Here is a 52,192-nt window from a genome sequence, read left to right as displayed (position 1 = left end):
CATGCCTTCCATTCGCCATTCGAGGTCTTCGCCGCGACCCTTGCCTCAGCAAGTCAACCTCAAGGCTCTAAACATTAAACCCGCTGTTGCGCTTCACTCTTGAAACCGCCCCGCTTTAATTTAAAGTGCGATCGAGCTCGTTGGAAAAGACGAAATCGTGACAAAATTAGGTCTGTTTCCTCCATATCACCGGGAATCAAAGCGTATCCGATTTCATCCGGGGTCGATTCATTGGTATCTTATATTATGTGACGCTCGCATATGGCCGGCTATTAGCGACCCTTTTATTTTCAGAATTCGCGAAAGTGGCTTCGCGCTCTACCGGGCTGACGTGCAACGCGCGATGCTGGGTCCGGCCTTCGATCGGAGCCTTCACGGTACGCAACGACTGTTGTCCCATCCAAGGGAACTTATGCGACGAATATGAGAACAATGGCCTTCATTTCCGGCACATGACGCTCCTGAGCGGCGTCAACCAACATGGCACGTCGGCAAGCCTATTGGCCCGGTACAGTGCTCCGGTACGCTGAAAATCGTCGCGACCGTGGATTCGACCGTCATTCAGATGAAAAGGCCGCTAAAGCGCCTTCAATGAAGGCGCCAAAGTGTAGCCTTTAGGGCATACGGCAAGGCGAGCGCATTCCTACTTTCCGCAGCGACAACGATAGAGACTTAGAACCCTTAACAAAATGACCAAAGGGGCTGTTTACTCTCGATGAATCCTGTTAACCTTTTCATTGTTTCGACGACGAAAAGGACATGGCCAAACCCATACTCCACGACGAACTTTGGGCACTTATCGAACCGTTGCTGCCCCCTCCCAAACCGAGGCGAAGCCGTTATCCAGGGCGCAAGCCGCTTGATGATCGTGCGCTGCTCACGGGCATCCTGTTCATCCTGCAGACGGGCCTGCGCTGGGACCTGCTGCCGCGCGAGATGGGCTGCGGCAGCGGCATGAGTTGCTGGCGTCGTCTGCGAGACTGGCAGGCTGCCGGCGTCTGGGACCGACTGCATGAAGTCCTGCTCGCAAAGCTGCGCGCGGCTGACCAGATTGACTGGTCCCGTGTCGTCGTCGATTCCTCCTCGATCCGTGCGGTGGGCGCAGGTCAAAAACGAGACCGAATCCCACGGACCGCGCGCGACCCGGTTCAAAGCACCATCTCATCACCGAAGCGCAGGGCATTCCGCTTGCGGTAATCCTCACGGGTGCCAACCGCAACGATGTTACCCAGTTTCACCCACTGGTTGAGGCCATCCCGCCCATTGCTGGCAAGCGCGGCAGACCGCTTTCGAAGCCCCGCATTGTTCAGGGCGACCGGGGCTACGATCACGACAAATACCGCCGTCCGCTACACGCAGTCGGCATCGTGACTGAAATCGCCCGACGAGGCGATCCACACGGAAGCGGACTGGGCAAAACACGCTGGGTTGTCGAGCGCACCATTTCATGGCTCCATAACTTTCGGCGACTACGCATCCGCCTCGAACGTCTCGCATTCATCCACGAAGCCTTCATGAAAATCGCCTGCTGCCTTATCTGCTGGCGAAAACTGAAAAACTCATTTTGTTAACGCTTCTAAGAGCGGCTAATGTGGTATGCACGAGATGTATCTCGCGCGAAGGCCAAGGGACACCGCAGGACGCAATGAATCGTTTGTCATAGACCGGCGACGACGATTGAGGTGGCTAGGTAATATCCGATATTGCCTAGCCACTGAGTGCCGTGTTGGCCGCCCTTCCACAGCACCTATATGCCCACGGTATCGCCCCCCTTCAACTGAGAACTCTCAGTCGAAACAGAGAGCCATCAACAGACGTCAGAAGTTATATGCCAACTTGAGCCCGGGACGTGGCCACCTTGCCATCAGAATTTTACCGTTGGAGTCCGAACCCGCAGCGATATACATCGTCTGCATGTCTGGACCGCCAAATGCAATATTGGAGATTGGCGCGCCGAAGACTACGTTTTTGGTTTCGCCCTTCGGCGTAACGACAACCAATCCGCCCGGATCGGCTCCCTTCCATGCAACGACCACATTGCCGCTTTGCTCCACTTTCAGAGAGTCGAAGATTCCATCACCTTCGATACTGCACAACACTCTGGTGAGCGGCTTTCCGTTCTTCTGCTTCAATCTAGCCGGACCCTCGACTTCGTAGACGAGAATCTGCCGTGTGACCGGAACCGCGACGTATAGGAGCGAACCATCCGGCGACAGTCCAATTCCGTTGGCCTGGGGAATTCCGTAGACCATCTCAGTCGTCTTCTTGCCGGTCAGGTCGGTGTAATAGACCGCACCATAGTCCATGAATCGCTCATGCTTCCGGCCAAGGTCGGTAAACCAGAAGCCGCCTTTTCCGTCAAAGACGAGGTCGTTCGGAGCGTTCAACTTGACGCCGCTAACAGTATCGACGAGTCGTTCGAATTTTCCGGTCTCCGGATCAACCCTGTCGATCCAGCCTCCATTCCAGCCATCCGGAACCAACGCATTCGGATATGCGCGTATGCCACCGTTGTTGGCGACATACACTGCACCATCCGGCCCCATTGCAGCTCCGTTCGGACCGCCACCAAGGTTGGCAACGGTAACAACCTTTTTGTTCGGAAGCAACCGCGACAGACGCCCCCCGAAAATCTCGACAAAAAGCAATGACCCATCTTTCATCACGATGGGGCCTTCGGGAAATGCCACGCCCTCGGCGAGGACCGTGTACGGATAGCCGCCCTTTATGGCGTCGAACTGCGGAATGGTAGTAGCTTGAGCTACCGCGCTGCCGCTCCTCGTCAAGATTAGCCCGGCCGACGCAGCAGCCGCCGTCGTGATGAACTTCCGCCTCGCGGAAGGATGCTCAAGCTCGGAAATCTGTAAGCTCACGTTGTCTCCTTTCCTATTATTTACCAGTCACACCAGTAATGACAAGCTCGTGGATTCAAATCTGAAATACTGGCTTCGGACGCTTCCGTGGACGGGAAGAAGCGCTCCGTGAATAAATCTACACAGCATCTTCCTCCCGCTCTCTCAGACCGCCTTGCCTCTAGAACCGAGTTCTGAGACCAGCACTAATTTCCGTCCGCGAGTGCGCGCCTTGGAAGTTTCCTCCGATTGCATATGGATTCCCTACCTCAGCTCCAGTCAGGCGCGTGTAGTCTGCCCCGGCATATACGTCCGTACGCTTCGACAAAAGATAGTCCGCAAGAGCATAGACTGTCGTATCCCCACCCGTCTTCCCAGCAATCCCGCTCACACTGTCGTACATTACTGCCACCGTCGTACGCAACGCCGGTGTGATTTGATATCCAACGCCCACGTCAAAAACCGAATCGCGCCTTGTAGTGGGGTTCCCAGCGTTCGAAAGCAAGCTTGTATTAGCTAGTGGCGTAGTGGTTCCCGCTGCGCCGGGCGTAAAATTTGGATCCCGGAGGCCAAGCTGGTAAAGGGCGTAAATGTTCGCGCTCCCAATACCCACATTCGCACCCACGGCGCCAAACCGCATCATGCGATTTTCTGCGTCTCTTGACTGCTGCACAGAGAAGCCCGCCATAACCTGTCCAAACTTGTAAGTTGATCCCGCAGCAAATGTCGAACCCTTCGACATACTTCCCGGCTGTCCACCGAGAGAGTATTGAAGCATTGCGTCAAGCTGTCCGGACTGGAAGTGATACTGCATGGTGTTGTCGAATCGGCAACCTTGCATCAGATTCGGCCAAGCCATCTGGATGTTGCCAGCCCAGCCGAGGGGATCGAAGTTATACAACATCACGAACGGGATCGTGTACTGTCGTCCGAAGCTGACCGTATTCGTTGTATTCGCGAAATACTTGGAAAGACCTACCCATGCCTGTCGACCAAACAATTGTCCCTGTTGATCGAACTGTCCGTTATAAACCTGAAATCCATTCTCTAATTGAAAGAGTGCCTTCCAGCCGTCTCCAAGGTCCTCAGTTCCACGAAGTCCCCACCGACTACCTTGGAGAACACCTTCAGTCATCAAGACTTGGCTGCCTCCGGGCACGCCAGTACGATTCGTCACCGCGACGTCTACCACCCCGTAGAGCGTCACGCTAGATTGGGCGTAAGAGGCTCCAGAAACCGATATCAGCGCACCGGCACCGGCAACAAGCAAACTTTTCGAAGAATTTCTCCAACAAGAATTGCGCATACCTTCTCCTAACTACTGTTGAAATTCTTATATCTTTTTTGTTTCTGCTTATCGGCAGCCAACATAACGTGAGCAATTAACCACTATCAATTGAAATACCGACGTTTTTTATCTCATTAAGAGATCGATCGTTTTCGTCCAACCGACCAATTCACAGCTGCATCAGATCCATCACTTGTGGTGTAGGCCATAGGTGACTCCTTCCCTATTCGCACCCTTCAATCGCCTTTCTTGATTCGCACTACTTATTTCACTTTGCGTCAGAAGTTCCTGTGCGACACACATTATTTCCAGCCCCCCGAACGACACTGGCTGCGAGTCAGCCTTCTTGCCGACCCGTTCGGTCAATACTGCTGACACAAGGCTGAGTGTTAAACCAACTCCTTTCTTTCTCGGACCACCGAAGACGGCACTAAAAAAATCCTGATCAGTCAAGGTCACGACGAGAGGCGCCGAGAGGTTCGCACCGAACTTCATTCCACCATATTCGCTATAGCGAATATTGTATCGCCATACCGAAGCAATCATATTCTGAGAACGCCGAGAAGCCATTCGGAGTTTTCCCTGGGTGGCGTGGCCGATATCCCTCCGATGGATGGCCGGCGTGCTGATGCGTTTGAGGAGCGGGAAGAAGGCCACGCTGATGTCCCGCAGCGAAGCGGGGACGCTAGCGCCCAGCGAATGGATTCACGCCCCGCCAGGCACGCCTGTTGCGCCGCAGGTAGTATGGGTCCACGGTTTTTCAGACAGAGCCCCGGCAGGAGACCCGCATGTCCTAGTTTTTGCAGGACGAAAGGTGTGAACTGTCCTGCCGCAGTCGACATAGCGATCGTCGCTGCGATACATAAGACCGGCCCACGCTTGCGCATGGGCCAGCTACTCACGACGTTCCGTGTGCCTCTCGAGTCTAAATAGGTTCTAAGGGAACGATGACAGGGCTTATCGCTGAGCGCGCCCCGTATGACAAAGATCAAACCTCCAGCACGCCACTCGAAATCTGGTTACGCTCCAAAGATTCGAACAACGCCCTGAAATTCCCCGCACCAAGTCTGTCGTCACCTTCGCGCTGAATCCAAGCACGGCCTTCGAGAAAATCTGCAGCGGTAACTTGGAAACGACCGACATCCCCGCCATCCCGGATGGATGCACGTGCTCGACGAACGCGCTGCCTCCGATTCGAAGCCTTCGCTTGATCGTGACCGTCTCGGGTACCGGGTTGCCAATGGCGCCGGCCCACCCGTCCAAGGTACCCCTTACTTCGGGGTCGCCAGTCGGTTCGGCCGTCATCAGAGTCGGCGACCATTCGGGGGACAACCGGCCGCAAGCGTGCTAGCCGACAAGCTTACTCGTCGCTGCAGCTCTTGCTTTTCGGATGTCTTCTCGATAGACCGCTCCGAATACCAAGACCACAATTGCCGCGAGGATTAGACAAAGTGCCAAGGCAAACAGCGAATATTGGAAACTTCCAAGAATGGATTTCAGCCCCCCGACGAGATTGGGACCGAAGAAGCCGCCAAGACTCCCCAGAGCCGAGATTACGGCCAGACCGCTTGCGGCCGCACGGCCTGACAAGAACGTTTGAGGGACGGTCCAGAACACCGCTGCCCATCCGAACATGCCGAAGGTTGCAACCAAGATGGCGAGCAGGGAGACTACCGGTTGAGTCACAAAATAAGCACTAACTGCGAGTCCGCCTCCCCCCAGGAGAGCGCCGACCGCTAGATGCCACAGACGTTCTCCTGTCCTGTCCGAATTCCACGACCATATAATCATGGCGACGACCGAAGCGACAGCTGGCAAAACGTTAAGAAATCCGACCTGGATGTTGGAGAATCCGAACGACTTGATGATCAAGGGCAACCAGATTGATGACCCATAGAAGCCGGATGTCCACAGTAGATTGGCCAGGATAAATACGATTACCCTCGGATCGGAAATACCCTCCCAAAACGAATGCTTAACCGACTCGCCCAAGGCGAGCTTTTCCTCAGCAAGTGCGTCTTTCAACGCTCGCTTCTGTTCTTCGGTCAACCACACCGCTGAAGATGGGTCACGAGGCAAAACAAAAAACACCGCCAAGCCAAGCAATACGGCGGGCATCGCCTCGAGAATGAACATCCACTGCCAACCGGCCAGTCCCAACCAGTTCGCACCGAGTAACCAACCAGACAATGGCGACATGATGATCGAGCCAACCGGAGAGCCAATGACCATGCATGCGACTACACGGGCTCGCATGTTGGCCGGGAACCAGTAGGTGAAGTAGAGCATCATTCCGGGCACGAACCCCGCCTCGGCAATCCCGAGCAGAACTCGGATGATGTAAAACTGAGTTGCCCCCGATACAAATGCGGTCGCAGCGGAAATAAGACCCCAAGTGATCATAATTCTAGCGATCCAGATCTTGACACCCACCCGGTGCAAGATCATGTTGCTAGGAACCTCGAACAATGCGTAGCCAATAAAGAACAAGCCGGCACCCAGCCCAAACACCTGAGGCGAAAATCCAAGCGCTTTGTTCATCTCAAGAGCTGCAAAGCCGACGTTCACCCGATCGACGTTCATTATGACGTAGCACAGGAAGATAATGGGCAAAAGGCGCCAGAACGACTTTCGAGCGGCCCCTTCCAGTACCTCTGAGCGAGCGAACTTATTCAGAGCCGTTGGCTCGCCAACGGCGTTGTATGCAGTCATGTCTTCCTCCAAATATTTATTTATCGCTATTTTTAGAAAATCCGACGTACTCGCGTCGGACGGTACACGGGGGTGGATATCACATCGGAAACTGAGTTCTCGTTTGGTTAGCGATACATGCTTGTATGCGATTGGCGAGTTTAGTCTGCGCTTGCCTGCTCGCCCAAGCTACGTGCGGCGTCAAAAGCAAACGTGGAACTTGCAGATCCAGCAGTGGGTGGTCAAGGGGAGGGGGGCTCGATGTCGAGGACGTCGAGCGCTGCACCTCCAATTCGCCGCCCGCGCAAACTGGTTACCAATGTTGCGCCGTCTACAAGTGCACCTCTACCCGTGTTGATCAAAACTGCATCGGGCTTCATCAGCCCCAAGGCGCGGGCACCTATCAAGTGGTGCGTCTCTTCTGTAAGCGGCAAATGGAGCGAAATGGCATCTGAAGCCGCCAGAAGCTCGTCAAGAGGGACCTCATAGTTTCTGCAGAATGACCCTTGCGTCTGCGCGAAGACAACATCCATCCCAATGCCTCGAGCCATACTCGCGACGGCATCGCCTATTCGCCCTCTCCCGACAATGCCGAAGCGCGATCCGGAAACATCCCTTATTTCCGGCCCCATCCAACAGAACCTCTTCGATCCCGACCATCGACCGTCACGGGACGCGGTTGAATATTCGATTATTTGCCGTCGGAGCGCGAAAAGCATAGCGATAACGTACTCTGCGACGGACACACTCCCGTAGTCAGGTGCATTCTCGACCGCTACCCCGCTGTCTCTCGCGTATTGGACGTCCACGTTGTCGGTGCCAGTCGCGGCTACTACGATTAATTTCAGGTTGCGGCACGCATCTAGCGTTGCACTGCGGATTGCCACCTTATTTGTTATGACAATGTCCGCCGCAGAGATACGCTCGAGCACTTCGACCGGTTCAGTGTGATTCATACGCACAATATGACACTGGAAGACGACGTAAATCCAGTTCGACCTGCAATGTGCCCGCGTCAAGAAAGACTACCGAGATATCCTTGCGCCCCATACTCAGTTCCTTCAAAAGCCATACAAAACCTCTAGATTGTCGACCAGAATCTACTTCCGGTCGCCCGCCTCGGGCAATCAGACGTGCAGCGAGTCGAGCAGCTCTGGGACGACGCTGGCGCGGCTAGCGCCCGGCCAGTAGTTTCCTCATAAAAGCCGATCGACGCGCCTCAAGTATCGCTCGAACCGAAGGCGCCAAACCTTCGAACGCTAAGCGCAAAGAAGATCAACGATAAGGAGCAGATACGTTGACCCAACAGCGCCCCGTGTCAGACAACCTCAACAACACCGAGGCAATTGTCGAACACATAGACGCTCGGCTGGACAAGCACGGCGCGCTCTATCTCTATGCGTCGCAGAACGTTCGAAGTCGTCGCAATACGCGTCGCGTAAGCCGTCTCTCAGGTGAGTACGGAATTTTGCCGCCGGGCTGAAGATGTGGAAATGACAGTCGGTGAGCCTGCGAGGCTGTGGAAGTCGGACAGGAGCGACCCCTCCGCCTTTACATTGCGCGAGCTCATGCAACGACTTCTCCACATCGGAGACCTCCAGCGGCTGAGGTATATTTACGCCTTCGAAAGAAGATTCTCGCGTAGGGTATTGCCCTCGTACTCCCGACGAAATACCTTCCGCTCCTGGAGAATCGGCACCACGTGATCTACAAAGTCTTCAATGCCGCTCGGCGTGATGGACGGCGTGATATTGAATCCGCTACATCCCGTATCGCGCCAGTACGCCTCCAACTTGTCAGCGACCTGCTCTGGTGTTCCCACAATCTGCGGATTCCCGGCCGAGGCGCCCCACAGCAAAGCTGCTTCCCGACCAGTAATCTGAGCAGAGCTGCCGGTTGCCAGCGCGGCCGCCATCAGCCCACGAGCAGCTTGCGTGTCCATCTGCTCTAGCGGCTTGTCGAGATCCAGCGTATCGAAGTCTATGCCCATAACGCCGGACACGCGGCTCAATGCAGCTTCAAGCGGAATGCGTTCGACGAGCTCTTTCTGGTTTCGGCGAGCCTCCTCCTCCGTGCCACCAAGAATGACCTGCACGCCGAACAACACGTTACAGCCGTCCCGTCCTGCCGCACGCGCCGCTGCATTGAGATCACCCATCAGCTTCTTTGCACCTTGAGCGTGAGGCTGGACCGCGAAAACCACGTCAGCGTGCTTCATTGCGAACGATTGGCCCCGCCCGGAGCTGCCGGCCTGAAAGATTACAGGGCGTCCCTGTGGTGACGGAAACGTCGGCGGCACTGCACTGGTACGAAAGTACTTCCCGTTATGCTCAACTCGGCTCACTTTCTCCGGATCCGCGAGGATCAGGTTCTTGCGATCTGCCAAAATCGCCGTCGGATCGACACCTGACCAATACGCTTCGCAGATCTCGAGAAATTCATCGGCGCGGTCGTACCGTTCGTCGTGATCCATCTGCTCGTGCCCGAGCGCACGATGCTCACCGCGCGACGCGCCGGTTACGATATTCCACGCAACACGGCCGCCGGTCAGATAATCGAGAGTCGAGATGGTACGAACCGCTTGATAGGGATGAACTGCCGTCGTTGAAAGCGTGAACCCGAGGCCGAGGTGACTCGTTGCGGCACCCATTGCAGCAAGGACTGGCGCAGGATCATGAATGGGCCACCACACCCCATACTTCACCGCCTCGTCGGTTCGCTGCTTGTACTGATCAAACCCACCCATTGTGTCGGCGAAGAAAACACCGTCGAACTTGCCGCGCTCAAGCGTGCGAGCGAGATCTTGCCAGTACTTGAAACTCTTCATGCCCTCCAACCGCTCATCGCGTGGATCCGCCCAGCTGAGATTTGCATGGTTGATGGGACTATGCGTAAGGAAACTAAATAAATGCATCATGACGTAGCTCTTTCAAAATTTGGATTGAGACGTAAAGTTCGTAGAGGTCAGCTCTGCCGGTCGACCCGGACGAGCTTTCGGAAGGTTCGAACGTCAGCAGGCATCTCTTCGCCGGGATACATCTGTTGCCATGCGGTGTACGAAACCTCCCCAACGTAGAGATCCCCTTTCGAATCAACCGCAATCCCATGGGGCGCGATGAATTGGTCATCGTTGAGGCCGGGTCTGTCAGCGCCGTATCTCGCCATCAGCTGACCTTCCCTGTTCAGAATGCTGACGCGGGGACCTATGTTCGGGAAAAGTCGGTTGACTTTCAGCGAGGTCGCAGCTTCGCCGACATAGAAAGCACGCCTACTGCTCTTGTCTGTGCAGAGAGCGCATGGCCGATGGAGATTGTTCCACTGCGTCTCGTATTTTCCGGCCCCGTCGAAAACCTGGACCCGGTGGTTCTCGCGATCGGCCACGTAGACCCATCCGTCGCGGTCGCAGCATATGTTGTGCGGGACGTTGAACTTTCCGGGATCGGTACCCGGACCGCCCCAAGTATGCAAAAGCTTGCCATCCGGGGAATACATATGCACTTGTGCATTACCGTAACCATCTGAAACGTAAATCCGTCCATCAGGTGCAAGGGCCGTGTGCGTGCAGCGATGAAATGGCTGTCCGCTCAGGAACGGGGCGGGCTGATTTGGTGTACCGATCTCGAGAAGCAACCGTCCCTCGGGAGAAAACTTCCGAACGGTATGATCACCCTCGTCAGTACAGTAGACAGAGTCGTCCGGACCGATGTCGATGCCGTGAGGACGGGTAAAAACACCGTGTCCCCAGCTCGTAACGAACTCACCGCTCTGCTCGAAAACGATGATCGGGTGCTCGCCTCGGTTGAAAACAAATACTCGGTCACGGCTATCCACAGCGACGCCGCCAACCTCTCCAAATTTGATCCCCTCGGGAAGCTTTGCCCAAGCTTCGGCAAGTCGATACTCATACATATGAATTCACCTCCGTAGCATCTTCGGCCTGGTTGCTCAAACTGCGATTCACCACGTGCTGCAGGACGTCTTTGACCACCCGAAGGTCGTCGTCGTGCACGCCTTCCATTTCAGCCGCCTCGAACTCGACGAGGGTTGACTGAAGTGTTGTGTTGAGCTCAATTCCAGTATCCGAGAGCGAGTAAGAAGCGCCATTCCCTTGAAGGAGATAGCCTCTTTCTTGCAACTCGGACAAAGCATCAAGCGCGTCCGGTCGCGGAAGGTACATTTCTCGGATAATGTTTTCGGCGGTGGTCGCACAGCCAGCACTCAGCGCGGTGAGGACTCGCGCTTGGCACACTGTCAGCCCAGCTTTCCGACGATGCTCCTCAAATCGCGTGGAAAACGCGTAGTGCGCTTTGAAGATCAGCGCAGCCAGAGATTGAGGTGTGACCTCTTCAGCAGTTTGAGAACCGGCCTCCCGAACACGCTTCATTTGCGGATGTGCCGTAGCAGCCCCATACGCCCCTTGCACGTAAAGAAGCGGCTTTCCCTCAAAACGCGCGAAATAACTGACGCGGCCGACAAGGATGATGTGATCGCCACAATCGTGGATCACTTCGGTATCGCACTCGAAGACTGCAATCGAGTTGTCCAAGACAGGCGCCCCATTCTTCCCAGCTTTCCACGAGACGGAAGCGAACTTGTCTGTATCTGGGCTTGAAAACACCTGTGATACTTTCACCTGGTCCATTCCGAGAACATTGACGGAGAACCGCTTCGCGCCGTTGAATGCGTTGAAGCTTCGGGAGGTGCGATTCAAGGACCAAACGATCAATGGAGGGTCAAGCGAAACGGAAGCGAACGAATTCACCGTGTTTCCGACGCGCCCCATTTCGGTATCTGCCGTAACGACAACGATCCCAGTGGCGAACTGGCCGAGCGCGCGTCGAAATGCACGCGGATCATCCGCAGGATTTCCCGAATCAGCTTCGAGAAGTGTGTTCATGGCTATCTCCTAAGATATCTTTTTAATTGTTTGACATAAGAACGCGACGCGATTAGGCCGTCGCAATCAACGTGTGTTCAAAGACAAGATCCGATTGGTTTCCGACGCGATCTCGGCTCTGGATGAGCTACTCGCACCCAGAGTCTCGCCGGCGCGGGAGACCATCGCTTTCTCCCTAACCTCGTAAATCTTGTTACACCCCAGTATCCCCATGTTCGTGGCAATCTCGCCCCTCAAGATGTCCAGTGCTCGCAGTGCGCCAGCCGATCCGCCCGCGATTACGCCGTACAAGGTGGCCCGCCCCACGAATGCGAAATCCGCGCCCAAGGCGATCGCTTTCAAGATATCGGTGCCGCGCTGTATGCCGCTGTCGATCATGACAAGCCTATTTGGTCCGACTGCTCTTCGAACCAAAGGCAAGATAGAGATGGGCGGAGGAGCGACATCGAATTGACGCCCCCCATGGTTCGAAAGAATCAAACCATCAACTCCGGTCGCAAATGCTCGCTCTGCATCATTCGGGGAAAGGACACCCTTCAATATCAATTTCCCCTTCCAGCGGTCACGGATTCGCTCGAGTTTCTCCCAAGACTGGCTGTCGGACGGAGTTTGCTTTCCGTAGAATGCCAGTACCTCGTCTGCAGATGCACCCGCAGGAAGAAAATCGGCCCAGTTCTCCATCATTGGCATCTTTGCGCCATTTGCCAGATACTTCGCCAACCAACGCGGATGAAGCAATCCATCGAGAACAATCGACGGAGTCAATTTAAGCGGCCGGGTGAATCCATTTCGCAGATTGCGCTCGCGCTTCCCCGTAACCGGAACATCAATGGTAACAACCAAAGTTTCTACGCCGGAGGCTTGCGCCGTCACGAGCAGTGATTCTCCGATGGCTGGATCCTTTGTCGCATAGCTTTGAAACCAGACGTTTTTTCCTGCTATGCCAACAACCGACTCAACCGAAGAAATGCTCGCGCAAGAAAGTATGAACGGGACGTTTGCAGTGGCGGCAGCCTGTGCGAGCATCAAGTCCGCGCCTCGCCTCCACATACCTGCTCCGCCTGTTGGTGCTATTCCGACCGGGCTGTCATAGGCCCGCCCGAGCAGTTCGGTCTTTTGACTCCGGCCCGAGACGTCGACCAGGTAGTTCGGAAGGAACAGGTATTCGCCGAACGCGTGGGGGTTCCGCGTAAGGCACGCTTCGTCCTCAACTCCTCCCTCAATGAAATTGAACGCGATGTTAGGTAGGTATTGCCTCGCCATTCGTTTGAGGTCGCCGATGCTGTTGGCTCGTGAAATGCGCACCTTTATTCCTTTATCACATTGCTCGTTGGATACAAGTTACCCTCCCCCCGACCAATTGAGAACGGGCCAAATTCAGATGCAACCTAACGGCTTGGTCGATAGATTCACGGGTATTGCTTTGCTGGCCATCGCGCCCTATTTACCCACTTTCCACGCTGCTGTTCGTGAAAACCCCCAGCCACAAGCGGCAGAGCGCGGAACTCGGATACGTAGAAATATGTCGTTCCGCATAGTGGACCCGGCGGTGCTCCGCCGCCGCTTGCCGACTGCGATCTACAACATTAGGAGATAGATACACGCTTGATCAAACAACCTTGGAGGAATCGCGTGCACGCGTTGCCGCAACAGAGGAAGTAGGCTTTTGTTCGCAGATCGCGGAATGCAGGGGGCGCAAGCGGAGATGGTCCAGTCGGTCCAGTCTGTCGAAGACGAACTGGAGGTTCAATTGTATGCGGTCCACGAACGACGCCACTCAGGGGTGCTCTGAGGCGTAAGTTGTGTGCTAGGGAGAAGGGTCAGCGTAGGTGGACACCTATGCTCCTCGCTCATGCCGCCAGCCGATAGACGTCGAAGATGGACCGCTTACGATTGACCAAGCTAATCCTGGGCAACCACGAAGTTGGCTCGCCACAGCCTCGAAGCGAGCCGATTGGATCCCGCGTCGCCTCCGCTGTCAGCGGCAATTCTCAAGTGGAGAGTCATTGGGCAACCAACGCCAGAGTGCCCCATGGGCGCAACCCCACGCAGCGCGTTAAACATCTCGAGCAGCTCGCATCTGCGCTGTGGGGCCTTTGTGCTCATCAAGATCAGGTATGGTGCGGCGAAGCGCTATTCCTCCGTCCGATACCCGCGTTGAATCTCGCGTTGCATTCGGATTGCGGTTTGTCGTCGGACCGCACATCGGATCGGGCACAAGGTGCCTCACACCATCTATGACAATGCTGAGGCAAAGCTACCGCTATTTCGCTCTGAGGACGAGAATACGCCATCTCCGCGCGGATGACACCTCGCGGAAGCTAAGTTCGAATTCAAATGAGAAAAGCAGGCGGATCAATCCCGCCCGCCATACCGTGGCTCAGACCGGAGCTGAAAGGAACGCTTTTAGGCTGTTTGTTCAGCGACGAGGAAGCTACTCATCCTGCTCCGCAGGTCTGCTGATATGGGCTGAGGTTGACGACTCTCCAAAGACAGTAGCACGACCGTTTGGTTGACATGTACACGTACCTGATCTTTGTCGCATGCACTCAACGACAACGCGATTGATGTTGACCCCAGCTTCCGCACTGCGAGCCTGAACGTGAGCACATCACCAATCTTGCTTGGCGCAGCGAAGTTGCACTCCAAGTGGACGGTAGGAATACCTAGTCGTTGACTTGAAATGAAAGAGCCATAGTCGACACCAAGGCCCTTCCCGAACCAGTCCTCAATTAACTCGTGGAACAATACGAAGTATTGAGGATAAAACACAATACCCGCCGGATCGCAATGTTGAAAACGAATTAGTTTTTCAACCTCGAAGAATGACGACTCTTCCATAGTGCCCCTGTAAATGTCTCAATGACTGCGCTACAGGGATCCAGTCAAGTGGAAATCGCTTCTGCCATCGCCGGCACCGCCTCGAACAAGTCTCCGACGAGACCATAGTCAGCGACGCTGAAGATCGGCGCTTCTTCGTCCTTGTTGATCGCGACGATGACCTTCGAGTCCTTCATGCCGGCCAGATGCTGGATCGCGCCCGAGATGCCGACCGCGACGTACAGTTGCGGCGCGACGATCTTGCCGGTCTGGCCGACCTGATAGTCGTTCGGCACAAAGCCCGCGTCGACCGCGGCGCGCGATGCGCCCAGTGCCGCACCGAGCTTGTCGGCCAGCGGTTCCAGAACCTTCGTGTAGTTTTCGCCGCTACCGAGACCCCGGCCGCCCGAGACGATGATCTTCGCGCTCGTCAGTTCCGGACGATCGAGCTTCGTCACTTCGCGGCTCACGAACTGCGAAATGCCTGCATCGGCCGCCGCTTCGATCTTCTCGACCGCTGCGCTGCCGCCTTCGGCCGCGACGGCGTCGAAACCGGTCGAGCGCACGGTGATGACCTTGATCGGGTCAGCCGATTGCACGATCGCGATGGCGTTGCCGGCGTAGATCGGACGCTCGAACGTGTCGGCGCTATCCACCGCGGTGATGTCGCTGATCTGCGCGACGTCGAGCTTCGCGGCGATACGCGGCGCGATGTTCTTGCCGTAAGCAGTGGCCGGCGCGAGGATGTGCGAATAGTGCTTCGCGATGTTCAGCACCGTGGCTTCGACGTTTTCCGCGAGACCCGCTTCGAGTTGCGGCGCGTCGGCCAGCAGCACCTTCGCGACGCCAGCGATTTTCGCTGCCGCATCGGCTGCGGCCTGTGCGTTGCGACCCGCGACCAGTACGTGAATATCACCGCCAATCTGCTGTGCCGCTGCGATCGTGTTCAGCGTCGCGGCCTTGATCGACGCATTGTCGTGTTCCGCAATTACCAGATTCGTCATTTTGTCTCGCTCCTCACAGCACCTTGGCTTCGGTCTTCAGCTTCTCGACCAGCGTCTTCACGTCCGGCACCTTCACACCGGCGGAGCGCCTGGGCGGCTCGGCGACTTTCAGCGTCTTCAGACGCGGCGTCACATCGACGCCGAGGTCTTCGGGCTTGACCGTTTCGAGCGGCTTTTTCTTGGCCTTCATGATGTTCGGCAGCGTCACGTAGCGCGGCTCGTTCAGACGCAGATCGGTCGTGACCACGGCGGGCAGCGTCAGCGACAGCGTTTCCGCTCCGCCGTCCACTTCCCGCGACACCGTCGCCTTGCCGTCCGCCACGACAAGCTTCGACGCGAACGTCGCCTGCGGCAGATTCGCGAGCGCGGCGAGCATCTGGCCGGTCTGGCTGGAGTCGTCGTCGATGGCCTGCTTGCCGAGGATCACCAGCTGCGGCTGTTCCTTGTCGACGAGCGCCTTCAGCAGCTTGGCGACGGCCAGCGGCTGCAGCTCTTCATTCGATTCGATCAGGATCGCACGGTCTGCGCCGATCGCGAGAGCGGTGCGCAGCGTTTCCTGCGACTGCGCAACACCGGCCGATACGGCGATCACTTCGGTCGCGACCCCCGCTTCTTTCAGACGCACGGCTTCTTCCACCGCGATTTCGTCGAACGGGTTCATCGACATTTTCACGTTCGCGATATCGACGCCCGTACCGTCCGATTTCACGCGGACTTTGACGTTGTAATCGACAACTCTTTTTACAGGCACAATTACTTTCATAAAATTCAATTTCCCGTATTTACTTTAATCGCTTCACGATCCAGCAGCTCTCCGAACACCTCATCCGTGTGTTCGCCAAGTTTCGGGGCGAGCCTTCGCACGTCCGGCTGAGTCCGAGACCATTTGCCGACCGGTTGGCTTACGCGAATACGCCCTTCGCTGGGGTGCTCCACCTCCTGCCAGAATCCAACGGCCCTCAGGTGTGGATCCTCAAACAGGTCTTCGATGCTATTAACAGGAGTCGCAGGTATGTCGGCTGCATCGAAAAGGGCCAGCCATTCAGATGTCGTTTTGGCAGGTAACGCTTCGGCAAGGTAAGCACCAAGTTCTTCTGCGTACTGAGTCCTCTCCTGAAGCGAAGCGAAGCGCGGATCATTATCTACAAGATCCGGAACGCCGATCATGCGCGAAAATTTGCGCCAATGTTCGTCGGTATAAACGACGACGCAAATATGCCCATCCTGTGTGGGATATGGACCTCGCTGTCTGGACAGGAGACGCTTGTAACCTGTATCGCCTTGCGATGGGCGAAAAACCTCGCCTCCAATGTGATCACCGGCGACAAACTGAACCATGGTTTCAAACATTGGCAATTCGATGTACTGGCCCTCTCCTGTCCGCATCCGATGCACCAGAGCGCTGCTGACCGACAACGCGAGATAGAGGCCCACAGTCCGATCACAAATGTTGACGGGCGCATACGCCGGCTTACCGTTCACACGTTGAAATAGCGAGGAAATCCCAGATGCGGCCTGAAGAATGTCATCATATGCTGGGCGTCCGGCATATGGACCATCCTCACCAAAGCCGAACGCACCACAAACGATGAGGCCCGGATTAACGCTTGCGAGCGTCGCGTAGTCGAGGCCGAGTCGTCGCATTGCAGGCGGACGAATATTGAATACCAGCACATCCACTTTCGTCGCAAGTTCCAGAAGTGAAGCTCTATCGTTGGCGTCCTTGAGATTCAGAACAATGCTGCGCTTGTTGCGATTTGCCTGCAGGTAGAGGGGGCCCATCGATTCGTGCACGAATGGCCCTACGTTGCGCATAGAGTCGCCATTTGGCGCTTCAACCTTGATCACATCAGCGCCAAAGTCCCCCAGGATCTGGGTGGCCATTGGCCCCATCACTACGGTGGTCAAATCCAGAATCTTGATACCCGCCAACGGTCCCGCCATCGCTCGCTCCTATTTTCTTGTATGCGAAATAACTTTCGCTATGCCGATAAATCTACGTCATGCCTCACGGCTATGTCAAGGTGGAGGTTTCCCTATCAAAAATCCACATAACGCTTGCCAAGCGAGTGAATTGGGAATCGGCCCAGCACCAGGACGGAGCACCCTAAACCTTCAGAAAGATTGTCGCTGGACGAGCCCGTCGCAGGATAAAATTTCGCTGTGGCGAAATTAGTTTTCGGGTATGCTTTCTTCCTGTCTCAGGTCAAAGTCCATTTGATATGTCCAAGATCGTCTATCGCACTCTCGACGTCTTCGAAGCTTTCGCTGCAGAGAAACGTCCTCTTTCTCTTTCGGAGCTGATGAAGGTTCTGGACATCCCGGCATCAAGCTGCCACGACGTCGTCCGCGCGTTGGAGGAGCGAGGCTATCTTTACGAAGTTCGTCCGCGCGGGGGGCATTACCCGACTCCACGGCTACTCGACCTTGCGAACGTCATCGTGCAGAACGACCCTTTCATGCTGCGCGTACAGCCCGTTCTCGAATCGCTGCGGGACGAAGTTCAAGAGTCCGTTTTTCTGATGAAAGCGCGAGACACGACCCTGACTTATGTCGCCGTACTCGATTCGGACAGCCCACTGCGCCTCTCGGTGCGCGTTGGCGAATCTCTACGAGCCGTGCACGCAACATCAGCGGGTAAAGCGTGGCTCGCGAGCCTCGACCGCGTTATGCTAGATAGCGTTCTCGCGGAGACCCGTCTTAAGGCACTCACCCCGCTTACGATCACGACAAAAGATGCGTTAAAAAAAGACGTCATCGCGTCCGAGAAGCGTGGCTGGTTTCTGAATCGCGAGGAAAGCGTCGAGGACGCGCTCACCGTTTCGGCTCGCTTCATATGGCACGATGCAGTCTATATTGTGACCGTCGCAGGTTCTGTGAAGCGCATGGATAGAAAATTGGACATGGTCGTTAAGCTTCTCACCACAGCCGTATCAGAACTTAACCAAACAACACCGCGCGCTAACGCATAATTGACTCAATGAGCACCGATTGGCCGTCGACGACGACGCCATTCAGGGTCCTATGGCGTATCGTGGCCGGACAGGGTTGTTTTTCGCAGATGCGACCTCTCCAACCATTAGCATTGCGGTCGCTCCACCCTTCATCCATTCGGGCGTGCGCCGCTCAATGAGGTTCGTACATCCTAAGCACGCCGGCAACCAATCGGCGGCCAATCACGCTACTGTTATGCAGGCGCACAGCGCAAAAGCTGATAACGACGTTCACACCAGTTCAGCCATTGAACGTCGTCAGCCCAGGGGCACAAATCACTCGACACGCAGCAACAGCGCAGCCCCCATGTCGCCAGCGGCACAGCCCGTAAACAGCCCCACGCCGCCTCCCTGCTCACGCAACGCGTGAACAAGTTCAACAATACCGCGCATTCCGGTCGGACCTTGCGGGTGACCATAAATCAGGCTGCAACCGTAGGGATTCATTTTTTCGAGTGGAAAGCCGAGTGCCTTAGCGAACCAGAGGTCATTGACAGCGAAAGGATTGTGGGTAACAACGACCTTGACCTCGTCGATGGAAACTCCGGCGCTGGCAAGCGCGCGTTGCGCGGCGAGCGCGGGAGCTTTAGGCATACGCCCCTTCTCCGCTCGACAAAATCCCGCCGAGAGCAGGCGCGAGACACCTTCCCCAGCCGCAAGCGCCCTTGCCTCATCGAGTCCCGAAACCACGAGGCCTGCGGTGCCGTCAGCGGGGTGAGTTTGCGTTCCCGGCGTGGTCACGCCACCCGGCAACGACGGACGAAGTCCTCGCAACCCATCAACGCTGTACGGGCTGACTCCATCGTCTTCTTCGAGCCGGACTTCGGTCTTGCGTCCGGGCACGAGGATGGGCTGCATGTACCGTCGTTGTATGCGCCGATCATCGGCCAGCGCGTGCTGATACTGATTAAAGCGCAGGAGCGTCAACTCATCACACTGTTCGCGCGTAAATCCACCATCTCGCGCGGTCGCTTCGGCGGTATGAACCATCGACTCACCCGTCCACGGATCGCACACGAAGTTGTCGAGCACCCAGTTTTCCGTGTTGGGGCCGCCGCCCATGGCAGACGAACTCGGATAGATCATCAACGGACCATTGCTAACGCGGTCTGACGTAACGACAAGCTGCACCTCTCCGGCATTGAGTTGTGCTTGCGCGGCCGCTTGTGCCACGCATGCGACCGATGTCGCGCACGCTTGAGAAATCGTTGGGCCTCCCACATTCGGCAGACCAGACCGCGCCGCCACGAGCGGTCCGGCATAAAAGCTTCCTCTTTGCGGAACAGTTGTCCCATAAATCAGTTGCCCGACGCGTTCGCGATCAAATTCCCGCGCGTCTAGCGCATCGCGCGTCACCTGCGCGGCCATGTCGAGACTGTTCAGATCCGCCGCAGCACGTTGCCAGCGAATAAAGGGGGAGGACCACATCAGCGGTCCAGGAATATACGCGTTGTCGAATTTCATTGTCTTAGACCTATCAGATCGGTGAGTTCCGCAGACCCATCGGGCTACGGGGCGAGGGCACGTTGCCTCACGCGAGATTCCACGCGACCGGCACCGGAATTGGCATCTCCAACAAACGCTGACCAAATGCTTTGCCTTGCGGGTCAATTCGCATTGACGCCATGCCGCCGCCGCCCAAGGCTTCCGTTAACACGAAGTTGAACGCGTTGAGCCCTGGCACGTCATAACGAGTAACGGTGCCCTGCACCGTGCCTTTGAAATGTTCCGCGACGCGCGCCGGCGTAAGCCAATGGTCCAGCCACGCATGCCCCGCGGGGCTACGCGCAAATACCCCGATGTTAGAACCATTGCCTTTGTCGCCCGAGCGCGCATGCGCTAGCCGTAGCAACGGTACCTCAACTGTCGGGCCGTCCTCGGGCACGGACGAAGTCTTCTGCACCACTGCTGGCGCGACGTAGCCGCCCCCGACAGGAGCGTCTACGTCGAATGCAGGATCGCTACCGACCTGCACACGCAACGGGTTGAGGCGGTGCTTGTCGACAAAGAACGTGAACAGTCGGACAACCGGAACGGGCTTGGGCCGCCCGCCGATCAGTCCAGCCGTTCCCTGCGCGAAGCTCAGCCCGACAGAGCCAAGTTCGCGCGCAAAAGTGTCCAGTGCCTTCGGATCATCATGCTCGACAACCAAGCGCATGATTACTTCGCGTGCATACTGTGCGCGGCTTTCGTGCAGGTAACTCGCTTCGCCACCCAGAACCTCGATATGCACGTTCCGGAAGTCCGCGACACCACGTTCTTCAAAATGTATCCGTGCCCGCGCCACAAGAGCCTCTGCGCTGCGCTGCGCCTTGCGCACGGCGTCGAAGCCTATGATGACGGCCATCGCGACAGCGCGAAATCCGTCCTGATATGTTGCCGACACCTTGTACTGCGTCGTGGGCGGTCGTCCTTTCGCGTCAGACACCCGCACGCGATCCTGTCCCACGGTCTCCAGGCGAACCCCCGAAAAATCGGCCACCACGTCAGGCAAAATATAGGCACGTGGATCGCCGATTTCATATAGAACCTGTTCAGCCACAGTTGCCGGTTCGACAAGGCCGCCCGTGCCCGACGGCTTCGTCAAGATGAAGGTACCGTCTTCGTCGCACTCCGCAATTGGGTAGCCGATGTTCTGCCAGCCTGGGACACGCTCCCAGTCAGTGAAGACACCGCCGGTCGCTTGGGGACCACACTCCAGAAGATGGCCGACAAGCGAACCCGCAGCAAGTCGGTCATAGTCGTCCTCGCGCCAGCCAAACTCGTGCATCAGGATCCCGAGCGCCAGCGCGCTATCGGCGCACCGTCCGGTAACTACAATGTCCGCGCCCTTGGCAAGCGCTCGCGCAATGGGAATCGCGCCCAGGTAAGCATTGGCTGTAAGCAACTTGGGAGGAAGAGGCTCCCCGCTAACCAATTCACGCACCCCTTCGCCGCGCAATTCGTCCAGCAAGGGCATCATATCGTCGCCCTCGACGGCTGCAATACTTAGTGCAATGCCTTCCGCAGCGCATGCCGCTTCCAAGGCACGCTTACATGCCGCAGGATTCACCCCGCCAGCATTGGTCACCACTTTGACACCGCTTTCGGCCAAGGTCGCAAGGTGCGGAGCCAGATAGCCGACACTGTCAGGCGGGAATCCTGCTTCCGGATCTTTCATCCGCGCGCGGGCCAGCAGGGACATTGTGACTTCGGCAAGGTAGTCCATCATGAGGTAGTCCACCTTGGCGCGCAGCAACTGGCCAACCCCCATGGGACTATCGCCCCACGCGCCCGACGCGCCGCCGATGCGTACGATATTCTTACTCATGCGATTCTCCCGGCGCTGCCCATTTAGGGGGACGTTTCTCGTTGAACGCTTGCAGGCCTTCTTTCGCATCGGGAGCGGTAGAGGTTAGAGCAATCTGCGATTCGGCAAAAGTCAACGCTTCCGTAAAGCCCATCCATTCCATCGACGCAATAGCGTATCGGCCGCGTCTCAAAGCTTGAGGCGAGCATTGCTCGACACGCCCAACCATCGCATCGACCGCCGCGTCGAGTTCAGCGTATGGCACCACAGCATTGGCGATTCCGATTTCGCGCGCACGTTGCGCATCTATCAACTCGCCAGTGAAGCACAGCTCATTGACGTAACGGGGTGCAATCATTCTGCGCAGATAGACAAGTACCTGCATCGGAAAGACACCGACCTTGGCCTCGGGCAGACCGAAGCGTGCGTGGTCTGCAACAATCGCCATATCACACAAGGCCATGAGCCCCATGCCTCCAGCGACGCATGCACCGTTGATGCGTGCGATCAGCGGCAATGGAAATTCACGGGCCACGCGTGCAAGTCTTCCGAAATCGGTCGTCGGCTCTACAGCACCTTCGGAAAAGACCCCGGTGCCACGCGTAAGATCGGCGCCCGCGCAGAAAGCCTTCTCGCCGCGCCCGGTCAGAACAACCGCGCGCAACGATGAATCGGCAGCCGCCCCTCGAAGGGCATTTTCAATCCCGGCGATCGCGTCCGGATTAATTGCGTTGCGCCTTTCCTCACGATTGATCGTGATCCAGAGGGCACTGCCACGCCGTTCAGTTTGGACGACGGGAGTTGGGGAAACAGTTTCAGATGCCTGCATGTCGTTCGCCCTTCTCAATAGGATTTCGGCAAGCCGAGTTCACGCTCCGCAATGAAGCTCAGAATCATTTCGCGTGATACCGGTGCGATCTGCGTTGCTACCATTTCGCGGAAGTAACGCTCGACGTGATATTCCGCCGCGTAACCCATCCCGCCGTGCGTGCGGATGGAGCGATCGCAAGCGTGAAAGCCCGCATCGGCGGCCAGATATTTCCCTGCGTTTGCCTGCGCGCCACACGGTTTGCCCGCGTCATAAAGTTGTGCGGCGTGCATCGTCATCAGCTCGGCTGCGTACAATTCCGACCAGCATTCGGCAAGTGGATGCTGGATCGATTGATTCATGCCGATGGGCCGGTTGAAGACGACTCGCTCTTTCGCATACTGCGCGGCCTTAGCGAGTGCGCGACGCCCAATGCCAATCGCTTCTGCAGCATTGAGAATCCGCTCGGGATTAAGGCTGTCGAGAATATAGCGAAAACCCTTTCCTTCCGCGCCGATTCTGTCTGCGACCGGAATCACAAGCCCATCGATGAACGTCTGATTGGAATTCACCGCGTGGCGACCCATTTTTGGAATCTCGGTAACGCGCACGTAGCGAGGGTCCATGTCGGCGAAAAACAGGCTAATACCGTCCGTCGGCTTTTCGCATTGCTCAATTGGCGTGGTGCGCGCAAGCAGTACGATCTTTTGAGCCTGTTGGGCCGTGCTAGTCCAGATTTTCTGGCCGTGCACGACATAGTGATCGCCGTGGCGCACCGCGCGCGTCTTGATGCGCGAAGTATCGAGACCGGCGTCTGGCTCCGTAACACCGAAACAGGCACGGGTTTCGCCGGAGATGACGCCCGGCAGCCAGCGCTGTTTCTGCTCATCTGTGCCGTGTTTGACGATGGAGTGCAGCCCGAAGATATTGATGTGAATTGCCGAGCAAGCGGCGAAGACGCCTGCAGAGGCCCCGACCGTTTGCATCATGATGGCCGCCTCCGTCACGCCCAACCCAGCGCCGCCGTACTCCGTCGGCATCGCGATGCCCAGCCACCCCCCATCCGCAATGGCTCGACAAAATTCGTGCGGGAACGTATGCGTGCGATCAAGTTCGGCCCAATAATGGTCGTCGAACTGGTCGCAAACTGCTTGGACCGCTTCCTTAAGCGCCGCATGGTCGGGCGTCATGGTCATTGCTTCGATCACAGATATCTCCTAGTTGGTTGGCACCTCGACGCATCAAGCGCTTGTCGCTTTTGTTTTCGCCATTTCGAAATATACATCGCGATAGCGAATTTAGTTCCACTTTTCACCAACTGTCAAGCACGCGGCAACGAAACTTGCTTCTCTGGGTAAAACCCGAGTACGTCTTTGAATCGGCTGGAATACGCTTCCCACACGTCGGGATTAAGCAGACGCGGGGGCCGGCGTCCGGCGAACATGTCGAGCATTTGCTGCGCGGCCCCGATGGACGCATCTCGACGTGACTCTAACGTCGCCCCACCGATGTGTGGGCTTGCAACCACGGTGTCGAATGCGAGGAGCGGATGATCTGGCGGAGGTGGCTCGACATCCCATACGTCGATGCCAGCCCCCGCTATACGCTTGTGCCGCAACGCCTCGAGCAACGCATTCTCGTCATGAATGCCCCCGCGTGCCGCAGTGATGAAATAGGCATGCGACTGCATCAAGGCGAACTCACGGGAACCCATCAGTCCGCGCGTTCGGTCATTTAGTGCGCAGCAGATCGCCACGAAATCGGCCTGCCGCAGCAAGTCGTCGAGTGTTGCCTTCACTGCGCCGAAGCTCGCGTACCGCTCATCGGTACCCGACTCGCTGTACGCAAGGACTCGCATACCGAACGCGGCACGGCACATCTGCGCGAGACGACCACCAACGTTTCCCAGCCCAACAATTCCGACGGTTTTGCCTTGGAGATTGCGTCCGACGTAGTGATCCCGGACTATCCCCGCAGTACGGCGCATATGCCGGTCGGACTCCAGGACGCGCTTGCTCAGGCAAAGCATCATTGCAAGCACATGCTCCGCGACAGCTTCGGCGTTACCACCACCACTCTGGTTCACTACAGCGACGCCTGCACGAGTGCATGCGTCTAAATCTACCGTGTCGTAGCCTGCGCCAATCGTCGACACAATCAGAAGTGACGGCATACGGGCGAGCAACGTATCGCTGACCAGATAGTCCGGTCCCATATGACTCTTAGCGGACGAGATTTGGTAAGCGTGTGCGCGCCTGAGCATTTCGTCGGCCTCGCCACGTGGCGTCCTATCCGTTAAACCCTGCAGGACCACTTGACCGTTATGTGTGAGCGTTTCTGCAAATGCTGGCTCGCCGTAGCGATTGACGTAAACGATGCGTCTGCATGCATCGGTCATTCGATGGCTGCTAACTTCTTCATTAACGGCTGTCATACGAATAGGTCCTCGAGACAATTGAGGGTTGCAAGGCTTTCAAGACGTGACCAGAGAGCCTCGGGCTCCGCATATCCACCGTGGCGCGCACAATCAACAAACTTCCGATGCCGCTCTACGTCGGTCATCGCCAATTTCGCATTGCCCCTTGCATAACGCACGGGACCGCTGTCGTACCTCGCGCCATCGGTTAATTGGACCGCGACGTGGTCGAACGGGCTAAACACCGCGTCCTCCTCGCTAACGTCATCGCTCAGGGCAAGATCGGTAGCGCCAATGAGGCGCTGGACCGCCTCGGACTGGATAAACGTATCGTTCAGCTGTGCAAATCCCGCTGCCCGAGCAATGAGCCCGGATGCTACTGCGAACTCCACGCTGTATTTGGCTTCGGGAACTGAAAGTGGCCGATGGTGTCGAGCCATCCAGGCCTGTGTGGCGCCAATCGAGACCTCAATCCTTTGGATATTTTCAACGGCGAACCCTGGCAGACCAGCGACGGTAATCGCCGCGTCCACGACGCGGTGCGTCGAATAGCAAACGGGGTACTGTTTGATACTGATGCCGCTACGCGTGATGTGCCAAAGGTCGTTGAGGCACGCAGGCTCTCGCGTCAAATCGACTCGACCGGAGGGGGAGATAGCGCTCAACAGGCCTGTTTTGGACTCCAGGGCGTCTTGTGCTGCCGTTACGCCTGCGGCAGCCATGCGAGCAGCCAGGAGACCGGCCTGAGCCGCTCTGCCAATATGCAACGGCTTGGCTCCAGTACCAAAATTGGCAACCAATTCACCCGTCATGCTCGCCGCCATGCCAAGCGCATGCGCGCAGGCTTCCCCATCAAGTCCCATTAGATGCGCAACAGCGCCAGCTACCGCTACCGGTCCGAGAACGGCGCTTGGATGCCAGCCGCTGCGATGCAATGCGTCCGGCTCACGCCCCGCCAGTTCGGCGAGGATTTCGTAACCAACAACATAGGCCCGCAATATGTCGAGCCCGCCATGGCCGCTGAGTTGTGCCTGACAGACAAGTGCTGCCATCAGCATCGAACTGGGATGACAGCCAGCCGCGACGTCGTCCATTGCCAACGCGTGGGCAGCTGTGCCGTTCAATAGGGCGGCGTCCAGCGCACGAGCGCGCTCTTTGGTACCCAGCACCTGCACCAGCCCCGTAGCTTCGGCGCTCCGTTCCACGTCCAACGTCGTGTACAAAGCTCGTAATACGGGTTCCGACCTACCAGCCAACATAACGCCGATCGCGTCAGTAAGCCCGATGCGTGCAGTCTGCAAGGCGAGGTCAGGTATATCACCGGGCCTCGCGGCAAATTCCCCAAGTGCGCACGTAAGCGGAAAAACCTGTGGGAGTCTATCTGTCATAGTGAGCTCGCCTGACATCCAGTTGATTGGGAATATCGCCCGTTGCCACATGTACTTCATGGGCGCTGCAATGGACGAAGGAGCCAGCGCAATTTCTACGCTGGCTCCTCCAAATCGGCGCCGGCAAGGCGCCGACCGAAACTGCAATTACGTGCCGTCTGCTACGCGCTGATCCGTTGCGATAGACCGTTCGGTGCGCGCTATCAGAAGCGCGATTCCACACAACACCGCGAACGCGCCCACAATCGATTGCCCGGTATTGAACGAGCCTGTGAGGTCTTTGAAAATACCGACCAGCCATGGCGCCACAGCGCCGCCCAAAATACCAATCGAGCTAATGGCCGCCAATCCGGCCGCCGCGGCAGCCCCGGTGAAATACGACGAAGGAATCGTCCAGAAGATAGGTACGAACGCGAGCGTCCCGATAGTCGCAAGCGTCAAGGCGATCATGCGCAGAACTGGCTCATGGAACAACGTAGAAGCGATAAGCGCCAAGCCACCCAGTACCAAGGGCAACGCGCTATGCCATTTCCGCTCTTCATGCCGGTCGGAGTGACGGCACCACAAGATCATGCAGACAATTGCGATGAGTCCAGGAATTGCAGAGACGAATCCGGTCTGCGCATACGTTAGGCCGAATGACTTAACGATCTGTGGAAGATAAAACCCGATGGCGTTGTTCAGCGCAACGTCCGAAAAAAAGACAATCCCCAGCCACAGCACCCGCCAGTCTGTCAACGCGTCCTTTAGTGACCCCTTGACGGGTGATGCCTTGCTGCGCGTTTCAAGCGAGATGCGTTCCTCGAGCCATGCGGCGCGATCGGGACTAAGCCATTTCGCTTGCGAAGGCCGATCCGCCATAACGGCAAACACGTAAAACGACAACAACACCGCAGGCAATCCCTCAAGCAAGAACATCCATTGCCAGCCGGCGAGCCCCCAAAGCCCGTTCATAGTGAGCAAAAGGCCAGAAAGCGGTGCGCCGACGACAATCGACAACGGAACAGCTACATACAGGTAGCCCGTCATTCGGGCGCGATATCGTGCCGGAAACCATAACGTGAAGTACAGCAGCATGCCTGGGTTTAAGCCCGCTTCCGCAGCGCCAAGCAAGCCCCGCCCAAGGAAAAATGTCTTGGGTCCTTGGACAAATGCCATGCCCATTGCGCAAATGCCCCACGTGAGCATGATCCGCGATATCCAGCGGCGGGCGCCAAAGCGATGCATCGCGAGATTTGACGGGATCTCGCAAATCAAATAGGTGATGAAAAACAGCCCTGCTCCGAACCCATACGCCGATGCAGACAGCGAAAGCTGTCGGTTCATCTGCAACGCGGCGAAGCTGACGTTGACTCGATCAAGATATGCGACGAAGTAACACGCGATGACTAGCGGCATTAGCCGACGCATCACCTGTCGCATTGTGACGAACTCCATATCCATGCAATTCTCCCTTCTGGTCATGCTTGTACGTTGCGAAAGACGGCCTACCCGTCAAAAGCGAGCCTGCTGTCGGCTTACACTTTGTTGCGATGAATTAAGTGCCGCATCGCTGTTCCGACGGACTGCTGGACTTGCTGAACTCCGCGACGATTTCTCAGCTACGAGCTCTCTCAAAAGGATGTCTCCCTTACGTTCATTTTTTCGCTTACACGAATTATTATTCGCAGACCCGAACTCTAAAGAGCATGCCGGGGACAGCGCAACCTCAGGTTTTCCCTGATCGCGCATCATCTGGAGAATGTGATCGCTCTGGCCGATCGCCTTCGGATCTCTGCAAAAGCAGGCAGATCGTGCGAATTGGCCCCGCGGGAGCCCTACCGGAATAATCGGATGCTTCGTGGCGGAAGATGGGCAGCCGTCGGAAGAAAGCGCCCAGTTGTGGGCGTAAATAAGACGACGCGGGGTCGTAGAAACACTACGCCGCGCAAGTCACGCAGCTAAGGACAAGGCAAATACTAAAACCAGGGCACCTTGCCGGACAGGGCTATGGTCCGGCCAATTGGTGTAACGGCTCGATAACATAAATCGCAGGGCTCGATATCAGCGCCGTTTCGAGACCACATTGGCTGAGAACTTGCGACACGAAGTCGCCTGTTGAAGTTGTCCCCACGGAAACGGAGGGGACCGCCCGTGTCACCGGGCGAATCGAGGGGCCTGAATAAAGAGCGGCCCCGGCAATGAAACGAAGCACCGCAAGGTGCGGGGCATCAATCGCGAGAAGCGTGCCCTTCTGGGAGCCACAACCTGGATGAGTGCTAGATAGCTGGTATGGTGAAGACATCTGAATGTGCGATAAAGACCGTGAATAATGACAAGCGGAAGTGGCTACCACGCTTGACCAAAACGGTGCTGGAGGTGGGAAGAACGATCGTTCTCTACGTTCTCGTGACCCGCACGCCTCCCGGTCAACAGCAGGCACCTAACCCGGCGTACTTCACAGGCGGAACGTGGAAACCCCGTATCGCTCCCTCGGGACAGCAGGCTGCGAAGCCTGCCTATGGCGGTGCGGGCATGGGATGTCGGAAGAGGCGAACGCCGGGCTGTAATGGTCCGGATACTGGTTTAAACGTTACCCGACACGAAAGTGAGCCTACGTCCGACTGGTCTTACCTCGCAAGAGAATTTGCGGAATCGTGATGATGAGGAAAGGCAAATGACGACAGCGGTTAAACCGTTGTTTGGTGCGTCCTCTAAGGTTGCAAGCTGGGACGCCATCGATTGGCACGCCATCAAGCAACAGGTACAGCGACTGCAGATGCGTATTGCGAAGGCAGCTCGGGAAAGGCGTTGGGGCAAGGTGCAAGCCTTGCAATGGCTCCTGACCCACGCGTTCTCGGCCAGGTTATTAGCCGTGCGACGCGTGACCCAGAACTCCGGCCGCAACACAGCAGGAGTAGATGGTGTTGTCTGGAAAACCGCAGCCCGGAAACTCATGGCTGCCCGGTCACTACAGCGGCGGGGCTACCGCCCGCAGCCGCTGCGGCGTATCTATATCCCCAAAAAGAACGGCAAACTTCGGCCCCTCGGATCCCCGCTATGTCCGACCGCGCCCAGCAAGCGCTCCATCTGCTGGGTCTGGAACCGGTAGCTGAGATGCTGGCGGACCCGAATGCATATGGGTTCCGACCCAAACGCTCCACCGCCGATGCTATTGGCCAATGCTTCACAGTTTTAGCACCGAAGCAAGGCGCCCAATGGATTCTCGAAGGAGATATTAAAGCCTGCTTTGACCGAATCAGTCACCCCTGGCTGATTGACCATATCCCGATGGATAAACCTATCCTAAGGAAATGGCTGGCGGCAGGTTACATGGAAGAAGGCGTCGTCTACCCCACGGAAGCTGGTACACCTCAAGGCGGAATCGCATCACCGGTTTTGGCAAATATGGCACTGGATGGTTTAGAGGACGTCGCTCGACGGGCGGCCCCCCGCAACCAGAAAATCCATGTCGTCAAATATGCCGATGATTTTATCATCACGTGCGCGTCGAAAGAAGTGCTCGAGACGATGGCGAAGCCTGCGGTTGTCGCCTTCCTCAAGGAACGTGGTCTGGAACTCTCTGACGAGAAGACCCGCATCACGCACATCGACGACGGCTTTGACTTTCTCGGATTCAACGTGCGCAAGTACGCGGGCAAGCTACTTATCAAGCCCTCCAAGAAAGCAGTCCTCAGCTTTCTGAAAAAGATTCGAGGAACAATCAGGGCCAACATTGCAGCCAAGACGGAAGATCTGATCCGGCAACTCAACAGCAAGTTGAGGGGCTGGGCCAACTACTATCGTCACGTGGTCGCAAAGAAAGCCTTCGCCTATGTTGACCACCATGTGTTTCAGGCGCTGATCGCATGGATCAATCGACGGCACCCCAACAAATCGGCACGATGGAAGCGTCAGCGATACTTTCGCTCCGAAGGTCGACGCAATTGGGTGTTTTTCGCATTGACCCGTGATGGACTGGGGAAAGCCACTTGCCTTGATCTGTTTCAAGCCGCCAGTGTTCCAATTACCCGGCACATCAAGATTCAAGCGAACGCCACCCCCTACGACCCAGCTATCACGGATTACTTCGCTCGGCGTGCGCATTTCCGACGAGTAAGTCGCTTGGCATGGCGTGGGATGGCAGTGTCAAGTTGAAGGCCGCGCTGGCTAGAATGGCGAGATGAAGAAAGCTCCCTCGCCGTATCACGGCTTCCGTTTCCCAGCTGCGGTCATCAGCTGCGCGGTACGCTGGTACTACCGCTTCAACCTGAGCCTGCGCGACATCGAGGAACTGCTGCTCGAACGCGGCGTGACCGTGACATATGAATCGGTGCGCAACTGGTGCGACCGGTTCGGTCCGATGTTCGCGTGTCGGGCGAAGGCAGTCCGGCCGCGGCCGGGCACGACGTGGCATCTCGATGACCTGTTCGTGAAACTGCGCGGTAAGCCATACGTGCTGTGGCGCGCGGTGGATGAGCACGGCGTCGAACTCGACGTGCTGCTGCAAAAGCGCCGTGACAAGATTGCGGCAAAGCGCTTCTTCAGGAAGATGCTGCGCTCGTACCCGGTGCCCCGGAAGATTGTCACCGACCAGCTGCGCAGCTATTCGGCGGCAAGATCCGAGGTGCCGCAGCTGGCCGGCGTGAAGCACGTCTTCGTGAAGGCCTCGGCACGGGTCAATAATCGCGCGGAGAACAGCCACCAGCCGACGCGCCGGCGCGAGCGCCAGATGCAGGGATTTCGCGACCCGCGTCGTACGCAAAACTTTTTGTCGAGCTTCGGCCCGATCCGCCAGCACTTTGCGCTGCCGCGGCACCGGATGAGTGCAGGTTATCATCGCTCACAACTGCGGGGACGCCTGGCCACCTGGTTCCAACGGACCGTCACTGAGTCGACCGGTATCGATCAATAATCAACAGGATTCCTACTCATACTGTATTGGTGCGTACTCACGCGGTTAATTTGACAAAGCCCTCGTGAGGTTGCGCTGAGCCGAGTCAACAAGGGCATGCAATTGAAGGTCCACTCGGGAGAGTGGGACTCTCTCAAAGCCGAGGTCATTTGGGCCATGAAGCGCACCGACCAGTTGCTGGAGAACGAGAGCGGGACACCCGAGTCGAATAGGGCATGAAGAGCCGCTTCAAATCCAGCAAGACCCGGCTTCAGCTTGAGTAGCTTCAGGGCCTGGCTGCCGCACACGCAGGTTTGTCGCGTTCCAGGTCCGCCTACCGTGACGGCCGAAATGGGACTGAAACACCGTCATACGGCAACCGGACGCGTCTGTAGGCGGGCCGCCTTAAAATCGCGTGCGCAAAGCGACGTGGACACCGACTTGATTGACCGACGTCGAAGCACCTACGCCCGTCGATAGATTCAGTGACGGCAAGAGGGCCGGCCGGAAGCGGTTATTGAACGAGTGCGCATAGAAGACGCCCGTGCGAATGTCGGTTCGCTTAGACAGAATGTAGTCCGTCGCAAGATTGAACTGCCCGGAACCCTTGCCTTCTACACGCGTGAGCGACATGCCGGGAATAACAAAGAACGATGGGGTAACCTTGGTCTGTACGCCGAGCTCCGCGCCCTGGATGGACTGATGAAGTCCGCCTTTTATCCCGTTGTAGTAGCTGGAGCTGATATTGCCGTACACGGTAACTCTGTCGAACGCATATCGCGCGCCCAATCCCATTGCACGAGAATCGGTAGCACCGTACAGGCTTTGTGCAATGCTGGCTCCGCTTCCGTTCGACTTGGTGAATGCGAAGTCAATACCAAGCCGACCACGAGTGTAGCGGGCACCAGCGCTGACAGTTCGAGGCGATCCACTTGTCCCGTTGATAGCACCAGCTGCATTGCTGAAACCATACATCAACCCGACCTTGAGACCGGCAATCACGGGGCTTTGCCATGCAGCGGCGTTGTTCACCCATTCGCCTGCGATACGGTTCGAATCGTTGAACTGGCCCGCCCACAGGGACTGGTACTCCATGTTGGAGTCCGCGAACAGGTAGGGAGACATAAAATCGTACTGCCGACCAAAGGTGAGCGTACCGTAGGGCGACTTCACGCCGACGTAGGCCCAGCGCCCAAACATCAAACCACCGGATGCCGTTCCAGTCGACGAGTTGAATCCACCTTCAAGCTGGTAGATTGCGGAGTATCCCCCACCGAGGTCCTCGTTTCCTTTGAACCCGAAGCGATTTGCTGAATCCCATCCGCTTTCCATAAACAGGTTGGAATGGCCAGCCTGATTGTTGATGTATGCAACTCCGGTGTCGATGATGCCATAGATAGTGTTGCTACTCTGCGCGTATGACGAAACAGCAGTCGACGCAAGCACGCATGCAAGGATGGTCTTTTTCATTTGGTAAATGATAAGGATAGCGAAGTTACCGGAGAGAACATTTTTAACGAATTAGCACGCTTTCGACGTCAGCGTGCCCGTTCTATCAGATTTCTACGCTCGAGCCGTATGGGTAAAACTTACTAAGGTCCAGATTCGTGTATCGGAGGCCATCGAGTTTTGTTGTTCCAAGGAAAGCTTCCTCCGGCTCAGTAAGGATGATGGTTTTCGCAAATCCACTGTCATCAAAGCCCCGCCGGAAATGGACTCGTGATTTAATGACGAACACTTGATAGGCATCGACATCCACTGCCAATTCGGTTAGCGAGGACGGGTCCATCACCTGCGTCAAATAGCGTGTGATTACGAGCAGATTGTTGTTGCCGAATGCGACAGTGACAAAGGCAAGTTTGCCTCGATCTGCCGCTCCCACGTCTGGCACATGAGCCACTTGGCCCGCCATAAGCACAGGGTCCCCCGCGGAGGCGTCTACAAGCCCACCTACAGCAAAGCTGAAAGCGTCGCCGGCACGCAGTCCGCTTTGTTGCACTTTGTCCAGTACCTGTGCGTCAGTTACTGTCGCAACCACGGTGTCACTCAATTTCTGGCGAATGATTTCGTCGAGAATCCAAGTTGCGTGGCCAGAGCGGTCGCTGTGGTCAGCGATGACGACAGGCCATGCACCGTTCTCACAAGCTTTCGCCGCATCGGTAACGGCGGAGGGAATGGAGACGATGCTTGTCGACGATAGAAGCAGGTCCTTCTGCCGCCAGATGGTTGAGACGAGGTCACTCATGACCTCTTCCGCGAGCAACCGATTTTGGTTCGTGGTGACCTGTACGAACATGCCGGCGTCCGGAACATCAGACCACGGGAAGCCAAAGAAGATGTTCACGTACACATCGGGCTCCCGAGCTTCCCAGACGAGAGCACGGTTAATCAACGACATCCAGGCCGGACCGCCTGTCCATTGGAGCACCGTCGGTGAGATAACAGGGACCTTACGAGACTTGTGCGTCGGCTTGAAGTCTCCGCGAATGCATCGAATTAGATTTCGAGCAGCGCGCTCTCCTTGCAGATAAGCATCGTAGTGCGGATAGTATTTGACGGTGAACGCCAAGTCGGCCGATTGTAAAAATGCTTCATCCTCGTTCCCGTGGGGGTCAAAAGTGGCTGCGATAAATGCTTTGCCCCCAACAACCTCTCGGACCCGCCGTGCGATTTCGGCCTCTGGCCTTGCGACACCTGACACCCCCATTGCGCCATGCAGTGCAAGGTAGACCCCGTCAAAGGGTCCCTCAGTGCGAAGCTCGTCGAGCATTCGGCCGAGGAAGAACTCAAACGCTTCATTCGTAATCCAGCCCGAACCGATGCCGGTTTTCGGTTGAAGAGGAGATTCGACGCCAACAAGCTCCACGTCAGCATGTTCTCGAGCCGCTTTAACGAATCCACCCATGTAGGATTTAGCGTCAATAGCTAAGAGCGCCTCACCTTTGGCCGGTGACCCTTCATAGACAAAGTCGTCGAGCGTCGTCTCGTTGGACAGGAAAGTCACCGTCTCGTGAACGAAATGCAGTACAGCAATCTTCAAATTTTTCTCCAAAAATTCAGCGTTCGCGGGCCAGCCTTGGCCGCCGTCATACTGTGTCGGTTCTCAATGCGTCGGAGCGTCCCTCCGCCCTTTCCAGGTAACCGAAACTAGGAACGCGCATGCTCCCGCTCCGACCAGGAAAAGAAGCGCCGGAACGAAGGAGCCACCGTAATGTGAGACGAGGAGCCCAATTACGGCTGGCGATATGGAGGCGGCCAATTGACCACCAAAGTTAACGACTCCTGCGGCCGAGCCAATCATTTCGTCGGGCAGGCGCTTCAGCGGAATAGCAAAGACTGTCCCGTAAACGAAGGTGTAGCTCATCATGCACAGCGCCCAACAGAGCAGGAGCGTCCAAAGTTGCGTGCATGCGAGCATGATTGTCATGAAAGCAACCATCGCGAAGGCACCTCCGACGAGAAACCGCTTTTCGTGCTTGCGGCCATAGCGGTCCAGCAACCAACCGACCACATTCAGGCAAACAAAGCTAAATATGTAAGGGAGCGATGACACGAAGCCGGCGGTCATCAGGTTGACGTGCTTCTCCTTAACCAGAAACGTCGGCATCCATGTCATGAGGCCAACCATCAACATGTTGCTGAAGAAGAAGATGAGTGCTGTCTTGCGCATCACGGGGTTACGCAGAAGCTGCTTGACGCCCACACGCTTGGCCTTGTCCTTTATGTTCTTTTCCGGGGCTTCCTTGACGACGAGCCACAGAACGACAGCCATCAGAACGCCGACCGCGCCCAGTACGTGATATGCGAATCGCCAGCCATGATGGTGAATCATCGCGGCAATCCACCCTGAGCCAATCGCGCTCCCAAGGAACGCGGCGCCAATGACAAGGCTCTTCGGCCGGGCGCGCTCGCTCTTCTTGAAAGCCTCAGCGATGGTTACAGAACTGGCGGGTGCAAAGCCTCCTTCTCCGATGCCGAACAGCGCTCGTATGGCAACGAGTGAGCCAAGTGACCCCGCAACGCCGGTCAGCGAGGTAAAAACCGACCAAGATGCGACACAGAAAACCAGAACGCGTTTCGACCCCATCTTGTCGGCCATCCAGCCCGCCAAAAGGTTCGTCACCGCATACGTGACGTAGAACGAGCTAAGCACGAATCCGACTTGGCCGGGGTTTAGAGAAAATTCCTTTGACATCGGAATGATGGAAATACTCATTGCGATGCGGTCTGCATTTGCAAGCACCCACGCGGCTAAAAGGACCACCAGCAGGATGATTTTGCGAGGCGCAGAGTAGCGGATGGCCGGCTCGTCCTCTTTCTCTGAAACGGAACGGCATGCGCTGGTTTCTGAGGTTTGCGAAGACAAGCTACCGGTAGTCTTAGTTGGCTTATTCATGGTCGGGACTAGGTCGAGCGCATTGTTTGTGGAACGCGTGGTATGCGAGTCTCGAGGCGAGTACATCGGCGGCATCGAGAACTGCACCTGTGGCGTAGCTTTCTGGTTTGATTACGAGACCAAGCTCCGTGCATCCCAGCACCACACAATCGGCCTCCGCGAGAGCAGAGGCGACCGCTGCCTCGATAATGGGAGTCGCTGCCGCGACATTGCCCGCCTTGATTTGAAAGATGGCTCGATGCACATCGTTCATCTCATCCGTTGAGCGGTCAACTACCCGAAGTCCCCGCTCTTCAAGGGCATTACGATACAAACCGCTTTCCTGTGTTGCGGAGGTCGCGAGTACGGCCGCGGACGCTGCGCCTACGCGCTTGGCCGCCTTAGCTGTTTCCTCTGCAATGTTTACCAACTCGAGGCCAGGGAACAGTTCGACCACGTCTTTGTGCCACAGGTGTACGGTATTGCAGGCCATGCCGCAGACCTTAGCGCCAGCCGCCCGTGCTGTTCCCAATGCCGCTACGAGCGCCGGGACGGGTGAGGCACCTTCTCCTCGGAAAGCAGCCGTACGGTCTGGCACGCAAAACTGAATCAGCACGTGCGGAGGGTAACTCTGGTCGCGGATTGCTTGCCCAAGAAGTCTCATTTCGCTCCGGCAAGCCTCCAAAAACCGTGAGGTCATGTCTACGCCGGCTTCTGGTCCCATGCCGCCGATTATGGCGACGGGCTGAAGTGCACCGACGAGACCACGAGGTTCCATCGAAATCAGGGCATCGTTTGGCATCGCGTTTCATTACAAGTATTTTTTTGCATGGTAAGAGCGACAAAAATACGTTCATAATGACGTTTTTTGATGCCTGAATGAATTTACGGAATGAAGAAGACGATTGGCAGAACAATACCGTCCAGCGACGCGCTGACGATTTTTGATGCATGCGTGCGTCGCATGAACTTCACGCAGGCTGGCGATGCGTTAGGACTTACACAGAGCGCAGTTAGCAGGCAGATAAAAGACCTTGAAGAATTCCTGAACGTCTCGCTGTTCGAGCGCTCCGGTCGCCACTTGACGTTGACCGATTCCGGTAGGGATTATTGGGAGAAGGTGGTACCGCTACTTGATGAACTGGAGGCCGTGACTGTTCGAATCCAGATGAGACATACGTTACGAAACTCCCTAGACCTGTCTGTCGCGGGGAGCTTCTGCAATCGTTGGCTCATTCCAAATCTCCCGGATTTTCTTAAGGAGAATCCCGGTATCCTCGTGAACGTCACGTCACGCGTAGGGCCTATCGACCTGACTCGTTCCCAATTCGATGCCGCAATTATCAATTCGCCAACTCAGCCAGCGGGAACCACCACAGCAAAGCTGTTTCCTTTGACACTGGCGGCCTATGGGGCGCCTGGCCTGTTACCCGGAGCGGGAAAGCTAGATGCGGAAACGATAGCAAGTCTTCCGCTACTGCATCTTAAAGAGATGCCTGATGCTTGGTCCGATTATCTTGCAGGGATGGGATTGCCCAACCTAAAAGTGACGGCGGCGAGTTTCTACTCGCTGCTACTTCTCAGTTGTGAGGCAGCGTTGGCAGGCTTGGGCATAGCGTTGTTGCCGCCCGAATTCGTTGGTGAGGATGTAAAGGCAGGCCGCCTCGTTCGCTTGTCCCAACACTCGATTCAAACGAAATATAGCTATTGGCTGGCATGGCAATCTACGCAAGCCGAATCAGAAGCCTTGCTTGCGTTTCGTCGCTGGCTGGAAGCACGCTGTGGGTGATGAAAGTAGAGAGAGGGCCATGAGGTCGTCATGTTGTCGAGTAGGACGGATGTGCTGTCGCGTCCGTTCCATTTCTGTGCGCGCCAGCCTACAACTATGCCATTCGTCGACCCACCACCAATCAGTCACGAAGCACACGGAAAACGCCGTTCGCTGTGACTGAACACTGGCCTGCTTTAGAGGTCTCCGATTTGTCAGTTTGCCGTTTCATTAGCACCGCTCAAAAGATAGCTGGGGCGCGGTGTCACGGATCGGCGTAATGACGCCGGGGATGATCGCCGTAATGGCGCCAGTTTGAAGTGAAGTAAAACGCGGATTCGAACGGACTCAAGGATGCGTTTTTTTGGTTGATTTCGCAAGTCGTGTCTGGTCGGGTTCAGGCATTGGCCTGGGCGTGCGGAAGCTGTCACCATCGAGCACGATACGATAGGCGCCGTGTCGCAGGCGATCGAGTGTGGCGGCGCCGAGGATGCGGTTGCCGGCAAACGCATCGCCCCATTCGCTGAAGTCGAGGTTACTGGTCAGGATCGTCGCAGCGGTCTCGTACCTTTCCGCGATCAGGTCGTGGAAGTCTTCATCTTGCGGCGAGCGCAGCGGCTTGAGCGCGAAGTCGTCGACGATGAGAACCGGTACGCTGGCAAGCTGTTTCAGTTTGCGCTCATAGGTACCGGTCGCGCGCGCTGCCTGCAGACTGTTCAATAGCCTGGTCTGCGCGGCGAACACGACATCACGTCCTTGCCGGGCGGCGCAATTGCCGAGGGCCTGTGCCAGGTGTGACTTGCCAGTACCTGTTGGCCCGGCAATGAGAATCGCGACCTTCTCATCGATATAGCGGCCGGTAGCAAGGTCGTGGATATGGGTACGATTCAGGTTCGGCAGCCGGTCGAAGTCGAACGTTTCGAGGGTCTTGCCCATTGCGAAGCCAGCGCGGGCCAGGCGGGTGCGCAGCTTCTTCTGGTCACGCCGGGCGACTTCGTCGTGCAGCAGCATGGCGAGGAACTCCGTGTACGCGAGCTGGCCGTCAATGGCCTGCCGGTTGCGTTGCTCAAGGGAATCGAGCACGCCGGACAGGCGCAACTGCTTGAGGGTTGTGTTCAGTTCAGGACTGGGATTCATGGGCGTTTAGTGGATCAGCAGGGATTGGAGATTGCGACCGAAGCGGCCGCCGTTGACGTAGGTATCGGTGAGCGTTTGCGGGGACTCTCCGATGGGTTCGCTCTCCAGACCTTTGTCCAGAATCGTCTTGACCGTTCGCCACCTGGGACTGGCATGGGCCAGCGCCCGTTCGCATGCGGCATCCAGCCGCGCGTCACCCACCTTGCCGCGAAGCCGGACGATGCCCTGCGCACCGCGCAGGTTGACGAGCACCTCATCGTTGAAGAGCGCCAGAATCAGCGCGTGGCAGGCAGGACCGATTTCTTTGGCCTGCGCCAGACACCATTGCGGATCGTGTTCGAGCCACGCCTGTGCTGCCGGCGGCTGATGATCGCGGACGGTTGAGCGTGCGCCTGGCTTGCGCAGCCGGGGATGGGTGGCAACGAGTTCGTGCTGATGGAACAGCTGCACGACCGTGTCTGTCGCCTTCACCCACAGCGTCTTGGCGACCAGGGCGAACGGCACCGAGTAGAGCGCCTTGTGATGCTGGATGTGAGCGTCACGATGAACGGTGACCGTGGACCATGCGGCGAGCACGGGCGGTACATCGGGCAGCGCCGTCAATAGCGGCTTCTCGATGGCGAAGCGCGCCAGAGGCTGTTCGCGTGTCGTGCCGTGTTCACGAACACTGGCCTCCTGCATGATCCATTCGCGCAACTGCCGGTTGGCGTCCGGCAGATCACGAAACGTGCGCAGCGGCATGAAGGACTTCTTGACGTATTTGACACCCGATTCGACGACGCCTTTCTTCTGCGGGTCGTGCGGCGGACAGGCATCGATCCTGAAACCGTATCCCTCAGCGAGGCCTGCGTAGGAACGCTGGACCTCGGGGTCGTACGTGCAGGCCCTGATGATCGCGCACTTCGCGTTGTCGATGATGATTCGCCCCGGGCAGCCGCCAAACCACTCGAAGGCGCGACGGTGGCAGGCAAGCCACGTCTCGACGGTCTGATCGAAGACGAGTTCGACGTACTGGTGACGCGACCAGCACAGCGTCATGACGAAGAACCACGTCTTGAGCGTATGACCTGATTCGTGGACGAGCGCGGGACCGGCGCCAAAGTCGACCTGCGCGGCATCGGCCGGCGGGAAGTCCAGAATCGTTGTCGCGGTGACGTTACGTTCGGCGCCCAGATGCTTCAGGAAGCGGCGCACCGCCGAATAGCTGCCGGTGTAGCCATGGTTGCGCTTGAGCGCGCTGTGAATCGTCGTGCCCTGTACGTCAGCGTCAAACCAGCTACTGATCTGCTCGCGAAAGGGTTCGAGTGTCGACACGCAGGTACTGGGCAGGTGCGGCGTGCGGCCGAACTGACCTGCAATCACGGTGTCTTGCGGCAGCGGTTGCGCCGGATCGAGCCAGCCGAGCTCTTGCGCGGTGCGCCTTACGGCGGTGAGCTTCTTGCGGCCCATGAGCCCGGCGCGCGCTATGTCGCGGTCGGAATCACCTTGCCGCATACGGACAAGGACTTGGCGGTACTCAAACAATTCGAACCTCCGGTTGGCCATGGGCGCTCCGCTCAGAAAAGAGCGAAGCGTACCCAGTTGGGAAAGTTCGAACCGCGTTCTGCTACACGGCGCAGGTGGCGCCTATACGCCGATCATCGGGTGGCGCCATTACGGCGATCATGGACTGGCTCCATTACGCCGATCCTGCGCTGGCGCCTATGCGCCGATCATCAACTGGCTCCTATACGGCGATCCGTGACATACACCACATGCCTGACGGTGAGCGCGGTTGCGGTGCCGTAGGCGCTTTCAATCTGCGCCAGGTTCTGGATCGAGGCCACGATGCACGCGAGACTTCTGTGCGTGGTGCTCCCGGGCACCGAACTTTCGTTCGCTGCTTCGCATGCGCTCTGCACGTGTTCCTCCGTTACCGAAGGCGATCTGAGCTCCGTGGGCCGTGGAACGAGCCGAAGGCGATTGTTCATCGCGGCACCGTGGGTCGCGATGGATGCCGGAAGGTAGGCTTCTGCACGTGTGCACCTCTCCCGTTCAGCGCTGGTTCAGACGCTCTGAGACGTGCATGGACAGAAGCTGCTTCAGTACTGCGTGGCAGTGCAGCGGCCCGCACCCGAGTTATCGGACCCGCTGCCGTCGCGGCGGCGGTAAAGAAAGTTGCATCAGTGACCACAAGACGTCTCGAATTATCGGTTGGGTCATCGCATCCCGCCACGGGACAACGATGAGCGGAGCGGGGCACAGTCCCGGATCAGGAACTCCGTCGGTTAATTGATTCGTGCTTCCGGCGTTCAGGCAAGTTGCGCAACCTGCATAGCTGGTCTTTCCGGCTCGGGTGGGAAGATGTACCATGACCCATCGCTGTGGCGAAAAAAGAACATCGCCCTTGAGCCCGTCCCATTGTCTGCGACGACGCAAACATAGCGCCCGTGCCTGGATCGTCCAACGTGACTGACTCTAAACCCTCTCCGGGGATCGGGTGCCAGCCAATCCTGAACCATAGTTCTCAGTGACCTTCCTGCATTTGCCATAACTTTCTCCATCCTGTTGCAACTTCACGGTGCGGCGATGGTACGGATCTCGAAGGTGTGACGGGTATGCCTTGAAATCTTCTTCGAACCGGAACCCAGCGGCCTCTCGAACTCGTGGATCACCGTCGGCAGGTCGTCGATGCTCGCCTCACCGAGATCAAATTCGACGCCGTTCGACAGACGCAGTGCAACGAGAGTGCCATCGAAGGAACCTGAGCCGACGGCGTTGGTGGCAGTGTCACCGATGAAGCAGCAGTCCACACGACTGGCACAAACGCCGACGGTGTGCTCACGATCTCGATCGACACGCTCTCGGTGACCGTCGGCGTTCTGGCGACCCGCTCGTGCACTACTTGCGCTTCGGTCTTCCGCGCGATCCAGCCGCGAAGCACGTTCAAATTGAGGTCGTGCTCCATTGCCGTCCTGGCGATCAAGACGCCAGGCTGCAGACAAAGCTGCACAAGCTCATCGCGAGCAGCATCGTCGTATTCACGACGACCCTCTCGCTTCCGGGCGGTCACCGATCGGCTAAGCCAGTCTCATTTCTCTCTCACACACTCTGATGCCAGCTGTCCACGTGGACACGCAGCATCAGTTACGAATTTCGCCCCGGGGCGTCGTTGATGGACCGCATACGATTTTCCGAGGCACGACGTCGACACCTCTACCCTACTGATCGCCGCCGTGCTAGTCCCATTCCGGCGCAAGGTGATCGGGGTTAATTAAACGAAGGTTACGTTCGAGTGCAGCGATCTCTTTCATGTCTCGTGCTGTCAACTTGAGCGCCTGCGCTTCCAGATTGCTAGCAAGGTTTTCGCGCTTTGTCGACGAAGGGATGACGGAATAGCCGAGCCGCAACGCCCAAGCCAAGGCAACCTGTGCCGCCGTTGCGTTGTGCCGGGCAGCGATCGTCTGCACGACAGGGTCGCCGAGAAGCTTTCCATAGGCGAGCGTCATATACGACGTAATGTGAATCCCCGAGGCTTGCAAGAAATCGACAAGCTTCCGGTTTTGCAAGTACGGATTAAGCTCGATCTGATTTGTCGCAATCTCGCCGTTGCCTACAACATCTATCGCGTCCTTGATCAATGCGATTGTGAAATTCGAGACGCCGATCTGACGGGTTAGCCCTTTCTCCTTCGCGTCAGCTAACGCCGTCATATACTCGGCAAGTGAAACGTTATTCTTCAGCGCCGGCCAATGGATTAACGTCAAATCAACATAGTCTGTCCGGAGCTTTGCCAGGCTTTGCTCAAGACTTGGCACCAGTTTATCGGCCGAGTGGTTGTCGAAACTGATCTTGGTTGTTAGAAAAAGAGCGTCGCGCTGTACTGCCGACGCCGCAATTGCCTGGCCGATTTCCGCTTCGTTCCCGTACCGCTGGGCAGTGTCGATTGCACGGTATCCAAGCTCAAGACTAGTCGAAACGGAGTCGATTACCGCCTGACCTTTGAGTCGGAAGGTGCCGAGTCCGAACATTGGAACTACACTCATTGTCTGCTCCATCATACGATTCACATCTCTCTGCTACCGGACGGAGAAAGGCCGCCTTCCGGCATACGATATCGCGCCTATCACTGGACACCTACGTCAGATGCTCGGATGAGCGCTTACACGCTTCTGCATGAACTGTTCCGATCTTCTATAAAACGTGTGAATCCTTGCGCTCGGGTCACTTTCGGATTACAACCGCTTCTCACGAAACCAGCCGATCGCTAGGACGCTGAATAACCGCTGTCTATTACCAGTGTCTGACCTGTGATCATCCTCGACTCGTCCGATGCCAGGTAGAGCGCAGCGTTTGCAATGTCCCTCGGGTCAGCAAGCCCCAGGAGATGCCGGCTCTCGGCGGCCATGGACTTATAATCGCTTGCCATCCGTGTTTTGATTCGTTCGGTCAGCGTCGATGACGCCGCTATGGCATTGACACGCACCCCGCACGCTGCAAATTCCACAGCCATGGATCTTGTCAAGGCAATCACTGCTCCTTTGGCAGCTGTGTAGGCATCACGCCTGGGAACGCCTCGCAGCGCGACTATCGAAGCAGAATTTATTACCGCGCCACCGCCCGCGCGGATCATCTGTGGGATCGCGTAACGGCAAAACAACCAAGTTCCGAAGAGATCAACCGACATCGCTTGCCAAAACACTGCGTTACTTGCTGAAGTGACATCTGAATCGCGACTACTTGATCCGCCAGCGTTGTTATAAAGAACGTCTATTTTCCCAAGACGTCTGGTGACCTCGAACACCACATCCCTTACCTGGTCGTCACTGGATACGTCCACCTCAAAGAAAACGCCATTCCCACCCAGTTCTCTAATCTCCCTTTCGCACTGGGTACCGCGGTCGCAATCAATGTCAACAATCGCGACCGTGGCGCCTTCCTGGGAAAACAGACGTGCGGCGGTGCGGCCTATTCCCGCGCCTCCCCCCGTGATGATCGCGACTTTTCCGTCGAGCCTCATCGTGCTGCTCCGAAATACAAGATCGGCGGATACTCGACTCTCTGTGCTGCAGCGGTTGAGAACATTGCCCTATATCCACGTGCGAACCGGGGTCGCGCTATGTCGCCCCCCAGACCGGTCTCAACGGAATGCGTCCGCGGGGATCTGCCTGAACCATCGGCGAATTGCTCCAGCGCTTCGAGATCTGCACGCGTCGGCAACCCCTCAGAGTCCCCGGTGACCTGAATGGCAAGTGCGCCGATCCGGTTGCCACGGGCGACGGCATCCGCCATCGGCATGTTTTCGAGCAGCCCGCTAACTACACCAACCGCAAACCCGTCCCCTGCCCCTACGGTATCGACAATGCGTTCGACTCGCACACCTGGCACAACTCCTTCCTCCTGTTCAGTCCTGAAGTACGCACCGTCCTCGCCAAGCTTGACGGCTACCCCTCGAGCGCCACGCTCAAGGTAGAAGCCCGCAATCTCTCTGACGTCAGTCCTGCCCGTAAGGATTTCACCTTCGCAGAGTCCAGGAAACACCCAATCAGCGTATTTCGCCAACTCGTTCAGTTGACTGACCATCTCCGCGCGCGAAGGCCATAGCGTTGGTCGAAGATTCGGATCGAACGAGACCGTCTTCCCCGCTCCACGCATTTTTATTGCCAGGTGAAACGCCAGCTCTCTCGAGCTTAACGAAATCGCGGGAGCGATACCGGTCAAATGGAGATGACGCGAGCCAAGCACATACTCGGCGACGTAGTCGTCAAGCGAAAGCCGACTCGCTGCAGAACCTCTCCGGAAATATTCAGTTTTTGGATCCTCGCCCGCAAGTCCCACTCCTTTCAACTGAAATCCAGTGGCAAATCGGTCGTCGACGGTAACGCATCGCTGATCAATCGCCTCGCGCTCCAGCGTCGCTCGAATGTGGTCCCCGAACGCGTCGCGTCCGACCCGGGTGATATAGCCGACGCGATATCCCAAGCGCGCCAGACCAGTGGCCACGTTCAGGTCTGCGCCTGATACTCGCCTGGTGAAATGCTCGACCTCGGACAGAGGGCCGCTGGTCGATGCAACGAAGAGCGCCATTGCTTCGCCGTAGGTCACTACATCTAGGGGAATGTCCATACGCCTTCCGATTCCTCTGAAATGAAATTCTTCACATCCGCCTCAGTGCTCCCACGGCTACCACGAACATCGGTAAGACGCACTCACACACCATCAAAGTCCACTCAAACCGTAGATTCGTGAGGCTGTACCGTAGAAAAGCTCGCCTCGCTCCGCGTCTGATGCAGCCAGTATCGAATGCTTATAGACGTTCCAGAGAGACGAGTACGAAACGCCCATTTTGTCGACAGGGAAGTTGCTTCCGAACATACATCGACCAGCGCCGAATGCCTCGATGCACGGTTCAATCCACTTTTTCCATGCTTCGGCAATATCGCGCGATCGCGCCGGACGGTCCGCGTCGATATAGTTGTAGGCTGTTGTACGACTAAGTAACCCACCTATCTTGCAGAACACGTTAGACCGGAGTGCCACTTCCTCGAGATTACGACGCCAGATCACATAATGATCGGTCTTCTGGTCAGCATAGGGCCCGTAGGTGAGTGGTCCTCCGCAATGATTCAGAACTATGCGGAGATTCGGAAGCCTGTCGGCGACTTCACAGATATCGAGTAGCTGGTTGAAAAACACATAGCTATCGAAAGTGAGGCCCATCTCAGATACCGCCCGCAGTCCTTCCTGCACCGCGCGCTCTCTCAGCATTCCCGGGCGTATAGCGGGAGCGCCGCGTCTGATGGCTCCGCTTTCGTCCCAATTAGACTGGAATCTCACTCCTTTGAATCGCGCTCCACCAATAGCCTGATGAGCCTCCAGCACTTCACGGGTAGCAGTTCCCGCGGTTAGATCGGCGAAGCCGACTATGGCACTCGCAACCGGGTTGCGCTCAGCGGCGCCGTTTTTAGCTGCGTCGATCTGGTCGAGCACAAATTGTGTTTCACCAACCGGCATGAGCTCGGGCGGCCCCTGCGTCCTGTAACCCGACTCGCATTCGACGAACACGCCTGCGACGACGTTGTGGCCCGTCTTCATGTCGGCCAGCAGCTCGCCGGCAAGATATCGAAAACCTGGGCGATTCCACAGATGGTGATGTGAATCGATGATCGGCAAGCCGGGAAAAAGCACATATTCTGTCTCTGCGCTATTCAACCATTGCTCGTCCGGAGGCGAAAGTGTACCAATTGTAAAAGCCCTTGAGTTGCATTCCAACATAATAAGTCTCGTCGATTCCCGTGCTTTTCAACCCGCTTCGTCTTGCGAGCAGGTTCAGTGCGATAGCTGCCCGATAAAATTGCGGATGCGTGGACTCTCGACGTCTTCAAAAAACGCCTTCGGCGGCCCTTCAAATATCAGCTTGCCGTCTTCAAGGAACAATATCGTGTCTGCAATTCGTCTTGCAAACCCCATTTCATGCGTCACACAAAGCATTGTCATACCATCCTCTGCGAGACTCACCATAGTTTCGAGTACCTCTTTGACCATCTCGGGATCAAGGGCCGACGTCGGTTCGTCAAACAGCATGAGGCGTGGTCGCATGCACAGCGCGCGCGCAATTGCCACCCGCTGCTGTTGCCCGCCGGACAGCTGCCCAGGATATTTCCTCGCCTGGTCTTGAATTCTCACCTTTTCAAGAAACATCATCGCGGTGGTCTCCGCGTCCTTGCGTGAAACCCCCTTTGCCTTTCGCGGCGCAAGCGTGCAATTCTCCAGGACCGTCAGATGCGGAAACAGATTGAACTGTTGGAAGACCATACCGGCCTGCTCGCGGACGTCCCGGACATTACGCTGACCGGGTCTCAGTTCATGGCCACCGATTCTGACGGTTCCCTCTTGAAACGGCTCGAGCGCATTCAGGCAGCGAATCAGCGTACTTTTCCCTGATCCCGAAGGACCGCATAGCACAACCCTTTTGCCTTCTTCGACGGATAGAGAGACGCTGTCCAGTACCTTGTGCTTCCCAAACCATTTGCTTACGCCTTTGATCTCGACAGCCAGCTTGCGAGAATGCACAGGCGTGTCTGTCGGCGTCTCGCTCATCGATACCTTCATTTGCAACTCCTCTGCTACAACTAGAATGTGGGCAGATCCTTCGGCATCGGCAGGTGCAAGTATTTTTCATGCAACTTGGCTAAAGTTCCGTCGAGCTTGATCGTGTAGATGTACGTGTTGATCCACTGCAGCAGGTCAAACGAACCATGGCGGACGCCCATCGCGAAGTGAGATTGATACAGATCAAACTTCGCCTCGTCCTTGTCTCCACCCTGCGCGGCATTAATTTGCCCAGGGATGAGCATTCCCTCCGCGATTGCATCAACCTGCCCCGAAACTAGTGCTTGCACGCAACCGGCAACATCGTCCAAGCGGACAATGTTCGTTCCCTGTGGCGCAACGGCAGTCAGCGGCGCGTCGGCAATCCCGCCGCGAATGACCCCGACTTTCAGGCCCTTAAGATCCGCGGGGCTAGAAATTTTTCGGGTCTTTGCCGCAATGATTTGCAGTTTCTGACTACTGTAGGGGTTTGTGTACATGATCTGCTGCGCCCGCTGAGCCGTCACAGCAAGCGTGGATAGAATCACGTCTGCGCGATTCGTCAGCAAAAACGGGATGCGATTCGGAATTGTCACGGGAACAATTTCGAGCTTGACGCCAAGCGCGTCGGCCATGTTCTGCGCCAAAGCTACATCGAAACCATCGGGTTTCATCTGCGCATTGATTTCTCCGTAAGGTGCGTCCGTCGTGTCGATCGCCACTAGAATCTTTCCGCGCTTGATGATCTCATCTACCGACTGTGCATGCGCTGTGGTGGTAAAAAGAAATAGCGTCGCAACCAACATATAAGCCAACGCAAGAAGCTTCTTCAATTTCATTACTAGTCTCCGAAAGGTTTGCTTCTAATCAGACCCCTACATCCTGGAGCCGCGGCTCCAGAAGTTTTGTTGCACCTGAAGCTGACAAAGACTTGTCAATTCGCAGTCGATGATCAAGATATCGACTCAGCAAAGACAGGGGCCAGCACAGGACAAAATAAATGCACATCACGACGGCATAAACGAGAATCGGCCGAAGCGTAACGGTATTGACAAGCTGACTCGCGCGGATCAATTCCTCGAATCCGACAATCGACGCCAGGGACGTGCTTTTAACGACCTGTACGAGAAATCCAACCGTCGGCGCAAGAGCGATGCGCGTCGCCTGGGGAATTACAACGAACAGCATGCTTTGTGGGTAACTAAGGCAAAGTGCCCGAGCTGCATCGCTCTGTTCACCTGGCACCGCCTGAATGCATCCCCGCCAGATGTCGCCAAGAAATGCGCCTGCGTTACATATCATTGCCAGGCTGACTGCAGTCCAGGCATCGAGGGTTAGTCCCATCACTCCTAACCCGAAATAAGCAAGAAACAGTTGCATTAATAGTGGAGTAACTTGAAAAGCTCGCATGAATACACTCGCGGCCACGCGAAGCCAGCGGAATCGCTCCTGCACTCGAAAAAACGCTAAAACTGCGCCGAGAATACTGCCTCCAACGAAGGCAATCAGCGAAAGTACGATGGTCCATCGTGTGGCGAGCACAAGATAGGTCACATAGGTTAAGTTGAACTTATGCATTTAACGATCTCCCGTCGCTTTCCACTTGAAGGTTCGTCCGATGACCGTACCCAGCAACATCTGTACACCGAGGCCAAGCACACCGTAAATAACCGTCGCGACTATGTACACTTCGAAAGGTCGGAAGGTTTGTGACTGGAGAACAGCTGCAGCCGAACTGAGATCGTCAGCCGAGATGGCAGAGATAACCGCGCTTCCGAGTAGAACGAGGACGCACTGCGCGACGATTGCCGGATACACAGCCGCCAGTGCCGGACGCAATACCACGTGTATGAAAGTTTGCCTTCTTGTGAGCGCGAGGGCGCTTGCCGCTTCGATCTGCCCTCTAGGAATGCTCCGTATGCCCGCACGAACAATCTCGGCCGCATAGGCACCAAAGTTCAGTGAAAGCGCGAGTACTGCTGCGACATCAGGATCAAGTCGCACCCCCAGTTCAGGAAGACCAAAGAAAATGAGGAAAATCTGAGCGAGCAAAGGTGTGTTACGAATCACCTCCACATAAGCGGTCCACGCCCAATTGATGATGCGCGGGCTATAGACAAGTTGGTACGCGCCAATGCACCCGACCGCCATCCCAATCGAGATCGAAAGAATTGTGATCTTCAGCGTGACGATGGATCCCGCCAATAGTGCTGGCCATTGGTCGAGGACGGCTGCCAGATCGAACGAATATCCCATAATTCTCATCCAGAGCCTATCACCCAGAAAAGGGTGCTAGACGACAAAAGTACGCAATGTGCTCCACGACGGCGATGCAACTGCGGAGGCATGGCAACGAAGATTCTCTTGTCTTGCCGTCCGCACCCATGCCGGAACATTTCCTGCCATTCTTTCTGCAATCACCAGAAATAGCGTGGGCCTCTGTGTTTCGGTACTCACGCTAACCCAGATCTTTCGCTTCGTATTTCTTATCTCCAACAACGATTCGCTCGAGCTCTTTTCTCTGCCAGTCAGTCTGCCGAGAAAACCGGGTTCGAGCGCGAACCTTCAAGGCAGCGTGGACGATAGCCACGTCTGCAAGACTAAGCGCGTACCCTGACCGGATTGAATAAGTCAATGCAACGCGTGAAGCTGCTTTCAATCATGCCGTATCCAGGGGTACGCGTTTTGACTATCGCGACTCTATCCCAGTCTTATCAGCACGCAGGTGGATTCCTCCGTCTAGAACTTGACTCGAAGTCCACCAACCCCGACGAACTGGCTGTGATTGCTCGAGGGAGCGGAGATCCCTTCGATCCACGCGTTGGAGCCCGATGCGTGTTGATAAAACGCAGCCAGGTAAAGATCAGTGCGCTTCGAGAGAAAATAGTCACCACCGACGCTGATCTGATGAAAATGTGAGTTCGCAGCTGTAGCACTAGTGCTATCGAGCGTGGTGTACATATAGCCGGCTGCGAGATATGCGGCCGGAGTAACGTAGTACCGCGCTTTTGCCTCGTAGTTTGCGAAATGAAGTGAACCGCCAGTATTCAGATCGAACTTCGAGTTGGTGTACAGCAGAGCAACAACCGAGAGGCCCCATGAATATTGGGCACCACCGCCAAACACCTGGTTGCGCTTGACGTTACTAATGATTGATGTACCCGTGTTGTAGAAGTTGTCCGACGGTGCCGCGCCGACGGTGTTGCTTCCCGGATTGTTCGCCAATACGTATGCTGCATCCAGTTCAATGGGCCCATGGACATAGTTCAGGCCTGCGCTCCACATGCGATTGTTTGCGAACTGGCCCGCCGTGTTGGAGAACCCGTACATCGCTTGTCCTGTCAAACCGCTAAAAGTCGGACTAACGTACTTCACCGAGTTGTCAGTACGCCACGTGTTATTGATGCCGTCGTTGTCGTAGACCGCGTTAGCATACTGGGGAAGGTCGCTAGTGCCGTTGGCAGCGACTCGCGACAGGTAATCCTGAACGCTGTTGTACTGCCGCCCCATCGTGAAGGTGCCGTACTGGGAATTCGTCATGCCCACATAGGCTGTCCGTCCAAACAATCGGCCGCCTTGTGCCAGTGCACCCGTATAGTTATTAAAACCGTTTTCCAGCTTGAAGATCGCCTTGGTGCCGCCGCCTAGATCCTCTGAACCGAGCAGGCCCCAGCGAGACCCCATCAGATTGCCGGGGGTCGCCTGATATGCCTTGTTTCCGTTCTGGTTGTTCGTGAACGTAAAGCCAGCGTCAACCACCCCGTACAACGTCACGCTGCTTTGAGCGTGCGCCATTTGCGCAGCTACGCAAAGACCCGCACATGTCGAGATCATCACAAGGCATCTCTTTTTCTGCATGCTCGTCTCCATCATTGTTAACTAGTAGTACTAATAATATATTCCCGCTATCGGGACCGCTTTTGATGTGCGCCTACATTCGACCGACGGCGCTCTTGCTAACGCTGCCTTTTCCATCGGCACGGAAGTCGGACGGCCGACATTCCGAAGCACGATTCGCAGCTCCTAGACTCTTGCTTCACTGCTTGTATGCGGATTGTTTAAAACCATGCTCTATTGTCTACAATACGATAGAGATGTCAACATAAGGGTTTCCCCACGACTTACAGTTTTTTGGGGACCGCCGCAGCAATTGCCGTCATCTGCTCATAGATTCCGTCTGGGACATCAAAGTAACCTAGCCGCTCTCTTTCCCGCCGCTCCCTTGCAGAGCGGGAGAACGGAAGCCTGACGTTCCCGGATGAGCCGGCGACTGAGGCAGTCACAGCGGCCCCGTACTCCTCGACAGCCTTAAGAAACGAGTCGCAATCGCCAAATCGCTCCGGGTCGAGCAGGATCACGAGATAACCGCAGTTCCGGTCATTCCGTGGCAGCCCGGAGGCGCCTATCATCAATCCAAGCATCTGTAGCGTTATCGCAATGCCCGATCCCTTATGCCCACCCCAAGAAGCGATTGCGCCGCCTTCCAAGGCTTCTAAGGCGTCCGTGGTTGACAGGCCGCACTTGTCAAACGCCACCCCCGGCGGGAGCGGTTTTCCGGTCCGTGCGGCAAGCCGCAGGTCTCCAACCATAGCTGCGGAGGTGCCAATATCAACGATGACCGGATCACCCAGCGTGGGAATGCCGATAGCGAACGGATTCGCTCCCATCTTCGCCTCCGTCGTGCCGTGAGGTGCAACCCACGCACCTGAGCTTCCGAACGCGATCGCCACGAGATTTTCCTTTGTCGCCATCTCCACATAATGGGCGTATTGCCCGGTGAAGAAGGTGTTGTAAGCAGCGCCGATGCCCACCCCTATGGCTTTGGCCTTCTGTATGGCAGCTAACGTAACTTTTCGGGCGACCGTGTAGCCGATGTTTCCTCCGCCGTCGAGGTGGATCAGCGCATCCGTCTCGCGTACGATCGCTGGCGCCTCTCGCGTAAGTCCTCGTTCGGCAGCCATCTCGCACAGAGACAAGGCTCGGGAAAATCCGCCGAAATGCGCGCCCCGGAGCTCGATGTCGATAATTTGATCTGCAATGACACTGGCATCGGCTTCCGAATAGCCCTGCGCAGTAAAACACTGCCTCACAAGCTCCCTGCCAGCTTCAATACTTACGCGCATGATTCTTCGATTCCTGGTTGACACCAATAGCCGGGTGACGAAGTCAGCCTGATGAGATGGTTCGTGCAATGCACCACATCTCCAACTTCACCGCCGACGGCAATCGGCACGCCCAAGTCAGGCGGAAAAAGACCGGCGCACTGGGCGCCGGCAACTTGGAGCACCTCGCTTCGCTGCACTGACAAAAACACCCGTTAAAGGGCAGACGCGTCAATCTACTGCCCTCACCATGTCCTCGATCACCTTCTTCGCGTCGCCGAACACCATCATCGTCTTGTCCATGTAGAAGAGGTCGTTGTCGAGCCCGGCGTAGCCCGCCGCCATCGAGCGCTTGTTGACGATCACCGTCCTTGCCTTATACGCCTCGATGATCGGCATCCCCGCGATCGGCGACTTCGGA

45 protein-coding genes are annotated in these 52,192 nt (G+C 56.6%); 7 read left to right on the top strand and 38 right to left on the bottom strand.

The genetic code is table 11. The features are described 5' to 3' along the window. Positions 1 to 759: 759 nt before the first annotated feature. A protein-coding gene (locus tag HV770_RS36045; protein ID WP_175166203.1) for an IS5 family transposase occupies positions 760 to 1,571 on the top strand; the annotation gives its coding sequence in 2 pieces (ribosomal slippage) (positions 760 to 1,117 and positions 1,117 to 1,571; 813 coding nt in all). Between the two features lie 246 nt (positions 1,572 to 1,817). Here HV770_RS36045 and HV770_RS36040 read toward each other — a convergent pair. From HV770_RS36040 to HV770_RS39980, 5 genes are all read right to left on the bottom strand, one after another. Then, positions 1,818 to 2,873, bottom strand: coding sequence for an SMP-30/gluconolactonase/LRE family protein (locus HV770_RS36040; RefSeq protein ID WP_175166202.1), 1,056 nt, complete (start codon positions 2,871 to 2,873; stop codon positions 1,818 to 1,820). A 160-nt stretch (positions 2,874 to 3,033) separates the two neighbouring features. Further along, positions 3,034 to 4,158 carry a porin gene (locus HV770_RS36035; RefSeq protein ID WP_175166201.1) on the bottom strand — a complete coding sequence of 375 codons (1,125 nt, stop codon included), beginning with the start codon at positions 4,156 to 4,158 and terminating at the stop codon, positions 3,034 to 3,036. Between the two features lie 171 nt (positions 4,159 to 4,329). After that, the gene (locus HV770_RS36030) at positions 4,330 to 4,797 is read right to left on the bottom strand and encodes a hypothetical protein (protein WP_175166200.1); all 468 of its coding nucleotides are present in this window, start codon (positions 4,795 to 4,797) and stop codon (positions 4,330 to 4,332) included. A 690-nt stretch (positions 4,798 to 5,487) separates the two neighbouring features. Beyond that, positions 5,488 to 6,852, bottom strand: a complete 1,365-nt coding sequence (locus HV770_RS36025) for an MFS transporter (protein ID WP_175166199.1) — start codon at positions 6,850 to 6,852, stop codon at positions 5,488 to 5,490. A gap of 221 nt (positions 6,853 to 7,073) precedes the next feature. Beyond that, positions 7,074 to 7,787 (bottom strand): NAD(P)-dependent oxidoreductase, encoded by a 714-nt coding sequence (locus HV770_RS39980; RefSeq protein ID WP_175166198.1) that lies wholly within the window; start codon positions 7,785 to 7,787, stop codon positions 7,074 to 7,076. Positions 7,788 to 8,128: 341 nt separating this feature from the next. Here HV770_RS39980 and HV770_RS38325 point away from each other — a divergent pair, with 341 nt between their 5' ends. Continuing rightward, on the top strand, positions 8,129 to 8,314 hold the full coding sequence (locus HV770_RS38325; protein WP_217468697.1) for a hypothetical protein: 186 nt from the start codon (positions 8,129 to 8,131) through the stop codon (positions 8,312 to 8,314). Between the two features lie 132 nt (positions 8,315 to 8,446). Here the strand turns inward: HV770_RS38325 and HV770_RS36015 are convergent, their stop codons facing one another. The 8 genes from HV770_RS36015 to HV770_RS35980 form a co-directional block, all read right to left on the bottom strand. Then, on the bottom strand, positions 8,447 to 9,748 hold the full coding sequence (locus tag HV770_RS36015) for an NtaA/DmoA family FMN-dependent monooxygenase (protein WP_175166197.1): 1,302 nt from the start codon (positions 9,746 to 9,748) through the stop codon (positions 8,447 to 8,449). A gap of 47 nt (positions 9,749 to 9,795) precedes the next feature. Then, a complete protein-coding gene (locus HV770_RS36010) occupies positions 9,796 to 10,740 on the bottom strand; it encodes a peptidyl-alpha-hydroxyglycine alpha-amidating lyase family protein (RefSeq protein WP_175166196.1) in 945 nt (314 codons plus the stop codon). Then, entirely contained in the window at positions 10,733 to 11,728 is a 996-nt protein-coding gene (locus HV770_RS36005; protein ID WP_175166195.1) for a flavin reductase family protein, read from the bottom strand. The genes HV770_RS36010 and HV770_RS36005 overlap by 8 nt, the downstream gene beginning before the upstream one ends. A 66-nt stretch (positions 11,729 to 11,794) precedes the next feature. After that, entirely contained in the window at positions 11,795 to 13,033 is a 1,239-nt protein-coding gene (locus HV770_RS36000; protein WP_175166194.1) for an alpha-hydroxy acid oxidase, read from the bottom strand. Between the two features lie 1,101 nt (positions 13,034 to 14,134). Beyond that, on the bottom strand, positions 14,135 to 14,569 hold the full coding sequence (locus HV770_RS35995; protein ID WP_175166193.1) for an acyl-CoA thioesterase: 435 nt from the start codon (positions 14,567 to 14,569) through the stop codon (positions 14,135 to 14,137). Between the two features lie 44 nt (positions 14,570 to 14,613). Then, the gene (locus HV770_RS35990; protein WP_175166192.1) at positions 14,614 to 15,552 is read right to left on the bottom strand and encodes an electron transfer flavoprotein subunit alpha/FixB family protein; all 939 of its coding nucleotides are present in this window, start codon (positions 15,550 to 15,552) and stop codon (positions 14,614 to 14,616) included. Between the two features lie 13 nt (positions 15,553 to 15,565). Further along, positions 15,566 to 16,315: an electron transfer flavoprotein subunit beta/FixA family protein gene (locus HV770_RS35985; RefSeq protein ID WP_175166191.1), complete on the bottom strand. Its 750-nt coding sequence runs from the start codon at positions 16,313 to 16,315 to the stop codon at positions 15,566 to 15,568. Between the two features lie 5 nt (positions 16,316 to 16,320). Further along, on the bottom strand, positions 16,321 to 17,496 hold the full coding sequence (locus tag HV770_RS35980; RefSeq protein ID WP_175166190.1) for a CaiB/BaiF CoA transferase family protein: 1,176 nt from the start codon (positions 17,494 to 17,496) through the stop codon (positions 16,321 to 16,323). A 278-nt stretch (positions 17,497 to 17,774) separates the two neighbouring features. Between HV770_RS35980 and HV770_RS35975 the strand changes: the two genes are divergently transcribed. After that, positions 17,775 to 18,524 (top strand): IclR family transcriptional regulator, encoded by a 750-nt coding sequence (locus tag HV770_RS35975; RefSeq protein ID WP_175166189.1) that lies wholly within the window; start codon positions 17,775 to 17,777, stop codon positions 18,522 to 18,524. A gap of 297 nt (positions 18,525 to 18,821) precedes the next feature. Here the strand turns inward: HV770_RS35975 and HV770_RS35970 are convergent, their stop codons facing one another. The 7 genes from HV770_RS35970 to HV770_RS35940 all read right to left on the bottom strand — a co-directional run bounded on the left by HV770_RS35970 (position 18,822) and on the right by HV770_RS35940 (position 27,889). Continuing rightward, positions 18,822 to 20,009, bottom strand: a complete 1,188-nt coding sequence (locus tag HV770_RS35970) for a thiolase family protein (protein WP_175166188.1) — start codon at positions 20,007 to 20,009, stop codon at positions 18,822 to 18,824. A gap of 67 nt (positions 20,010 to 20,076) precedes the next feature. Continuing rightward, positions 20,077 to 21,855 (bottom strand): acyclic terpene utilization AtuA family protein, encoded by a 1,779-nt coding sequence (locus HV770_RS35965; RefSeq protein WP_175166187.1) that lies wholly within the window; start codon positions 21,853 to 21,855, stop codon positions 20,077 to 20,079. After that, a complete protein-coding gene (locus HV770_RS35960) occupies positions 21,848 to 22,663 on the bottom strand; it encodes an enoyl-CoA hydratase-related protein (protein WP_175166186.1) in 816 nt (271 codons plus the stop codon). Before HV770_RS35960 ends, HV770_RS35965 begins: the two co-directional genes overlap by 8 nt. A 14-nt stretch (positions 22,664 to 22,677) precedes the next feature. After that, a complete protein-coding gene (locus tag HV770_RS35955) occupies positions 22,678 to 23,838 on the bottom strand; it encodes an acyl-CoA dehydrogenase family protein (RefSeq protein ID WP_175166205.1) in 1,161 nt (386 codons plus the stop codon). A gap of 125 nt (positions 23,839 to 23,963) precedes the next feature. Then, complete coding sequence (locus HV770_RS35950) at positions 23,964 to 25,076, bottom strand: NAD(P)-dependent oxidoreductase (protein ID WP_217468696.1); 1,113 nt, start codon at positions 25,074 to 25,076, stop codon at positions 23,964 to 23,966. Continuing rightward, complete coding sequence (locus tag HV770_RS35945; RefSeq protein ID WP_246291539.1) at positions 25,073 to 26,446, bottom strand: MmgE/PrpD family protein; 1,374 nt, start codon at positions 26,444 to 26,446, stop codon at positions 25,073 to 25,075. Before HV770_RS35945 ends, HV770_RS35950 begins: the two co-directional genes overlap by 4 nt. 147 nt (positions 26,447 to 26,593) lie before the next feature. Then, positions 26,594 to 27,889, bottom strand: coding sequence for an MFS transporter (locus HV770_RS35940; protein WP_175166184.1), 1,296 nt, complete (start codon positions 27,887 to 27,889; stop codon positions 26,594 to 26,596). Positions 27,890 to 29,102: 1,213 nt separating this feature from the next. Here HV770_RS35940 and HV770_RS39210 point away from each other — a divergent pair. Genes HV770_RS39210 through HV770_RS35930 form a run of 3 tightly spaced genes read left to right on the top strand, consistent with a single transcriptional unit; the run spans position 29,103 to position 31,340 of the window. Continuing rightward, positions 29,103 to 29,537: a reverse transcriptase N-terminal domain-containing protein gene (locus HV770_RS39210; RefSeq protein WP_343048410.1), complete on the top strand. Its 435-nt coding sequence runs from the start codon at positions 29,103 to 29,105 to the stop codon at positions 29,535 to 29,537. After that, positions 29,486 to 30,583, top strand: a complete 1,098-nt coding sequence (locus HV770_RS35935; RefSeq protein ID WP_246291530.1) for a group II intron reverse transcriptase/maturase — start codon at positions 29,486 to 29,488, stop codon at positions 30,581 to 30,583. Before HV770_RS39210 ends, HV770_RS35935 begins: the two co-directional genes overlap by 52 nt. Positions 30,584 to 30,608: 25 nt before the next feature. Next, on the top strand, positions 30,609 to 31,340 hold the full coding sequence (locus HV770_RS35930; RefSeq protein WP_175166183.1) for an IS6 family transposase: 732 nt from the start codon (positions 30,609 to 30,611) through the stop codon (positions 31,338 to 31,340). 384 nt (positions 31,341 to 31,724) lie between these two features. Here HV770_RS35930 and HV770_RS35925 read toward each other — a convergent pair whose 3' ends face one another. The 4 genes from HV770_RS35925 to HV770_RS35910 form a co-directional block, all read right to left on the bottom strand. Further along, on the bottom strand, positions 31,725 to 32,789 hold the full coding sequence (locus HV770_RS35925; protein ID WP_175166182.1) for a porin: 1,065 nt from the start codon (positions 32,787 to 32,789) through the stop codon (positions 31,725 to 31,727). An 85-nt stretch (positions 32,790 to 32,874) separates the two neighbouring features. Next, positions 32,875 to 34,359: a M81 family metallopeptidase gene (locus HV770_RS35920; RefSeq protein ID WP_175166181.1), complete on the bottom strand. Its 1,485-nt coding sequence runs from the start codon at positions 34,357 to 34,359 to the stop codon at positions 32,875 to 32,877. 63 nt (positions 34,360 to 34,422) lie between these two features. Continuing rightward, the gene (locus HV770_RS35915; protein WP_175166180.1) at positions 34,423 to 35,715 is read right to left on the bottom strand and encodes an MFS transporter; all 1,293 of its coding nucleotides are present in this window, start codon (positions 35,713 to 35,715) and stop codon (positions 34,423 to 34,425) included. Beyond that, positions 35,708 to 36,472: an aspartate/glutamate racemase family protein gene (locus tag HV770_RS35910; protein WP_281366320.1), complete on the bottom strand. Its 765-nt coding sequence runs from the start codon at positions 36,470 to 36,472 to the stop codon at positions 35,708 to 35,710. Before HV770_RS35910 ends, HV770_RS35915 begins: the two co-directional genes overlap by 8 nt. A 114-nt stretch (positions 36,473 to 36,586) precedes the next feature. Here HV770_RS35910 and HV770_RS35905 point away from each other — a divergent pair, with 114 nt between their 5' ends. Then, complete coding sequence (locus HV770_RS35905) at positions 36,587 to 37,483, top strand: LysR substrate-binding domain-containing protein (protein WP_175166178.1); 897 nt, start codon at positions 36,587 to 36,589, stop codon at positions 37,481 to 37,483. A 327-nt stretch (positions 37,484 to 37,810) separates the two neighbouring features. Here the strand turns inward: HV770_RS35905 and istB are convergent, their stop codons facing one another. The 14 genes from istB to HV770_RS35835 form a co-directional block, all read right to left on the bottom strand. Further along, on the bottom strand, positions 37,811 to 38,599 hold the full coding sequence (gene istB / locus HV770_RS35900) for an IS21-like element helper ATPase IstB (protein ID WP_175166177.1): 789 nt from the start codon (positions 38,597 to 38,599) through the stop codon (positions 37,811 to 37,813). Positions 38,600 to 38,605: 6 nt separating this feature from the next. Beyond that, entirely contained in the window at positions 38,606 to 40,123 is a 1,518-nt protein-coding gene (gene istA / locus HV770_RS35895) for an IS21 family transposase (RefSeq protein ID WP_217468694.1), read from the bottom strand. A 1,126-nt stretch (positions 40,124 to 41,249) separates the two neighbouring features. Next, a complete protein-coding gene (locus HV770_RS35890) occupies positions 41,250 to 41,591 on the bottom strand; it encodes a hypothetical protein (protein ID WP_246291533.1) in 342 nt (113 codons plus the stop codon). Between the two features lie 226 nt (positions 41,592 to 41,817). Then, a complete protein-coding gene (gene dkgB, locus HV770_RS35885; protein WP_175166176.1) occupies positions 41,818 to 42,624 on the bottom strand; it encodes a 2,5-didehydrogluconate reductase DkgB in 807 nt (268 codons plus the stop codon). A gap of 221 nt (positions 42,625 to 42,845) precedes the next feature. Then, a complete protein-coding gene (locus tag HV770_RS35880) occupies positions 42,846 to 43,598 on the bottom strand; it encodes an SDR family oxidoreductase (protein ID WP_175166175.1) in 753 nt (250 codons plus the stop codon). Further along, positions 43,595 to 44,704, bottom strand: a complete 1,110-nt coding sequence (locus HV770_RS35875) for a sugar kinase (RefSeq protein ID WP_175166174.1) — start codon at positions 44,702 to 44,704, stop codon at positions 43,595 to 43,597. The genes HV770_RS35880 and HV770_RS35875 overlap by 4 nt, the downstream gene beginning before the upstream one ends. 93 nt (positions 44,705 to 44,797) lie before the next feature. Then, a complete protein-coding gene (locus HV770_RS35870; RefSeq protein ID WP_217468693.1) occupies positions 44,798 to 45,790 on the bottom strand; it encodes an amidohydrolase family protein in 993 nt (330 codons plus the stop codon). Between the two features lie 117 nt (positions 45,791 to 45,907). After that, the gene (locus tag HV770_RS35865) at positions 45,908 to 46,690 is read right to left on the bottom strand and encodes an amino acid ABC transporter ATP-binding protein (protein ID WP_175166172.1); all 783 of its coding nucleotides are present in this window, start codon (positions 46,688 to 46,690) and stop codon (positions 45,908 to 45,910) included. A gap of 20 nt (positions 46,691 to 46,710) precedes the next feature. Further along, positions 46,711 to 47,508 carry a transporter substrate-binding domain-containing protein gene (locus HV770_RS35860; protein ID WP_175166171.1) on the bottom strand — a complete coding sequence of 266 codons (798 nt, stop codon included), beginning with the start codon at positions 47,506 to 47,508 and terminating at the stop codon, positions 46,711 to 46,713. A 28-nt stretch (positions 47,509 to 47,536) separates the two neighbouring features. Next, positions 47,537 to 48,247, bottom strand: a complete 711-nt coding sequence (locus HV770_RS35855) for an amino acid ABC transporter permease (RefSeq protein ID WP_175166170.1) — start codon at positions 48,245 to 48,247, stop codon at positions 47,537 to 47,539. Continuing rightward, positions 48,248 to 48,925 carry an amino acid ABC transporter permease gene (locus HV770_RS35850; protein WP_175166169.1) on the bottom strand — a complete coding sequence of 226 codons (678 nt, stop codon included), beginning with the start codon at positions 48,923 to 48,925 and terminating at the stop codon, positions 48,248 to 48,250. It abuts the gene before it with no gap. Positions 48,926 to 49,408: 483 nt separating this feature from the next. Continuing rightward, positions 49,409 to 50,527: a porin gene (locus HV770_RS35845; RefSeq protein ID WP_175166168.1), complete on the bottom strand. Its 1,119-nt coding sequence runs from the start codon at positions 50,525 to 50,527 to the stop codon at positions 49,409 to 49,411. A 263-nt stretch (positions 50,528 to 50,790) separates the two neighbouring features. Continuing rightward, a complete protein-coding gene (locus tag HV770_RS35840; protein WP_175166167.1) occupies positions 50,791 to 51,792 on the bottom strand; it encodes an Ldh family oxidoreductase in 1,002 nt (333 codons plus the stop codon). A gap of 210 nt (positions 51,793 to 52,002) precedes the next feature. Then, on the bottom strand, positions 52,003 to 52,192 hold a 190-nt coding region (locus tag HV770_RS35835; RefSeq protein WP_175166166.1), incomplete at its 5' end, for an NAD(P)(+) transhydrogenase (Re/Si-specific) subunit beta.

The sequence above is a fragment of the Paraburkholderia fynbosensis genome, from assembly GCF_902859935.1.
Classification (GTDB): Bacteria; Pseudomonadota; Gammaproteobacteria; order Burkholderiales; family Burkholderiaceae; genus Paraburkholderia; species Paraburkholderia fynbosensis.
The sequence above is the reverse complement of the archived record's forward strand: the minus strand, read 5'-3'. Positions and strand labels throughout refer to the sequence as shown.

Coding starts and splice junctions, on each gene's coding strand:
- HV770_RS36035 (WP_175166201.1), bottom strand. CDS start 4,158: ATGCGCAATTCTTGTTGGAGAAATTCTTCGAAAAGTTTGCTTGTTGCC.
- HV770_RS36025 (WP_175166199.1), bottom strand. CDS start 6,852: ATGACTGCATACAACGCCGTTGGCGAGCCAACGGCTCTGAATAAGTTC.
- HV770_RS39980 (WP_175166198.1), bottom strand. CDS start 7,787: ATGAATCACACTGAACCGGTCGAAGTGCTCGAGCGTATCTCTGCGGCG.
- HV770_RS36015 (WP_175166197.1), bottom strand. CDS start 9,748: ATGATGCATTTATTTAGTTTCCTTACGCATAGTCCCATCAACCATGCA.
- HV770_RS36010 (WP_175166196.1), bottom strand. CDS start 10,740: ATGTATGAGTATCGACTTGCCGAAGCTTGGGCAAAGCTTCCCGAGGGG.
- HV770_RS36005 (WP_175166195.1), bottom strand. CDS start 11,728: ATGAACACACTTCTCGAAGCTGATTCGGGAAATCCTGCGGATGATCCG.
- HV770_RS35995 (WP_175166193.1), bottom strand. CDS start 14,569: ATGGAAGAGTCGTCATTCTTCGAGGTTGAAAAACTAATTCGTTTTCAA.
- HV770_RS35990 (WP_175166192.1), bottom strand. CDS start 15,552: ATGACGAATCTGGTAATTGCGGAACACGACAATGCGTCGATCAAGGCC.
- HV770_RS35985 (WP_175166191.1), bottom strand. CDS start 16,315: ATGAAAGTAATTGTGCCTGTAAAAAGAGTTGTCGATTACAACGTCAAA.
- HV770_RS35980 (WP_175166190.1), bottom strand. CDS start 17,496: ATGGCGGGACCGTTGGCGGGTATCAAGATTCTGGATTTGACCACCGTA.
- HV770_RS35975 (WP_175166189.1), top strand. CDS start 17,775: ATGTCCAAGATCGTCTATCGCACTCTCGACGTCTTCGAAGCTTTCGCT.
- HV770_RS35970 (WP_175166188.1), bottom strand. CDS start 20,009: ATGAAATTCGACAACGCGTATATTCCTGGACCGCTGATGTGGTCCTCC.
- HV770_RS35965 (WP_175166187.1), bottom strand. CDS start 21,855: ATGAGTAAGAATATCGTACGCATCGGCGGCGCGTCGGGCGCGTGGGGC.
- HV770_RS35960 (WP_175166186.1), bottom strand. CDS start 22,663: ATGCAGGCATCTGAAACTGTTTCCCCAACTCCCGTCGTCCAAACTGAA.
- HV770_RS35955 (WP_175166205.1), bottom strand. CDS start 23,838: ATGACCATGACGCCCGACCATGCGGCGCTTAAGGAAGCGGTCCAAGCA.
- HV770_RS35950 (WP_217468696.1), bottom strand. CDS start 25,076: ATGACAGCCGTTAATGAAGAAGTTAGCAGCCATCGAATGACCGATGCA.
- HV770_RS35945 (WP_246291539.1), bottom strand. CDS start 26,446: ATGACAGATAGACTCCCACAGGTTTTTCCGCTTACGTGCGCACTTGGG.
- HV770_RS35940 (WP_175166184.1), bottom strand. CDS start 27,889: ATGGATATGGAGTTCGTCACAATGCGACAGGTGATGCGTCGGCTAATG.
- HV770_RS39210 (WP_343048410.1), top strand. CDS start 29,103: ATGACGACAGCGGTTAAACCGTTGTTTGGTGCGTCCTCTAAGGTTGCA.
- HV770_RS35935 (WP_246291530.1), top strand. CDS start 29,486: ATGTCCGACCGCGCCCAGCAAGCGCTCCATCTGCTGGGTCTGGAACCG.
- HV770_RS35930 (WP_175166183.1), top strand. CDS start 30,609: ATGAAGAAAGCTCCCTCGCCGTATCACGGCTTCCGTTTCCCAGCTGCG.
- HV770_RS35925 (WP_175166182.1), bottom strand. CDS start 32,789: ATGAAAAAGACCATCCTTGCATGCGTGCTTGCGTCGACTGCTGTTTCG.
- HV770_RS35915 (WP_175166180.1), bottom strand. CDS start 35,715: ATGAATAAGCCAACTAAGACTACCGGTAGCTTGTCTTCGCAAACCTCA.
- HV770_RS35910 (WP_281366320.1), bottom strand. CDS start 36,472: ATGGAACCTCGTGGTCTCGTCGGTGCACTTCAGCCCGTCGCCATAATC.
- HV770_RS35905 (WP_175166178.1), top strand. CDS start 36,587: ATGAAGAAGACGATTGGCAGAACAATACCGTCCAGCGACGCGCTGACG.
- istB (WP_175166177.1), bottom strand. CDS start 38,599: ATGAATCCCAGTCCTGAACTGAACACAACCCTCAAGCAGTTGCGCCTG.
- dkgB (WP_175166176.1), bottom strand. CDS start 42,624: ATGAGTGTAGTTCCAATGTTCGGACTCGGCACCTTCCGACTCAAAGGT.
- HV770_RS35880 (WP_175166175.1), bottom strand. CDS start 43,598: ATGAGGCTCGACGGAAAAGTCGCGATCATCACGGGGGGAGGCGCGGGA.
- HV770_RS35875 (WP_175166174.1), bottom strand. CDS start 44,704: ATGGACATTCCCCTAGATGTAGTGACCTACGGCGAAGCAATGGCGCTC.
- HV770_RS35865 (WP_175166172.1), bottom strand. CDS start 46,690: ATGAAGGTATCGATGAGCGAGACGCCGACAGACACGCCTGTGCATTCT.
- HV770_RS35860 (WP_175166171.1), bottom strand. CDS start 47,508: ATGAAATTGAAGAAGCTTCTTGCGTTGGCTTATATGTTGGTTGCGACG.
- HV770_RS35855 (WP_175166170.1), bottom strand. CDS start 48,247: ATGCATAAGTTCAACTTAACCTATGTGACCTATCTTGTGCTCGCCACA.
- HV770_RS35850 (WP_175166169.1), bottom strand. CDS start 48,925: ATGGGATATTCGTTCGATCTGGCAGCCGTCCTCGACCAATGGCCAGCA.
- HV770_RS35845 (WP_175166168.1), bottom strand. CDS start 50,527: ATGCAGAAAAAGAGATGCCTTGTGATGATCTCGACATGTGCGGGTCTT.
- HV770_RS35840 (WP_175166167.1), bottom strand. CDS start 51,792: ATGCGCGTAAGTATTGAAGCTGGCAGGGAGCTTGTGAGGCAGTGTTTT.